This window comes from Streptomyces sp. NPDC096012, from assembly GCF_040426375.1.
Taxonomy (GTDB): Bacteria; Actinomycetota; Actinomycetes; order Streptomycetales; family Streptomycetaceae; genus Streptomyces.
Map to the genome: position 1 here is coordinate 1 of NZ_JBEOTD010000049.1, position 55,100 is coordinate 55,100.

General features: G+C 72.1%; 41 protein-coding genes and 2 pseudogenes. 18 read left to right on the top strand and 25 right to left on the bottom strand.

The genetic code is table 11. From position 1 onward, the window contains the following. From ABVB68_RS32465 to ABVB68_RS37080, 9 genes and pseudogenes are all read left to right on the top strand, one after another. Positions 1 to 1,540, top strand: a pseudogene (locus ABVB68_RS32465) (nitrate- and nitrite sensing domain-containing protein); the annotation flags it as partial. 9 nt (positions 1,541 to 1,549) lie between these two features. Beyond that, a complete protein-coding gene (locus ABVB68_RS32470) occupies positions 1,550 to 1,963 on the top strand; it encodes a roadblock/LC7 domain-containing protein (RefSeq protein WP_184970701.1) in 414 nt (137 codons plus the stop codon). A gap of 111 nt (positions 1,964 to 2,074) precedes the next feature. Then, positions 2,075 to 2,473 carry a DUF742 domain-containing protein gene (locus tag ABVB68_RS32475; protein ID WP_009190816.1) on the top strand — a complete coding sequence of 133 codons (399 nt, stop codon included), beginning with the start codon at positions 2,075 to 2,077 and terminating at the stop codon, positions 2,471 to 2,473. Continuing rightward, positions 2,454 to 3,029 carry a GTP-binding protein gene (locus ABVB68_RS32480; RefSeq protein WP_353604768.1) on the top strand — a complete coding sequence of 192 codons (576 nt, stop codon included), beginning with the start codon at positions 2,454 to 2,456 and terminating at the stop codon, positions 3,027 to 3,029. Before ABVB68_RS32475 ends, ABVB68_RS32480 begins: the two co-directional genes overlap by 20 nt. 380 nt (positions 3,030 to 3,409) lie before the next feature. Beyond that, positions 3,410 to 6,697 (top strand): sensor histidine kinase, encoded by a 3,288-nt coding sequence (locus ABVB68_RS32485; RefSeq protein ID WP_353604769.1) that lies wholly within the window; start codon positions 3,410 to 3,412, stop codon positions 6,695 to 6,697. A 10-nt stretch (positions 6,698 to 6,707) separates the two neighbouring features. After that, on the top strand, positions 6,708 to 7,121 hold the full coding sequence (locus tag ABVB68_RS32490) for a roadblock/LC7 domain-containing protein (protein WP_004983065.1): 414 nt from the start codon (positions 6,708 to 6,710) through the stop codon (positions 7,119 to 7,121). A 94-nt stretch (positions 7,122 to 7,215) separates the two neighbouring features. After that, entirely contained in the window at positions 7,216 to 7,779 is a 564-nt protein-coding gene (locus tag ABVB68_RS32495) for a DUF742 domain-containing protein (protein WP_353604770.1), read from the top strand. Further along, complete coding sequence (locus ABVB68_RS32500) at positions 7,760 to 8,341, top strand: GTP-binding protein (protein ID WP_026248371.1); 582 nt, start codon at positions 7,760 to 7,762, stop codon at positions 8,339 to 8,341. The genes ABVB68_RS32495 and ABVB68_RS32500 overlap by 20 nt, the downstream gene beginning before the upstream one ends. Before the next feature lie 126 nt (positions 8,342 to 8,467). After that, positions 8,468 to 8,608 (top strand): annotated as a pseudogene (locus ABVB68_RS37080) (NACHT N-terminal Helical domain 1-containing protein); the annotation flags it as partial. A gap of 89 nt (positions 8,609 to 8,697) precedes the next feature. On the opposite strand, the gene ABVB68_RS32505 reads toward ABVB68_RS37080, so the two are convergent. The 3 genes from ABVB68_RS32505 to ABVB68_RS32515 form a co-directional block, all read right to left on the bottom strand. Then, the gene (locus ABVB68_RS32505; RefSeq protein ID WP_353604771.1) at positions 8,698 to 8,892 is read right to left on the bottom strand and encodes an acyl-CoA carboxylase subunit epsilon; all 195 of its coding nucleotides are present in this window, start codon (positions 8,890 to 8,892) and stop codon (positions 8,698 to 8,700) included. A 57-nt stretch (positions 8,893 to 8,949) separates the two neighbouring features. Continuing rightward, the gene (locus ABVB68_RS32510) at positions 8,950 to 10,545 is read right to left on the bottom strand and encodes an acyl-CoA carboxylase subunit beta (RefSeq protein WP_353604772.1); all 1,596 of its coding nucleotides are present in this window, start codon (positions 10,543 to 10,545) and stop codon (positions 8,950 to 8,952) included. A 392-nt stretch (positions 10,546 to 10,937) separates the two neighbouring features. Continuing rightward, positions 10,938 to 11,453, bottom strand: coding sequence for a hypothetical protein (locus ABVB68_RS32515; RefSeq protein ID WP_353604773.1), 516 nt, complete (start codon positions 11,451 to 11,453; stop codon positions 10,938 to 10,940). Between the two features lie 224 nt (positions 11,454 to 11,677). Between ABVB68_RS32515 and ABVB68_RS32520 the strand changes: the two genes are divergently transcribed. Then, the gene (locus ABVB68_RS32520) at positions 11,678 to 12,292 is read left to right on the top strand and encodes a YceI family protein (RefSeq protein WP_353604774.1); all 615 of its coding nucleotides are present in this window, start codon (positions 11,678 to 11,680) and stop codon (positions 12,290 to 12,292) included. 109 nt (positions 12,293 to 12,401) lie between these two features. Here ABVB68_RS32520 and ABVB68_RS32525 read toward each other — a convergent pair whose 3' ends face one another. Together ABVB68_RS32525 and ABVB68_RS32530 are read right to left on the bottom strand one after the other, a co-directional pair. Then, positions 12,402 to 13,757 carry a hypothetical protein gene (locus ABVB68_RS32525; RefSeq protein ID WP_353604775.1) on the bottom strand — a complete coding sequence of 452 codons (1,356 nt, stop codon included), beginning with the start codon at positions 13,755 to 13,757 and terminating at the stop codon, positions 12,402 to 12,404. Positions 13,758 to 13,815: 58 nt separating this feature from the next. Further along, positions 13,816 to 16,827 carry a glycoside hydrolase family 3 protein gene (locus tag ABVB68_RS32530; protein WP_353604776.1) on the bottom strand — a complete coding sequence of 1,004 codons (3,012 nt, stop codon included), beginning with the start codon at positions 16,825 to 16,827 and terminating at the stop codon, positions 13,816 to 13,818. 157 nt (positions 16,828 to 16,984) lie between these two features. Between ABVB68_RS32530 and ABVB68_RS32535 the strand changes: the two genes are divergently transcribed. From ABVB68_RS32535 to ABVB68_RS32545, 3 genes are all read left to right on the top strand, one after another. Further along, positions 16,985 to 18,856 (top strand): ricin-type beta-trefoil lectin domain protein, encoded by a 1,872-nt coding sequence (locus ABVB68_RS32535; protein WP_353604777.1) that lies wholly within the window; start codon positions 16,985 to 16,987, stop codon positions 18,854 to 18,856. Positions 18,857 to 19,064: 208 nt separating this feature from the next. Next, complete coding sequence (locus ABVB68_RS32540) at positions 19,065 to 19,355, top strand: muconolactone Delta-isomerase family protein (protein ID WP_353604778.1); 291 nt, start codon at positions 19,065 to 19,067, stop codon at positions 19,353 to 19,355. Positions 19,356 to 19,378: 23 nt separating this feature from the next. Next, positions 19,379 to 19,984: a GOLPH3/VPS74 family protein gene (locus ABVB68_RS32545; protein WP_353604779.1), complete on the top strand. Its 606-nt coding sequence runs from the start codon at positions 19,379 to 19,381 to the stop codon at positions 19,982 to 19,984. A gap of 209 nt (positions 19,985 to 20,193) precedes the next feature. Here the strand turns inward: ABVB68_RS32545 and cimA are convergent, their stop codons facing one another. The 6 genes from cimA to ureA form a co-directional block, all read right to left on the bottom strand. Further along, on the bottom strand, positions 20,194 to 21,804 hold the full coding sequence (cimA, locus tag ABVB68_RS32550; RefSeq protein WP_353604780.1) for a citramalate synthase: 1,611 nt from the start codon (positions 21,802 to 21,804) through the stop codon (positions 20,194 to 20,196). A gap of 285 nt (positions 21,805 to 22,089) precedes the next feature. Continuing rightward, positions 22,090 to 23,400 (bottom strand): MFS transporter, encoded by a 1,311-nt coding sequence (locus tag ABVB68_RS32555; protein WP_353604781.1) that lies wholly within the window; start codon positions 23,398 to 23,400, stop codon positions 22,090 to 22,092. A gap of 129 nt (positions 23,401 to 23,529) precedes the next feature. Continuing rightward, the gene (locus tag ABVB68_RS32560) at positions 23,530 to 24,147 is read right to left on the bottom strand and encodes a TetR/AcrR family transcriptional regulator (RefSeq protein ID WP_353604782.1); all 618 of its coding nucleotides are present in this window, start codon (positions 24,145 to 24,147) and stop codon (positions 23,530 to 23,532) included. Between the two features lie 163 nt (positions 24,148 to 24,310). Further along, complete coding sequence (locus ABVB68_RS32565) at positions 24,311 to 25,354, bottom strand: agmatine deiminase family protein (protein ID WP_353604783.1); 1,044 nt, start codon at positions 25,352 to 25,354, stop codon at positions 24,311 to 24,313. A gap of 22 nt (positions 25,355 to 25,376) precedes the next feature. Beyond that, positions 25,377 to 27,101 carry an urease subunit alpha gene (locus ABVB68_RS32570; protein ID WP_353604784.1) on the bottom strand — a complete coding sequence of 575 codons (1,725 nt, stop codon included), beginning with the start codon at positions 27,099 to 27,101 and terminating at the stop codon, positions 25,377 to 25,379. Next, the gene (gene ureA, locus ABVB68_RS32575; protein WP_353604785.1) at positions 27,098 to 27,808 is read right to left on the bottom strand and encodes an urease subunit gamma; all 711 of its coding nucleotides are present in this window, start codon (positions 27,806 to 27,808) and stop codon (positions 27,098 to 27,100) included. Before ureA ends, ABVB68_RS32570 begins: the two co-directional genes overlap by 4 nt. Positions 27,809 to 27,974: 166 nt before the next feature. On the opposite strand from ureA, the gene ABVB68_RS32580 reads away from it, so the two are divergent. After that, positions 27,975 to 29,420: a cytosine permease gene (locus ABVB68_RS32580; protein WP_353604786.1), complete on the top strand. Its 1,446-nt coding sequence runs from the start codon at positions 27,975 to 27,977 to the stop codon at positions 29,418 to 29,420. On the opposite strand, the gene ABVB68_RS32585 is transcribed toward ABVB68_RS32580, so the two are convergent. The 5 genes from ABVB68_RS32585 to ABVB68_RS32605 form a co-directional block, all read right to left on the bottom strand. After that, on the bottom strand, positions 29,417 to 30,505 hold the full coding sequence (locus ABVB68_RS32585) for a branched-chain amino acid aminotransferase (RefSeq protein ID WP_353604787.1): 1,089 nt from the start codon (positions 30,503 to 30,505) through the stop codon (positions 29,417 to 29,419). The two genes, ABVB68_RS32580 and ABVB68_RS32585, sit on opposite strands and share 4 nt — an antisense overlap. A 243-nt stretch (positions 30,506 to 30,748) precedes the next feature. After that, positions 30,749 to 31,792, bottom strand: coding sequence for a 3-isopropylmalate dehydrogenase (locus ABVB68_RS32590; protein WP_353604788.1), 1,044 nt, complete (start codon positions 31,790 to 31,792; stop codon positions 30,749 to 30,751). A 135-nt stretch (positions 31,793 to 31,927) separates the two neighbouring features. Next, the gene (locus ABVB68_RS32595; protein WP_353604789.1) at positions 31,928 to 32,059 is read right to left on the bottom strand and encodes a hypothetical protein; all 132 of its coding nucleotides are present in this window, start codon (positions 32,057 to 32,059) and stop codon (positions 31,928 to 31,930) included. Between the two features lie 402 nt (positions 32,060 to 32,461). Then, positions 32,462 to 34,093 carry an L-glutamate gamma-semialdehyde dehydrogenase gene (gene pruA / locus ABVB68_RS32600; RefSeq protein ID WP_353604790.1) on the bottom strand — a complete coding sequence of 544 codons (1,632 nt, stop codon included), beginning with the start codon at positions 34,091 to 34,093 and terminating at the stop codon, positions 32,462 to 32,464. Positions 34,094 to 34,156: 63 nt separating this feature from the next. Further along, complete coding sequence (locus tag ABVB68_RS32605; protein ID WP_353604791.1) at positions 34,157 to 35,083, bottom strand: proline dehydrogenase family protein; 927 nt, start codon at positions 35,081 to 35,083, stop codon at positions 34,157 to 34,159. 163 nt (positions 35,084 to 35,246) lie between these two features. On the opposite strand from ABVB68_RS32605, the gene ABVB68_RS32610 reads away from it, so the two are divergent. Next, positions 35,247 to 36,518 (top strand): PucR family transcriptional regulator, encoded by a 1,272-nt coding sequence (locus ABVB68_RS32610; protein WP_353604792.1) that lies wholly within the window; start codon positions 35,247 to 35,249, stop codon positions 36,516 to 36,518. A 70-nt stretch (positions 36,519 to 36,588) separates the two neighbouring features. Here the strand turns inward: ABVB68_RS32610 and ABVB68_RS32615 are convergent, their stop codons facing one another. Continuing rightward, positions 36,589 to 37,173 (bottom strand): TetR/AcrR family transcriptional regulator, encoded by a 585-nt coding sequence (locus ABVB68_RS32615; RefSeq protein WP_353604793.1) that lies wholly within the window; start codon positions 37,171 to 37,173, stop codon positions 36,589 to 36,591. Between the two features lie 98 nt (positions 37,174 to 37,271). On the opposite strand from ABVB68_RS32615, the gene ABVB68_RS32620 reads away from it, so the two are divergent. Next, complete coding sequence (locus tag ABVB68_RS32620; protein WP_353604794.1) at positions 37,272 to 38,801, top strand: MFS transporter; 1,530 nt, start codon at positions 37,272 to 37,274, stop codon at positions 38,799 to 38,801. A gap of 68 nt (positions 38,802 to 38,869) precedes the next feature. On the opposite strand, the gene serA is transcribed toward ABVB68_RS32620, so the two are convergent. From serA to ABVB68_RS32650, 6 genes are all read right to left on the bottom strand, one after another. Then, positions 38,870 to 40,459: a phosphoglycerate dehydrogenase gene (serA, locus tag ABVB68_RS32625; protein WP_353604795.1), complete on the bottom strand. Its 1,590-nt coding sequence runs from the start codon at positions 40,457 to 40,459 to the stop codon at positions 38,870 to 38,872. Positions 40,460 to 40,684: 225 nt separating this feature from the next. Further along, positions 40,685 to 41,683: a ketol-acid reductoisomerase gene (gene ilvC, locus ABVB68_RS32630; RefSeq protein WP_353604796.1), complete on the bottom strand. Its 999-nt coding sequence runs from the start codon at positions 41,681 to 41,683 to the stop codon at positions 40,685 to 40,687. A 120-nt stretch (positions 41,684 to 41,803) separates the two neighbouring features. Then, positions 41,804 to 42,328 (bottom strand): acetolactate synthase small subunit, encoded by a 525-nt coding sequence (gene ilvN, locus ABVB68_RS32635; protein ID WP_201843191.1) that lies wholly within the window; start codon positions 42,326 to 42,328, stop codon positions 41,804 to 41,806. A 20-nt stretch (positions 42,329 to 42,348) separates the two neighbouring features. Continuing rightward, entirely contained in the window at positions 42,349 to 44,199 is a 1,851-nt protein-coding gene (locus ABVB68_RS32640; protein WP_353604797.1) for an acetolactate synthase large subunit, read from the bottom strand. A 349-nt stretch (positions 44,200 to 44,548) separates the two neighbouring features. Then, on the bottom strand, positions 44,549 to 47,620 hold the full coding sequence (locus ABVB68_RS32645; protein ID WP_503006428.1) for a putative bifunctional diguanylate cyclase/phosphodiesterase: 3,072 nt from the start codon (positions 47,618 to 47,620) through the stop codon (positions 44,549 to 44,551). A 404-nt stretch (positions 47,621 to 48,024) separates the two neighbouring features. Beyond that, positions 48,025 to 48,987 carry a 2-hydroxyacid dehydrogenase gene (locus ABVB68_RS32650; protein ID WP_353604799.1) on the bottom strand — a complete coding sequence of 321 codons (963 nt, stop codon included), beginning with the start codon at positions 48,985 to 48,987 and terminating at the stop codon, positions 48,025 to 48,027. A gap of 74 nt (positions 48,988 to 49,061) precedes the next feature. Between ABVB68_RS32650 and ABVB68_RS32655 the strand changes: the two genes are divergently transcribed. Next, positions 49,062 to 50,060: an aldo/keto reductase gene (locus ABVB68_RS32655; protein WP_353604800.1), complete on the top strand. Its 999-nt coding sequence runs from the start codon at positions 49,062 to 49,064 to the stop codon at positions 50,058 to 50,060. Positions 50,061 to 50,157: 97 nt separating this feature from the next. Next, the gene (locus tag ABVB68_RS32660; RefSeq protein WP_353604801.1) at positions 50,158 to 51,327 is read left to right on the top strand and encodes a PQQ-dependent sugar dehydrogenase; all 1,170 of its coding nucleotides are present in this window, start codon (positions 50,158 to 50,160) and stop codon (positions 51,325 to 51,327) included. A gap of 230 nt (positions 51,328 to 51,557) precedes the next feature. On the opposite strand, the gene ABVB68_RS32665 is transcribed toward ABVB68_RS32660, so the two are convergent. After that, positions 51,558 to 51,788, bottom strand: coding sequence for a DUF6191 domain-containing protein (locus ABVB68_RS32665; protein WP_353604802.1), 231 nt, complete (start codon positions 51,786 to 51,788; stop codon positions 51,558 to 51,560). Between the two features lie 38 nt (positions 51,789 to 51,826). Then, complete coding sequence (locus ABVB68_RS32670; RefSeq protein ID WP_353604803.1) at positions 51,827 to 54,880, bottom strand: helix-turn-helix transcriptional regulator; 3,054 nt, start codon at positions 54,878 to 54,880, stop codon at positions 51,827 to 51,829. Positions 54,881 to 55,100 lie beyond the last annotated feature (220 nt).

Consider the following 55,100-nt stretch of genomic DNA (forward strand, 5'->3'; position numbering starts at 1 on the left):
ACGTCGTCCCCTGCTTGCTCATCTGCTGAACGTGCGGCATATACCGCACGAGATTCCAGGAGAGGTCGTCGGTGAGTACATAAACCAGCAGAACCGGCAGGCGCCGGCGGGTGCCGGCGCGGGTGGCTTCGGCGGCCAGGCGCCGGGCGGCCGGCACGGCCTGCAGGCCGCGAACCCGGGCGGACCGCAGCAGGACGCCTTCGGCGGCCGCGGCCCGCAGCGGCCCGCCGCCCCCGGCGACCGGAACCGTCAGCCCCAGCTGCCGCCGCGCGGCGGCCCGCGGGCCGAGCTGCCCGGCGGTGACCCGCAGCAGCGCACCCCGGACTGGGCGGACACCCAGGCCCCGCTCTCGCGCGCCTCGCTGGACGCCCCGCGCGGCCACGACGAGCAGGACCCCTCGCAGACCTCGCGCATGCCGCGCGTCGACGACCGGCAGGGTCCGGGCGCGACCGCCGAGATACCCCGGATCGACGCGCAGGGACCGGCCGCCACGGGCGAGTTCCCGCGCCCCGAGCTGAGCGGCCCGAGCGGTACCCAGGGCGCCGGCGGGTTCCCGCGTCCGGAAAGCCCCCGGCAGACCGGCCAGTTCGCCCGCCCCGGCACCTCGCAGCCGACGGGCGGCTACGCCCGCCCCGACGCCGCGCAGCAGGAGCAGTACGGGCGCCCCGACACCCAGCAGGACCGGTTCGCGTCGCAGCCCGGCAACCAGCAGGGCTCCGGCTCGTTCGTCCGCTCCGACGTCTTCGGTACCCCGGCCTCCGGCCGGCCGGACGGCGGCGCCCCGAACGCCGGCCAGAACACGGGCCAGTTCGCCGCCCCGCAGGGCTACGACGGCGGCTCCACCGGCCAGCACGCCCTGCCCGGCCGCCAGAACCCGGCGGGCGGCGGCCAGTTCGGGCATCCGCAGCCGGGCGGCCGCGACGCCCACGCGCCCCAGGACGGCCCGGCCGGCTTCGGCGCCCCGCGCCTGCCCGCCCCGCAGCAGCAGCGCCCGGTGCGCCGCGAGCCCGACCACCGGGGCGCCGCGCAGCGCCCCGACGAGGGACGCGGGGCGAGCGACGCATGGGCACTGCCCCCGGCCAGTGGTCCGGGCGACGGCCGTACCCCGCTGTACGACACGCTGGAGACCAACTGGTTCCACGGCAGTCAGCAGCAGGGTGGCGCCCCGGCGCCGCAGCAAGCGCAGCAGCAGCCGGCCCCGGCTCAGTCCGAGGCCCCGGCTCCGCAGCGTTCCGTTTCCCACACCGGCTCCTGGCGCACCTCGCCGAACGACGAACTCGTACGGCAGGCAGAACGCGTCCGGCAGCCCGCCGCCGGCGGTGTCACCACCTCCGGCCTGCCGCGTCGGGTGCCCCGGGCGAACCTCGTCCCGGGCACGGCACAGCAGCAACAGCACCAAGCCGGTCCGCAGGTCTCGCGTGCGCCTGACGACGTACGCGGACGGCTGACCAATCTTCGTCGGGGTATCGCTCAGGGCCGTCAGGCCGGCAGCGGCCAGACCGGCAGCTTCCCGAGCCCCACTCACCAGCAGGAGCGTTAGTTGAGTCCGATGAGCCAGGCGGCACAGAACCTGAACTGGTTGATCACCAACTTCGTGGACAACACCCCCGGGGTGTCCCACACAGTGGTGGTCTCCGCCGACGGCCTTCTGCTGGCGATGTCCGAGGGTTTCCCGCGGGACCGCGCCGACCAGCTGGCGGCCGTCGCGTCCGGGCTTACCTCCCTCACGGCCGGGGCGTCCCGGATCTTCGAGGGCGGCAGCGTGGCACAGACGGTCGTCGAGATGGAACGCGGGTTCCTCTTCCTCATGTCCATCTCGGACGGGTCGTCCCTCGCGGTCCTGGCCCATCCCGATGCGGACATCGGCCTCGTCGGCTACGAGATGGCACTGCTCGTCGACCGCGCGGGTGCGGTACTCACCCCGGATCTGCGCGCCGAACTCCAAGGCAGTCTGCTTCACTGACCGCCCCCGGCACCACCCACCTCACCAAAACACCGTCCGGCCGCCACAATCCCCCCACCGGCCCCGTCAGACGGCTTGACTGACCGACTTGCTGTCCCGCCCGGAGGATTCATGACCCCGCCCACCGCCCATCATGATCCGTACGCGGAGCCGTACGGGGACGAGGGCGACCAGCCGCTGGTGCGTCCGTACGCGATGACCGGCGGCCGGACCCGGCCGCGCTACCAGCTCGCCATCGAGGCCCTCATCAGCACGACGGCCGATCCGGCAGCGCTCATGGGATTGCTCCCGGAGCACCAGCGGATCTGCCACCTGTGCCGAGAGGTCAAGTCGGTCGCGGAGGTGTCCGCCCTGCTGGCCATGCCGCTGGGCGTGGCCCGGATCCTGGTGGCCGACCTCGCCGAGGCCGGCCTGGTCGCCATCCACCAGCCGGGTGGCGACGAGAACAACGGTGGCGCTCCGGATGTGACGCTGCTCGAAAGGGTGCTCAGTGGACTTCGCAAGCTCTGACGCGGGCCGGGCCACCACCTCGGCGAAGATCGTGGTGGCGGGCGGCTTCGGCGTGGGCAAGACCACGTTCGTCGGCGCCGTCTCGGAGATCAACCCGCTGCGCACAGAAGCCGTCATGACGTCCGCTTCGGCCGGCATCGACGACCTCACCCACACCGGGGACAAGACCACCACCACGGTGGCCATGGACTTCGGCCGCATCACCCTGGACCAGGACCTCATCCTGTACCTGTTCGGCACCCCCGGCCAGGACCGCTTCTGGTTCATGTGGGACGACCTGGTCCGCGGCGCCATCGGCGCCATCGTCCTCGTCGACACCCGCCGCCTCGCCGACTGCTTCCCCGCCGTCGACTACTTCGAGAACTCCGGCCTCCCGTTCGTCATCGCCCTCAACGGCTTCGACGGCAGCCAGCCCTACACCCCGGACGAGGTGCGCGAGGCACTGCAGATCGGACCCGACACCCCGATCATCACCACCGACGCCCGCCACCGCGCCGACGCCAAGAGCGCGCTCATCACGCTCGTGGAGCACGCCCTCATGGCGCGCCTGAGGTAGTACTCAAGTACGACGTGCCGCACGGCAGTTGTCGTGAGAGATCCGGAGCCGACTGTGGCCTTTGACACGGTCGGCTCCGGTGTTCATAACAGTTCGGCAGAGGAATCGCCCGGCATTGCCACGCGGCGCGGTCGCGTGGTGCCGCTGCGCGCACGAACGCCCCGCCTTTTGGCGGGGCTCGCTCTGTATGACCGTTTTATCTTGGGTTTACAACGGTGGCGTCACAAGGTTTCCACTGTTTGGAAGTGCGCTGGTCCACGTGCTGGAATGCCTGAACTGCCCAATGGTCGAAGACGTACCCCACAGTGGTCTGTGGCGAACCGGGCTCTGAGAGACTGCGGCACGACGTAGGTGCCGACCGCCGAGAGGTTGTTGGTCGAGTGAGGCGAAGCAAGAACGGTCCCGAGCCGTCGGCACGGGGCAACTTCACCCCGCCGCCGCGCGCTGTGGCGCCCAGCCCCGTGCCCGGTGCGGAACCGGCGGCCGCCCCCGCGTCGAGCGGCGGCCGTTTCTCCCCGCGCAACTGGCGGGTGCCGACCCGTCTGAACGCGATCCTGCTGATACCCGTGGCGGTCGGTCTCGTCATGGGCGGCTTCCAGGTGAAGAACTCGATCGACACCTGGAATCAGGCCCGCGACGCCGAGAACACCGCCCGCCTGGTGCGTGCCGCCCTCAGTTACGCCGACGCCCTCGAGAACGAGCGCGACGTCACCGCGGTCCCGCTGCTGCAGAACAAGAAGAACGACCCCGGTGTCGTGGCCGCCCGCAAGGCGACGGACCAGGCCGCCGACGGTTTCGACCAGGCCACGAAGAGCATGCCGAACAAGTCGGGCCTGGAGCGCCGGCTGAAGCTGTTCCGCGAGGTCGAACCGAAGCTGACCCAGCTGCGTCAGGTCGCCTACACCTCCAAGGTGCACGGCGTGCAGACCGAAGAGGGGTACGTCGAGGTCTCCCACCCGCTGATGGAGTTCGCCAACGAACTCGGTCTGGGCACCGGCAACATCACCTCCTACGGCCGTACCGTCTATGCCATGTCGCTGACCAAGGCGGCGCTGTCGCTGGAGCGGTCGATCGGCACGCATCTGCTGGTCAACCCCGGCCCGGACGCCGGGAACCTGGCCAACCAGCGGGTCGCCCTGTCCTCGTACGCCTATCTGGAGCGCATCGCTCTGGAGGAGTACCTCGGCGGTGGCACCGAGGCCGACGCGCAGAAGCTGGCCGACGCGCAGGAGAAGATGAAGACCGACGGCGCCGCCCTGGCCCAGAAGGCCAAGGCGGCGAACCCGGGCTACGTCGCCCCGCCGGCCGACCCGACCAACATGGTCTCCCTGCTCGCCACCATGAAGGACACCGGCGCCCTCACCCGTCAGGGGCTGGCCGCCAAGGGCGTCACCGCCGAGAACTGGTACGCGGTCAACACGCTGAGGTACAAGGCCTACCGCCAGATCGAGTCGGACATGGCCGACAAGGCGGTGAGCGAGGCGTCCGGCATCGCCGACGACGCCAAGACCTCCGCGTTCATCACCGGCGCCGTGGTCGTGATCGCGCTGCTGGCCGCGTTCCTCCTGGCCGGTCTCGTGGCCCGCCAGATGAGCCGCTCGATGCGCCAGCTGCGCAACGCCGCCTTCGGCATCGCCGAGCAGCGGCTGCCGATGCTGGTCGACCAGCTCTCGCGCACCGACCCCGGCCGGGTCGACACCCGGGTCACCCCGATCCCGATCACCAGCAAGGACGAGATCGGCGAGGTCGCCCGCGCCTTCGACCAGGTCCACCGCGAGGCGGTCCGGCTCGCCGCCGAGCAGGCCCTGCTGCGGGGCAACATCAACGCGATCTTCACCAACCTCTCGCGCCGCAACCAGTCGCTGATCGAGGGCCAGCTGACCCTGATCACCGACCTGGAGAACAACGAGGCGGACCCGGACCAGCTGGAGAACCTCTTCCGGCTGGACCACCTGGCCACCCGCATGCGCCGCAACGGCGAGAACCTGCTGGTCCTCGCCGGCGAGGAGCCCGGCCGCCGCTGGGACCAGCCGGTCCCGCTGGTCGACGTGCTGCGCGCCGCCTCCTCCGAGGTCGAGCAGTACGAGCGCATCGAGCTGTCCGGCGTGCCGGAGGCCGAGATCCACGGCCGCGCGGTCACCGACCTCGTGCACCTGCTGGCCGAGCTGCTGGAGAACGCGACCACGTTCTCCTCGCCGCAGACCAAGGTCCGCGTGACCGCGACCCGTCTCCCCGACGGCCGCGTCATGATCGAGATCCACGACAAGGGCATCGGCCTGACCGCCGAGGACTTCGCGGACATCAACCACAAGCTGGCCAACCCGCCGACCGTGGACGCCGCGATCTCCCAGCGCATGGGCCTGTTCGTGGTCGGCCGGCTGTCCGACCGGCACGGCATCCGGGTCCAGCTGCGCCCCTCGGGCGAGCAGGCCGGTACGACCTCCCTGGTCATGCTGCCGGACGCGATCACGCACGGCGGTGGCGGCGACGCGCCGCTGGGTCGCGAGGAGTTCACCGTCTCGCAGATCATCCCGGAGCAGCAGTTCCGGGCGGAGAGCTTCCCCCAGCCGCAGCCCATGCGCACCGCCGCCGAACTCGGCTTCGACGACAGCCAGTACTCGGCGGAGGTCCCCGACGACCTGAGCGGGCTCGACCCCGTGGGCCGCTCACTGAAGCGCGAGGAGCGCCGGGCGGCCCTGGAGGCCCAGGGCCACGGTCAGCACGAGTCCGCCGAGGGCTACCGTGACGACTTCGAGGCGGGGCAGGGCTACGACGGCGGTGCCACGGGTTACACCGAGCAGCCGTACCAGGAACAGCAGCAGAACGCGTACCAGGAGCAGCAGCCCTCGTACGAGGAGCAGCAGGCGGCGTACCAGGAGTCGTACGAGCAGCCGTACGAGAAGTCGTACGACGAGCAGTACTACGCGCCGAACGGCGGTCTGCCGCGGGGCGACGGCTACCCGGCGGGTGGCGGCGGCTACCCCGACGCGACGTACCCGGAACCGGCCCAGGAGGAGCAGGCGCCCGCGCACGCTCAGGCGGCCGACGGCTTCGGCTCCTACGACAGCCCTTCCTACCAGGACGACTGGCCCCAGCAGGACGGCTACCAGAACGGCTATCCGGCCCAGTACGCTCCGGAAGCGGAATCCTCGCAGGCCGCTGACGCGGGTGAGCGGAACCACGTAGGCTTCGACCGTCCGGGGCCGGCCGCTCCCGCCGCCCACGGGCTGACCGGTGCCGGGCTGCCCCGCCGCGGAGCCACCGCGAGCGGCTCCAACGGCGCCGGCGACTCGCACGGGCGGCAGGAGGCGCAGGCTCCCGCCCAGGCTCCGGGCGACGCGCCGGGGAGCAACGGCGACGACAGCTGGCGCTCGGCGAACGACCAGCGGTGGCAGCAGGCCTCCGCGCTGCGCAAGCCGAAGGCCGGCGGGGTCACCGCCTCCGGCCTGCCGCGGCGGGTGCCCAAGGCCAATCTGGTCGAGGGTGCGGCGGAGACCACCCCCCAGGGAGGCCCGCAGGTCTCCCGCGCCCCGGAGGACGTCCGGGGCAGGCTGAGCAACCTGCGCCGAGGCGTCCAGCGCGGACGCAGCGCAGGCAGTGAAACGAACGGCCAGGCCACCACGAATCAGCACGGTGGGCCTGACAGCACCTACAACCAGGAGCGTTAGTGTGAGCCCGATGAGCCAGGCGGCACAGAACCTGAACTGGTTGATCACCAACTTCGTGGACAACACCCCGGGGGTGTCCCACACGGTGGTGGTCTCCGCCGACGGACTCCTTCTGGCGATGTCCGAAGGCTTCCCCCGCGACCGCGCCGACCAGCTCGCGGCCGTCGCCTCCGGTCTGACCTCACTGACCGCGGGTGCCTCGCGCATCTTCGAGGGCGGCAGCGTGAACCAGACGGTTGTGGAGATGGAGCGGGGATTCCTCTTCATCATGTCCATCTCCGACGGTTCCTCGCTCGCGGTCCTGGCCCACCCGGAGGCGGACATCGGCCTCATCGGGTACGAGATGGCCCTTCTGGTGGACCGCGCGGGCACGGTTCTCACCCCGGATCTCCGTGCGGAGCTCCAGGGGAGCCTTCTCAACTAGTAATCGGACGGTGCGTATTCGTGTCCCGGGGCCGTAAGGTTTCGGGACGCGGCTCCACAGGTTTGGGCGCCCGGCGCAGTCGGAGGAGGAGAAAGTGGCAACACCCCCAGGCGGTCCGTCTTCGGGTAACTGGTCGTACGGCCCTGGGCAGGGACAGGGCGACGGTTCGGCGAACCGGTACAACTTCCCCTCCTCCCCCAGCCACCGGCAGCCGTACGCCCCGCAGGGCCCCGGCCCGTCCCCGTACGACCAGCCCCCGGCCCCCCGGATCCAGCCGGTGCAGCCGCAGCGCCGCCCGGAGCCGGCACCGGCTGCGAACAACCCCCTGGTGCGTCCGTACGCCATGACCGGCGGCCGGACCCGCCCGCGCTACCAGCTCGCCATCGAGGCGCTGGTGCACACCACCGCCGCTCCGCACCAGATGCAGGGTCAGTTGCCCGAGCATCAGCGGATCTGCAATCTGTGCCGGGAGATCAAATCGGTGGCCGAGGTCTCGGCCCTGCTGACGATCCCCCTCGGCGTGGCCAGGATCCTCGTCGCCGACTTGGCGGAAGCGGGCCTGGTCGCCATCCATCAGCCCGGCGGCGACGAGAACGCCGGCGGCCAGCCAGACGTGACACTGCTCGAAAGGGTGCTCAGTGGACTTCGCAAGCTCTAGCGGCGGTCCTTCCCGCTCCACCACCTCCGCGAAGATCGTGGTGGCGGGCGGCTTCGGCGTGGGCAAGACCACGTTCGTCGGCGCCGTCTCGGAGATCAACCCGCTGCGCACAGAAGCCGTCATGACGTCCGCTTCGGCCGGCATCGACGACCTCACCCACACCGGGGACAAGACCACCACCACGGTGGCCATGGACTTCGGCCGCATCACCCTGGACCAGGACCTCATCCTGTACCTGTTCGGCACCCCCGGCCAGGACCGCTTCTGGTTCATGTGGGACGACCTGGTCCGCGGCGCCATCGGCGCCATCGTCCTCGTCGACACCCGCCGCCTCGCCGACTGCTTCCCCGCCGTCGACTACTTCGAGAACTCCGGCCTGCCCTTCGTCATCGCCCTCAACGGCTTCGACGGCAATCAGCCGTACAACCCCGACGAGGTGCGCGAGGCACTGCAGATCGGACCCGACACCCCGATCATCACCACCGACGCCCGCCACCGCGCCGACGCCAAGAGCGCCCTCATCACGCTCGTGGAACACGCCCTCATGGCGCGCCTGCGCTGACCGGAGCACCGTCGAGGGGCCCTTTCCTGCCGGGAGGGGCCCTTTTGTCGTACCCCGGGCAGGAACGCCGGCTGGACACGGCCGAGCCGGTCCGGCTGCGGGTGTCGGGGCTCCTGCCGGCGGGGCGTGCGGCGCCGGTTCGAGGAGATCGCGGACGCGGTCTACGGCCGGCCGGCGTCCTTCCTCGACCGGGAGTTCCCCGGGCTGGAGGAGAGCGGCCGGCAGGCCGTGGTCGACGGCGTGTGCGACACGTTCGCGGCGGCGGACCCGCCGGACGAGGCACCGCCGCCGTCGGCTGAACACACCGCGGCCCCGCCCTCCCGGAGGAGTGGCGGGGCCGATCACGCACAAGGGCGTCAGTGCCAGCTGTGCGGCGCGCGGAAGCCGCCCTCGCGTTCCAGGCGGCGCCAGCCCGCCTTGGCGCGGCCCCGGTGGGCCGGGGTCGTGGAGGCCGGCTGGACGGCCGCGCGAGCCATGAGGACGGCCGTGATGGCGGCGACCTCCTCGGGCTCGGCGTGGCCCTTCTCGACGCGGATGTCAGGAGTGCTCATGGGTGTCAGTCTCCGTGGATGAGGGGTCCGCGGGGTTGCCGCGGCGGGTCCGCTCGGTTACTGCGGGGGGTTGCCGTGCTTGCGGGAGGGCAGGTCGGCGTGCTTGGACTGCAGCATCGCCAGGGACTTGACCAGCACCTCGCGGGTCTCGGCGGGGTCGATGACGTCGTCCACCAGGCCGCGCTCGGCCGCGTAGTAGGGGTGCATCAGCTCGGCCTTGTACTCCTTGACCATCTTCTGACGCATGGCCTCGGGGTCGTCGGCCTCGGCGATCTGCCGGCGGAAGATGACGTTCGCGGCGCCGTCCGCGCCCATCACGGCGATCTCGTTCGTCGGCCAGGCGTAGGTGAGGTCGGCGCCGATGGACTGGGAGTCCATGACGATGTAGGCACCTCCGTACGCCTTGCGCAGGATGATCGAGACGCGGGGCACGGTGGCGTTGCAGTAGGCGTACAGCAGCTTGGCGCCGTGCCGGATGATTCCGCCGTGCTCCTGGTCCACCCCGGGGAGGAACCCCGGCACGTCCAGGAGGGTGACGATCGGGATATTGAAAGCGTCACACATCTGGACAAAGCGCGCAGCTTTTTCACTCGCCTCGATGTCCAGGACGCCGGCCAGGACCTGGGGCTGGTTGGCGATGAGGCCCACGACCTGGCCGTCCAGGCGGCCGAGGGCGCAGATGATGTTGCGGGCCCAGCGCTCGTGGACCTCCAGGTACTCGCCGTCGTCGACGATCTCCTCGATGACCTTGGTCATGTCGTACGGGCGGTTGCCGTCCGCCGGGACCAGGTCGAGCAGGACGTCGGAGCGGCGGTCCACCGGGTCCGAGGCCTCCACGCGCGGCGGGTTCTCGCGGTTGTTCTGCGGCAGCAGCGAGAGGAGGTAGCGCACCTCGGCGATGCACGTCTCCTCGTCGTCGTAGGCGAAGTGGCAGACGCCGGAGGTCTCGGCGTGGACGTCGGCGCCGCCCAGGCCGTTCTGGGTGATCTCCTCGCCCGTGACCGCCTTGACCACGTCCGGGCCGGTGATGAACATCTGCGAGGTCTCGCGGACCATGAACACGAAGTCGGTCAGGGCGGGGCTGTAGGCCGCGCCGCCCGCGCACGGACCGAGCATCACCGAGATCTGCGGGATGACCCCGCTCGCCCGGGTGTTGCGCTGGAAGATGCCGCCGTAACCGGCCAGCGCCGAGACGCCCTCCTGGATACGGGCGCCCGCGCCGTCGTTCAGCGACACCAGCGGCGCACCGGCCGCGATGGCCATGTCCATGATCTTGTGGATCTTGGTCGCGTGGGCCTCGCCCAGCGCACCGCCGAAGATCCGGAAGTCGTGGGCGTAGACGAAGACCGTGCGGCCCTCCACCGTGCCCCAGCCGGTGATCACACCGTCGGTGTACGGCTTCTTCGCCTCCAGCCCGAAACCGGTCGCCCGGTGCCGGCGCAGCTGCTCGACCTCCTGGAAGGAACCCGGGTCCAGGAGCAGCTCGATCCGCTCCCGCGCCGTCAGCTTGCCCTTGGCGTGCTGCGCCTCGGTCGCCTTCTCGCTGGGACCGGCCACGGCCCGCGCACGAATCTCGTGCAGCTCGGCGACCCGTCCGCGCGCGTCCGTCGGCTCGCCGGTCGGCTCACCCGTCGTCTCTTCCAAAACGGTCATGTAGCGACCTTACGAAGGACACCAAGGAATGCGAGCCGTCGACTCCGTACAGTCTCCGGCCCGTTTTCCTGGTAGCAGTGAACAGAACCGGAGCGCTGTGCAGCCGTTCCGACTGCTCAGGGGGCGCCGGTGTTGTAGAGGTGCCACAAACCCGCCACCTGAGAGTCACCTCACATTCGCGGGTGGAACATGCCCTCGCCGGAGTGACGGGGCCCCTCGGACGGCGGTCCGCCGATCGGACCCCGGCGTCGCCGGCGGTCCGCTCCGCGGCGCGCACCGGGCCGTCCGGGACGCTCTCCGGCGGCTGCGCCCAAGGCCCCGGACGGCCCCACCGTACCGGCCCGCCGGACGGCGGCCACGGCGGGCCCGCCCGGGGCGGGACGCACGCCGTCTCAGCAGCCGCCGCAGTTGTAGTAGAGGACGTCCCAGTGGCTGCCCTCGTCGGCGTAGATGTTGCCGGAGCCGGACTGGTACTGCGGGGCTCCGTCACCGCGCAGCCCGATATAGGTGAAGGTGTTCTTGATGTACGACGTCACGCACGTGTTCTTGCCGTAGTCGAGCTTGTAGCCGTTCCAGTGGGAGTAGGTCCCGGAGGCGTGGCCGGTCTCGGTGCCGCCGGTGATGTTCAGGGCGCATCCGGTGGCCCGCTTGAGGGTCTGGGCGCCCTGCGCGGTGGCGAGGTTGAGCTGGTCGAAGGACGTACAGGTGGAGTTGTTCCGGTCGGAGCAGCCGCCGGAGGACGACCAGGTGATGCCCACGTCCCGGAACATCTGGGTGGCGGTCGCGTGGCTGATCTTGGTGACGGCGAAGGCGTCGGTGGCGGTGCCGACGACGGCGACGCCGGGGGCGACGACGAGGGCGAGCGCGGTCATCAGAGGGCGGAGTTTTCTGACCTTGTCGGTCCGCATGGGGGTTCCTTCCTGCGGTCGGCCGTGCTGTGTGGGGCGGCTGTGCAGGTGGTGCACGCAGATGGTGCCCGAGTTCTACGCGCGTTCGCCAGAGGGCGTAGCCGACTACCGTGCGTGATACTGGAACCACGGTGCGGATGATGTTGAAAACTGAACCGAATGGGTCTACGGTCGGAATCACCGAGTTCGTTGAACGTTAAACAGATCGATCTGGAGCACACATCATGGGCATCTTCGGCCGCAAGGACAGCACCCCCTCGACCGCCGCGGCGCCGGCCACCACCGCACCGGCCGCCGACCTGTCGGCGCTGACCGGTGACTACACGATCGACCCCGCGCACAGCACGATCGGCTTCGTCGCCCGGCACGCCATGGTCACCAACGTCAAGGGCGGCTTCCAGGAGTTCACCGGCTCCCTGCACCTCGACGGCGCGAACCCGGCCGCCTCCACGGCCACGCTCGACATCGAGATGGCGAGCATCGAGACGGGCAACGCCGACCGCGACGGCCACCTGAAGTCGGCCGACTTCTTCAAGATCGACGAGTTCCCGACGATGACGTTCCGCTCGACCAAGGCGGAGGCCCTGGGCGGTGACGACTACCGCATCACCGGTGACCTCTCCCTGCTCGGCGTCACCAAGCCGATCACCATCGACCTGGAGTTCAACGGCTCCGCGAAGGACCCGTTCGGCAACGAGCGCGTCGGGTTCGAGGGCCGGACCGAGATCCTGCGCTCCGAGTGGGGCCTCACCTGGAACGCGGCGCTGGAGACCGGCGGCGTCCTCATCTCGGACAAGATCAAGCTGAACTTCGACATCTCGGCGATCAAGAACGCCTGATCGGCCGTGCACGGCCCCGCGTCGCCCGCCCCGGGGAACGGGGCGGGCGACGTCGCGCGCGGCGCGGCCGTGCCGCGGGGAGGACCGGGGCCCCGGTGAGCGGCGGGCCTCAGAATCCGCCGCCGAAGTCGCCCCCGCCGTCTCCCCCGTCGAAGCCGCCGCCGTCCCCGAACCCGCCCCCGAAGTCCCCGGGATCGAAGTCCGTGCCGGACATGTCTCCGCCGTCGTAGCCGCCGGAGCCGAAGTCGCCGTACCCGGCGCCGTAGTCCGCCGCGTACGAGGGGGTGGCCATCACGCTGCCGAGCAGGGTGCCGACGAGCAGGCCGGGCAGGATGCCGCCGCCGAAGTAGCCGCCCGCCCAGGGGCCGTACGCCGGTCCGGCGTCCCAGTAGGGGCGGCGGCCGTGGTCGGTGTCGACCTCGCGGACCACCGGGTCGCGGCCGTCGGCCAGCCGGGTGGCGTCGGCCGCGCAGACCGGGACCCGGCGCGGGGCGCCGCCGGGCGGGGTCCAGTCGGCGTCGGTGGCCGACGGGCCGTGGCGGGGGTCGAAGAAGCAGGGCGGCCGGCGTTCGGGGAGCGGGCGGCCCTCGCGGCGGGCGGCCAGCCGGGCGAGGGAGAAGCGGCCGTCGTCCAGGACCTCGGTGACCGGCCGGACGTCCTCCGGCCTGCGGGCCTCGGCCATCCGCTGCTTCGCCGTCTCGTAGGCGTCCAGAGCGTGCGCGTAGTCGGCGCGCATCGCGTCGTCGGCGCCCGGCTCCGACGGCTGGAAGTCCAGGCGGTCGAGTTCCTCGCCGAAGGCGGTGATGTCCTCGTCCACGACCACCCGCAGCCGGTCCAGGGCGGCCCGCTGCTCCTCCTCGCGACGGCGCCGGCTCCGGCGGACCAGCGCGTACGCGCCCGCGCCGCCGGCCACCAGCACCGCGACCGCCGTGATCAGGCCGGTGCTCGACGCACCGCCGCCGGCCGAGCCGGCCGAGCCCCAGCTCTTCGGGGCGTGGCCGCCCATGTTGGCCAGGGCGCGGTCGGTGAAGTCGGTCAGCTGGGTCTTGGCGTCCTCGCCCTGGACGCTGGCGACCAGGTTCCGCCGGGCGGTGGCCGACATGACGGAGGAGTCGGCGCGGGCATCGAAGCGGTCGCCGAGGCGGATGCCGTACAGGCCGGTGATGCCGGTCGCGGCGCGCAGGTCGGAGAAGAGGTTCGCCGTGGGATAGCCGGCGGGCAGGACCGCGATGAACAGCGGCTTGTTCGCGTCCTTGATCCGTTTCGCGAGGGCGTCGGCGTCCGGCTTCGGCAACTGGGCGGAGGCCGCCGGGTCGACGTAGACCGGGCTCCTGCGCAGCGCCTGGGCGATCGTGGAGACGCCGGTCCGCGTGCTCGCGCGGGGTGCGAACGCGGTCGCCGCCAGCAGGGCGAGGGCGACCAGCAGCAGTGCGGTGAGGCTTCGGGTCCGCAGGACGGCCTTCATGCTTCGAAACTACCCGAAGCCTCCCCGTACCGGTCGTACAAGCTGACGGGCAGGGTGGCTACGCCGCCCGGTACGCCGTCATCAGCTTCTCCACCGCCTTCCCGTAGCGGCCGGTCAGCAGCAGGTGGTCGGCGTCGGCGAAGGGTTTCGCCAGGGACTCGGTGATCCGTTCGCCGGCCTTGCGCTGGACGAGCAGCCGTGCCTGGGTGACCAGTTCGCGCCCGGTCCGGTCGGCGCCCGCCCGCTCGGCCGCCGCGGCGGCCACGGCGAGGGCGCGCAGGGCGGCCGTACCGCCCTGCGGGACGTGGGTGAGGGTGGTCAGGCCCCAGCCGTACGGGAACTGCGGGTCGTAGGAGGCATCGCCCACGTTGATCGGGAGCTGTGCCTCGGACCGGGGCCAGGTGACGGGGAGCCGGCCGGTGAAGGGGCGCCTGCCGTAGAGGACGTCCGCGACCCCCTCGCCCTCGGTGCCGGGCAGCCAGGAGGCCACCAGGGCGTCGATGCCGTCCAGCCGGTCGCCGATGAGCTGCGGCCGCCCGGAGACGACGAGCACCGCGCACTTCATCGCCGCGCACACCTTGTCCACGGCGGCCCGGTCGGCGGCGGACAGCTGGAGGGAGTGGCCGTTGCCGACGTCTCCGACGCCCTCGGCGTACGGGGTCTCGCCGACGACGACCACGCCGGCGTCGTAGCCGCCCGTCGGAGCGGAGGCGTCCTTGGAATACGTGACGTTCCCGCCCGCCTCCCGCATGCCCTGGAGGATGGTGGTGCCGGGGGTGATGTTCCCGGAGGAGCCCTGCCAGGTGAGGGTCCAGCCGCCGGTCTGGTTGCCGATGTCGTCGGCGTTGGAGCCGGCGACGTACACCTTCTCGCTCTTCTTCAGGGGCAGCACCGCGCCCCGGTTCTTCAGCAGCACCTGGGACTCGGCGGCCGCCCGGCGGGCGACCTCCCGGTGCGCCCGGGAGCCGATGGCGGCGGCGCCGCCGGTGTCGGCGTACGGGTGCTCGAACAGGCCCAGCCGGAACTTCTGGGTCAGGATGCGCGAGACGGCGTCGTCGATGCGGTGCCGGCTGATCCGGCCCGCCCGCACCTCGTCGACGAGAGTGCCGGTGAACTCCTTGTAGGTGTACGGCACCATCATCATGTCCAGGCCCGCGCCGACCGACGTGCGCACGTGGGACGCGTAGTCGCCGGGAAGCTGGTCGATGGCGTTCCAGTCGCTGATCACGAAGCCGTCGAAGCCCAGGCGGTCCTTGAGCACGCCGTCGATCATGTCGGCGCGGGCGTGCATCTTCACCGGGCCCTTGCCGTCGCCGAGGATGTCGAGGGAGGAGTACGACGGCATGACCGTGCCGACGCCCCGGTCCACGGCCGTCCGGAACGGGGCCAGATGGACGGCCTCCAGCTGCTGCCGCGTGACCTTGGTGACGCCCTGGTCGGTCGTGTAGGTGCCGGTGGTCGAGGAGCCGTACTCGGTGCCGCCGTCGCCGAGGAAGTGCTTGGCGGTGGCGAGCACCTTGTCGTGGCGGTCCAGGTCCCTGCCGTCGGCGCGGCCCTGCAGGCCCTGGATGACGGTCTCCATGGACTGCACGAGCGCGGGGTCCTCGCCGAAGGACTCGTAGGAGCGGCCCCAGCGTTCGTCGCGGCTCACGCACAGGCAGGGGGCGAAGTCCCACGGGACGCCGGTCGCGCGGACCTCCGCGGCCGTCACCGAGGCGGTCTTCTCGGCCAGCCCGGGGTCGCGGGTGGCTCCGAGGCCGATGTTGTGCGGCATGACCGTGGCGCCGGACAGGTTGTTGTGACCGTGGACCGCGTCGACGCCGTAGATCAGCGGGATCTGGAAGCGGGTCGCCCGGGTGCGGAGCTGGAAGGCGTCGATCATCTTCGCCCAGGCCTCGGGGGTGTTGGGCGTGGGCGTGGAGCCGCCGCCCGACAGCAGCGAGCCGAGGCCGTAGCCGGCGATGTCGCCGGGGGCCGTCATGGCGCCGCGCTCGGCCTGGGTCATCTGCCCGGCCTTCTCCGCCAGGGACATCCGGCCGAGGAGATCGGCGACCCGCCTCTTCACCGGCAGCCTGCTGTCGAGGTACGGCAGTCCGTGGGCGTCGATGACGACCTGCGGGGTCTCGGCGGGGGCCTTCGCGCCGGTGACCGTGAGCTTCAGGGGCACGGTCTCGGCGGGTTCGGCCGCCCTGTCCCCGCGGGTGGGCACCTCGATGGTGCGCGCGGTGCCGGAGGCGGTGCCCGCCGGGAAGGTGAGGGTGCCGGAGACGGGGGTGTAGTCCTTGCCGGGCTCGGCGCTGCCGCCGCCGGTCTCGTAGCGGACGGTCACCGGCTCGTCGACGGGTGCGGAGCCGGTGGTGGCGAGGGTGACCCTCACCCGCGCCGTGCCGCCCTCGCGCACCGGATAGACCGCCGCGCCGGTGGTGACGGAGGCGTGCAGCGACTGGTCGCCCCGGCCGTACAGCTCCACGCCGTCCATGGCGAAGTCGCCCTTGGCGCCAGGCGGGAGGGTGACGGCGTAGCCCCACATCCGCGTGAGGCCGAGGACGTGGTCGATGCCGCCGACGGGCTGGTAGTCGGTGCGGTACGCGAAGTCGCCGAAGGGGATCCGGATCTGCTTCCAGCCGGTGAAGTCGTCGGTGAACGAGGTCGTCCACAGCTCCGACGCCTCGCCGTTCGCTCCGCCGTCCTTGATCTCGAAGGCGATCTTCCTGCCGTTGTTCCGGCCGTCCCACCAGAAGCGGATGCCCTGGTGGCCGGACCAGTCGTGGGCGGGCTCGCCGGCGGCGAAGTCGTGCGTGAAGCCGCCGTAGCCGCTGATGTCGTAGGTGCCGGTGAGGACCTTGGCGCCCTCGGGGGCGTCGGTGCGTGCGGTCAGCGACAGGGCCGGCGGGTCGTCGGTGTCGCCTCCCCAGGTGAAGATGCCCTCGGCGGGCTGCGAGGCGAAGGGCACCTCGCCCTCGAAGCGGTCGACGGGGGTTGGCGCCGGGTCGTCCGCGGCTCGCGCGGTCGCCCAGGGGAGCAGACCGGCCAGCAGTGCGGCGGAGGCGAGCAGGGCGGTTCTTCGCATGGACCTTCCCTCGGCTCTCGTGGTTCACTCAGGACTTAGCTCACGCCATGAGTTAACTGGGGGCTCACAGCGCCGTCAAGACGGCACGTCAGACGGCCTGGAGCGCAACATCCCCCCACACCAGGCACGTTGGCTCTCCCCAGAAGGGCGACGCACCATGAGAAGACCACCTTGGCGCACGGCCAGGCTGCTCCTCGCCGGCCTGCTGACCACCGCCGGGCTCACCACCCTCGGCCTCTCCCCCGCGCACGCGGCCGGTGAGCAGGTCACCGCCTGGCTCACCACCACCGACGACTCCGCCGGACGGCACGTCGTCCGCGGACTGCAGGCCCAGGCGCCGTTCGCCTTCCAGTCCGGCACGGGCGGCGCGGGCGAGAACATCACCGTGGACGAGAACACCCGCTATCAGACCTTCACCGGTGGCGGCGCGTCCTTCACGGACACCGCGGCCTGGCTGATGCACGGCAGCGGGGCGCTGTCCCAGGCGACCCGGGACAGCGCCATGCGCAAGCTGTTCTCGCCGACGGACGGGATCGGGCTGTCGTTCCTGCGCAACCCGATGGGCGCCTCGGACCTGGCGCGGTACGGCTACACCTACGACGACGTGCCCGCCGGCCAGACGGATCCGGACCTGGCGAAGTTCTCCCTCGCGCACGACCTCGCCGACGTCGTCCCGCTGACGAAGCAGGCGCTCCAGCTCAACCCGTCCCTCACGGTGATGGCCTCGCCCTGGACGGCACCGGCCTGGATGAAGGACAGCGGCTCGCTCAACGGCGGCTGGCTGAAGGCGGAGGACTACGGCGCGTACGCCTCGTACTTCGTGAAGTACCTCCAGGGGTACAGGGACCAGGGCGTCGACGTCTCGTACGTCACCGCGCAGAACGAGCCGACCTGCTGCTCCGGCTACCCGTCGATGAGCTGGAACGCGAGCGGCCTCGCCTACTTCACCAAGAGCGAGCTGCTGCCGAAGCTCCAGGCGGCGGGCCTGACGACGAAGGTGCTGGCGCACGACTGGAACTGGGACGTCTACGACTCCTACGCCGCCCGGACGGTGGACGACCCGGCGGTGCGCAACCACCCGAACTTCGGCGGGATCGCCTGGCACGGTTACGGCGGCGACGTCGCCAAGCAGACCAGCGTGCACGACCAGTACCCGGCGCTGGACGCCTTCGGCACCGAGCATTCCGGCGGCACCTGGATCGCCGACCAGCAGCGCGAGGACATGTCCAACATCATCGACTACACCCGCAACTGGGCGAAGTCGGTGACCAAGTGGTCGCTGGCCGTGGACCAGAACATGGGCCCGCACAACGGGGGCTGCGGCACCTGCACCGGGCTGATCACCGTGCACAACGGGGACGGCGCGAGCGGGACGGTCGACTACACGGTCGAGTACTACACCATGGGCCATCTGACGAAGTTCGTCCGGCCCGGTGCCCAGCGGATCGCCTCGACGGCGTCCACCGCGGTGCCGAACGTGGCATGGCGCAACCCGGACGGCAGCAAGGCGCTGATCGCCTACAACGCCTCCTCGTCGGCTCGCACGGTGACCGTCGACTGGGGTTCGCAGCACGCCACTTACTCGCTTCCGGGCAAGACGTCGGCCACCTTCACCTGGTCGGGCGGCCAGTCCGGCGGCGGCAGCCGCACCGGCGCCTTCACCGGACTGGCCGGCAAGTGCCTGGACGTGGCGGGCGGTTCGAGCGCCAACGGCACCGCGGTACAGCTCTACGACTGCAACGGCAGCAGCGCCCAGCAGTGGACCGTCCAGACCGACGGCTCGATCCGGGCGCTCGGCAAGTGCCTGGACGTGACCTCGGGGTCGACGGCGAACGGGGCCAAGGTGCAGTTGTACGACTGCAACGCGTCCGGAGCCCAGCAGTGGTCGTACAACGCGACCACGGGTGACGTGGTGAACACGGCGGCCGACAAGTGCCTCGACGTCACGGACAACTCGTCGGCGAACGGGGCCCGGGCCCAGATCTGGTCGTGCACGGGGGCCGCCAACCAGAAGTGGACCCTGCAGTAGCGCCGCGGGCCCACCGGCCTGTTCGGCCGGCCCACCGCCGGCGAGGTGACGTACGGCCCGGACGGCACGTCCGGGGAGACGCGCGGCGGGCGCGGACGGACCGGATCACGTTCGCGCCCGCTGAGCGGCGGCGGTGCGGCGGCTGGGGGACGATGAGGGGGAACCGGGCCCGTCCGCCGGGCCGGCCGCCTCGTCGAGGGAGCGGATCATGCGCGAGTTCCTGGTCGAGATCACCACGTCGCCGCCCGAGGGCACCAGCGAGGCGGAGGTGGCGGAACGCCGGGCCGCCGAGGCCGTGCGCGCCCGCGAGCTGGCCGCCACCGGCCGGCTGGCGCGGCTGTGGCGTCCGGTCGGCGAGTCGCGCAGCATCGGCATCTGGCGGGCCGAGGACGAGGACGATCTGCACGGGAACGTCCTGGGTACGCTTCCGCTGCGGCCGTGGATGAACCTCACCGTCACCCCGCTGGAACCCCACCCGAACGATCCGGGCCGTTCCTGAGACCCGGCGACCTGGAGCCCCGCATGACCACACCGCAGGATCTCTTCCTCGTGAGCGTCGACGTCCCCGGCGAGCGTCCCGTCGAGCAGGGCGACCTGTCGCTCGCGCTCGCGGGCGCCGAGCTGATCGACCTCCTCGGCATCCGGGCCGTCACCCTGGACGGTGATCGCGTCGTGCCGGGACCGCCCCTGGCCACGGGCGACCGACTGCTGGACGAGGCGGCGGCGGCGCTGGTCCGCGAGCGGCCGTACGAGACGGTCGCGGACTGGCTGTGGCGGCGGGGCGAGGGGCTGGCCGTGGTCTACTACGACGCCCTGGACGCCGACGGGCAGCTCACCGGGAAGCAGCACCGCTGGCTCCCGCGCCGCAGCGGCAGCGGCGAACCGGCCGACTCCCCGGCCAGGCGGCACGCGGCCGACCGCTGGTGGTCCCACGAGCCGGTGCTCGCCGACCTCGCCTCCACCCTGGGCATCCAGGGCGAACGGCCGGCCGAGGCGGCGGAACCCGGCGACGAGGCGGTCGGCACCGTGCTGGTGGCCGTCGGCGACGCGGTGACCGAGCTGGAGGCCGTGCGCGAGCGGCGGCGCATCGAGAGCGTCGCCTTCGACAACATCTGGCGGGCCCCCTGACCACGGTGCCGCCCGGCCGACGACCGCGCCGCCGGACCGACCCGCACCGCCCGGACGGCGACCACCCCACCTGATGGTCATCGGCCGGCCGACGCCCGGCTGACCGGGCCGGCCGGTGTGCCGGTCATCGGGCCGCACGGCGCGGCCGGGTCGCCACGCGGGCCCCGGACAGGACGGCACCGCCGTGTGTGGTCATGCCTTCACTGTGACTACTCCGCCGGCTCCACGCCCGCCCGCAGCAGCCCGTAGGTGTACGCGTCCTCCAGGGCCTGCCAGGAGGCGGCGATCACGTTCTCGGCCACGCCGACCGTGGACCACTCGCCCGAGCCGTCCGAGGTGGAGATCAGCACCCGGGTGGTGGACTGGGTGCCGTGCACCCCCTCCAGGATGCGGACCTTGTAGTCGACCAGTTCCAGCTTGGCGAGCTGGGGATAGATCTTCTCCAGCGCGACGCGCAGGGCGCGGTCGAGGGCGTTGACCGGGCCGTTGCCCTCGGCGGTGGCGACGATCCGCTCGCTCTTGGCCCACAGCTTGACGGTGGCCTCGTTGGCGTGGGTGCCGTCGGGGCGGTCCTCGACGATGGCCCGCCAGGACTCGACCCCGAAGTACTTCAGCGGCCTGCCCTCGACCTCGGCGCGCAGCAGCAGTTCGAAGGAGGCGTCGGCGGCCTCGTAGGTGTAGCCGCGCAGTTCGCGTTCCTTCACGCGCTCCACGACCCGGCCGATCAGCTCCCGGTCGCCGCCGAGGTCGACGCCGAGTTCCCGGCCCTTCAGCTCGACCGAGGCGCGGCCCGCCATGTCGGAGACCAGCATGCGCATGGTGTTGCCGACCAGCTCGGGGTCGATGTGCTGGTACAGGTCGGGGTCGACCTTGATGGCGGAGGCGTGCAGGCCGGCCTTGTGCGCGAAGGCGGAGACGCCGACGTAGGGCTGGTGGGTGGAGGGGGTGAGGTTGACGACCTCGGCGATGGCGTGCGAGGTGCGGGTCATCTCGCGCAGGCGGCCGTCGGGCAGCACCTTCTTGCCGTACTTCAGTTCCAGGGCCGCGACGACCGGGAAGAGGTTGGCGTTGCCGACCCGCTCGCCGTAGCCGTTGGCCGTGCACTGCACGTGGGTGGCGCCCGCGTCGACGGCCGCCAGGGTGTTGGCGACCGCGCAGCCGGTGTCGTCCTGGGCGTGGATGCCGAGCCGGGCGCCGGTGTCGGCGAGCACCGTGGCGACGACCGCCTGGACCTGGGCGGGGAGCATGCCGCCGTTGGTGTCGCAGAGGACGACGACGTCGGCGCCGGCGTCGGCGGCCGTACGGACGACGGCCTTGGCGTACTCGGGGTTGGCGCGGTAGCCGTCGAAGAAGTGCTCGCAGTCGACGAACACCCGTCGGCCCTGCTCCTTCAGGTGGGACACCGTGTCGCGGACCATCTCGAGGTTCTCCTCGAGGGTGGTGCGCAGCGCCAGTTCCACGTGCCGGTCGTGCGACTTGGCGACCAGGGTGACCACCGGCGCGCCGGACTCCAGGAGCGCCCTGACCTGGTGGTCGTCCGCGGCCTTCGCGCCCGGGCGACGGGTGGCGCCGAAGGCGACGAGCTGGGCGTGCCGGAACTCGATCTCCGCCTGGGCGCGGGCGAAGAACTCGGTGTCCCGGGGGTTCGCGCCGGGCCAGCCGCCCTCGATGAAGCCCACGCCGAAGTCGTCCAGGTGCCGTGCGATGGCGAGCTTGTCCGCGACGGTGAGGTTGATGCCCTCGCGCTGCGCGCCGTCGCGCAGCGTGGTGTCGAAGACGTGGAACGAGTCGTCGAGCTCGTTGGTTGCCGTCTCGGTCATGGTGTCAAGGCTCCTGTTGTGAATCTTCGGTCGTACCGGAATGACCGGCTCCACCGTCCCCCCAATATTCCCTCGCGCTTCGTTGCCGGCTGAAGGTGGGCCGGAAAACGAAAAAACCCCTCGCGGGTGCGAGAGGTCTGCGCGCGGGTCGAGGACGACGGTGGCCACCCGCATCTGGTCGTACGAGGTGGTCACTGCGGACCGGCGCGCCTGCTGCCCATAATCATGGCGAACGAGAGCACGGGGGCAGTCTGGCACAGCCGTGCCCCCGACTCACCGAGCGTCTCAGGATGCGGTCGTCAGACTGGACTCCCCGGAGCCCTCCGCCTCCCGGGTCCGGCCCAGGTCCAGGTCCTTCGTCTCGCGCATGGTGAGGTACACCACGAGGGAGACGGCGGCGCAGCCGGCCACGTACCAGTAGAAGCCGGACTCGACGCCGGCGTTCTTGAACCACAGGGCGACGTACTCGGCGGTGCCGCCGAAGAGGGCGTTGGCGACGGCGTACGGCAGGGCGACGCCGAGCGCGCGCACGCCGGTGGGGAAGAGCTCGGCCTTCACGCAGGCGTTGATGGAGGTGTAGCCGGTGACCACGACCAGCGCGAGGAGGGCGAGGCCGAGGGCGGACCAGTAGCCGTCCGCGTGCCGGAGCAGGGTCATGATCGGCACCGTGAGGAAGGTGGAGCCGACCGCGAAGGTGATCAGCAGCGGGCGCCGGCCGATGCGGTCGGAGAGCCGGCCGGCGAGCGGCTGGAGGCAGGCGAAGACGATCAGCGCGGTGAAGGAGACGAGCGTCGCCGTCTGCTTGGACAGGCCCGCCGAGTTGGAGAGGTACTTCGTCAGGTAGGTCGTGTAGGTGTAGTAGGCGACCGTGCCGCCCATCGTGAGGGCGACGACCAGGAACGCCTCCCGCCGGTACCGCCACAGCGCGCGCAGGGTGCCGCGCTCCTCGGGGCGCGAGGCGTCCTCCTCGTAGACCTCGGTCTCCAGCATGCTGCGGCGCAGGTAGAAGATCACGGCCGCGCCGAGGGCGCCGACGACGAAGGGGATGCGCCAGCCGTAGCTGTGCAGGGCGTCGTCGGACATGGTGCGCTGGAGGACGATCTGCAGGCCGAGGCCGGCGATCTGGCCGGCGGTCATGGAGACGTACTGGAAGCTGGAGGCGAAGCCGCGGCCGCGGGGGGCGGAGGCCTCGGTGAGGTAGGTGGCGCTGGCCGCGTACTCGCCGCCCACCGACAGGCCCTGCAGCAGGCGGGCGACGAGCAGGACGAGCGCGCCGCCGTAGCCGGCGACCGCGTAGGTCGGGGCGACGGCGATGAGGACGGCCGAGGCCGACATCAGCGTGACGGTGAGCGTCAGCGCCGCCTTGCGGCCCTTGCGGTCGCCGACCCTGCCCAGCAGCCAGCCGCCCACGGGGCGCATGAAGAAGCCGACGGCGAAGATGCCCGCGGTGTTCATCAGCTGGGCGGTGGGGTTGCCGCTCGGGAAGAACGCGCCGGCGAAGTACGTGGCGAAGCTCGCGTACACGAACCAGTCGAACCACTCGACCATGTTGCCCGCCGAGCCGACCCAGATCTTCTTCCAGTGTTCTCGTCCCATGGGCCGTTATCTGCCCGGCGGCGGAGCGGACGATTCCTTTGCCCGGCGGAGGGGTTGGGCGGAGATCGGGTGGACGGAGTGCGGGCGCACCGGCCCGGACGGACCCGGCCGCGCACCCCGACGCGCCGCTCAGGCGTCGGCGGTGAGCAGCGCGTCCGCGATGAACTCCCGTACGTGCGCGAGCACCTGGCCGCGGTCGGTGCCCCGCAGCCCGATGGCGACGTGGATGGAGAACCCGTCGAGCAGCGCGCGCAGCCGCGCCGCGAAGCGGTCGGCGTCCACGGGGCGGAACTCGCCGCGGGAGATGCCCTCGGCGAGCAGGGCGACCAGGTCCCGGTGCCAGGCGCCCTCGATGGCCGCCTGGCGGGCCCGGGCGTCGTCGTCGGCGTTCTGCGAACGGTTCCAGACCTCCAGCCAGAGCGTCCAGTGCGGGTCGCGGTGGCCGTCGGGGACGTACAGGTCGACGTAGGCGGCCAGGCGGTCGCGGGCCGGTTCGGTCCGGGTGAGCAGCCGGGCGCGCTCCGCGCCGAGCCGGCCCTCGCTCCACTCCAGGGTCCGCAGCAGCAGTTCGTCCTTGGAGCGGAAGTAGTAGAGCAGGTGCCCGCTGCTCATGCCGACCTCGCGGCCGAGCGCCGCCATGGTGAGCTTCTCCAGACCGCGCTCGGCGATCATGTCCATGGCAGCGGCCAGCACGTCCTCGCGGGGCGGGGCGGGGGTGCGGCGGCGGGGGGCGGGGGTCTCGGTCATGCGGGGACCCTCCGTGGGGCGTCCGGCGGGACGTGGGTCTTCCGCCCGCGGTGCGCGGGGCGTTCGGGCAGCTCGGGCAGCGGGCGCGGCGGCTCGCCGGGACGGCGGCCGCGGGCCGCGCAGACCAGGACGTTCACCCGTATGTTCTACCCGACCGGCGCCGTCACCGGACCTTCGGCTGCTGCTGGGTGATGCAGTGGATGCCGCCGCCGCCCGCGAAGATCGTGCGCGCGTCCACCAGGGTCACCGTGCGCTCGGGGAACAGGCGGCGGAAGATCCCGGCGGCGATCTCGTCGCGCGGGTCGTCGAAGCCGCACAGCACGACGCCGCCGTTGCAGACGTAGTGGTTGATGTAGGAGTAGTCGGCCCAGTGGCCGTCGGCCTCCAGGACGGTCGGGGCGGGCACCTCGACGACCTCCAGCGCACGCCCGCGCGCGTCGGTCGCCGACCTCAGGATGCCGATGACCTCCCTGGTGACCTCGTGGTCGGGGTGGGCCGGGTCCGGCTGGTGGTGCGCGACCACGACGCCGGGACGGGCGAACGCGGCGACGATGTCGACGTGGCCGAGGGTGCCGAAGCCGTGGGGCGGGTAGTCGCCGGTCAGGCCGCGCGGCAGCCAGATCGCCTTCCGGGTGCCGAGGTGGGCGTGGATCTCGGCCTCGACCTCCTGCCTGGACCAGTGCGGGTTGCGCTCGGGGCCGAGCTGCACGGTCTCGGTGAGCAGCACGGTGCCCTCGCCGTCGACGTGGATGGCCCCGCCCTCGTTGACCAGCCGTGAGGCGTACGTCCTCGCGCCCGCGAGGTCGGAGACGTACGCGGCGATCTTGGAGTCGTGCTCCCAGCGGGCCCAGTCCTGGGCGCCCCAGCCGTTGAACGTCCAGTCGACGGCGGCCAGCCCGCCCTTGCCGTCGGTGAGGAAGGTGGGGCCGATGTCCCGCATCCAGGCGTCGTCCAGCTCGCGCTCGACGGTGTCGACGCCCGGGCCGAGCAGCGCCCGGGCGTCGCCCGACTGGCCGGGGCCGCACACGACCGTCACCGGCTCGAAGCGGAGTGTCGCGCGGGCCACCGAGGCCCAGGCCGCGCGGGACAGGGCGAGGTCGTCCGGGTCGTCGAAGGTGGGGTTGGGGCCCGGCCACGCCATCCAGGTGCGCTCGTGCGGGGTCCACTCGGCGGGCATGCGGAAGCCGTCGGCGGCGGGAGTGGTCATCTGTGGAGTCCTTGCGTCCGGTTCAGAGGAAGTAGAGGCGGTTGAGGGAGACGGAGTCGGCGGGCTCCGAGCTGAGCGGATCGCCGTCGAGGGTGACCAGACCGGTGCGCTGGTCGACGTCGACCGCTCCGACGCGGGCGTTCAGCCGCAGGTCGGCGGGTCCGATGCCGCGGGTGCCGCGGACGGCTACCCGGCGGCGGCGGGTGGGCATCCGGTCGTTGCCCTGGTCGACGGACGCCCCGGCGACGAACGCGACCGAGATGTCCGCGGCGGTGGCGCCGTAGGAGCCGAACTGCGGTCCGAGCACCAGGGGTTCGCAGGTGTCGGTGGCCGCGTTGGGGTCGCCGACCACGCCGTACGCCGGGAAGCCGGACTTCAGGACGAGCTGCGGTTTGGCACCGAAGTACTCCGGGCGCCACAGCACGATGTCGGCGAGCTTGCCCACCTCGATCGAGCCCACCTCGTGGGCGAGGCCGTGCGCGATGGCCGGGTTGATGGTCAGCTTGGCCATGTAGCGCAGCACGCGGGCGTTGTCGTCGCCGTCGCCGTCGCCGTCCATGGGGCCGAGTTCGGCCTTCATCTTGCCGGCCATGGCGAAGGTGCGGCGGACCGTCTCCCCCGCGCGCCCCATGCCCTGGGCGTCGGAGGAGGTGATGCCGATCGCGCCCAGGTCGTGCAGCACGTCCTCGGCGCCCATGGTGCCGGCCCGGATGCGGTCGCGGGCCATGGCCGCGTCGCCGGGCAGGTCGGGCTTGAGGTCGTGGACGGAGACGATCATGCCGTAGTGCTCGGCGACCGCGTCCCGGCCGAAGGGCAGGGTGGGGTTGGTCGAGGAACCGATGACGTTCGGGACGCCGGCCATCTTCAGCACGTTGGGCACGTGCCCGCCGCCGCAGCCCTCGATGTGGAAGGCGTGGATGGTGCGGCCTTCGAGGACGCGCAGGGTGTCCTCCACCGACAGGCACTCGTTCAGGCCGTCGCTGTGCAGGGCCACCTGGACGTCGTGCTCCTCGGCGACGCGCAGGGCGGTGTCGAGCGCCCGGGTGTGCGCGCCCATGTCCTCGTGCACCTTGAAGCCCGAGGCGCCTCCCTCGGCGAGCGCCTCGACGAGCGGCGCGTCCGAGGAGGACGAACCGCGGCCGAGGAAGCCGATGTTGACGGGCCAGGCGTCGAAGGCGTTGAAGGCGTGCCGCAGCGCCCAGGGGGAGTTGACGCCCACACCCCAGACGGGGCCGAACTCCTGCCCGATGATCGTCGTCACGCCGGAGGCGAGGGAGGCCTCCATGATCCGCGGCGACAGCAGGTGGACGTGGGTGTCGACGGCACCGGCGGTGGCGATCAGCCCCTCGCCGGAGACGATGGAGGTGCCGGTGCCGACGACGACGTCCACCCCGTCGAGGGTGTCCGGGTTGCCGGCGCGTCCGACGGCGTGGATACGGCCTTCCCGGATGCCGATGGAGACCTTCCTGATCCCCTGCACCGCGTCGATCACGACGACGTTGCTGATCACGACGTCACAGGTCTCGCGGACGGCGGCGGCCTTCAGGTGCAGTCCGTCGCGCGCGGTCTTGCCGAAGCCGGCCAGGAACTCGTCGCCGTAGCGCTGGGAGTCGGACTCGACCCGGACGGTGAGGCCCGAGTCGCCGAGGCGGACGCGGTCGCCGGCCCGGGGGCCGTGGGCGGCCGCGTAGGCGTGCGGGTCGACATGGATCGCCCGGCTGACCTCTCGTCCCTTCGAGCGGCTCATCGTTCCTCGCCTCCGTCCGGCGCACCCTCCGGCGCGACCCCGAGATACCCGCAGGCCGCCGCCCTGCGCAGGGCCTCCTCCCGCGCGCCGGGCGCGTCCAGCGGCCCGTCGACCAGTCCGGCGAAGCCGATCGCGACGCGCTCACCGCCGATCGGCACCAGGCCGACCTCCTCGCTCTCCCCCGGCCCGAACCGGACCGAGGAGCCGGCGGGGACGGCGAGCCGCATGCCGTAGGCGGCCGGACGGTCGAAGTCGAGGCGCGGGTTGGCCTCGAAGAAGTGGAAGTGGGAGGTCACCGAGACCGGCACGGTGGCGGTGTTGGTGACGCGGCACCGCAGGACGGGCTCGGGGTCGGCGTGCCCGGGTCCGGGCAGCAGCGCGCCGGGGGCGTCCTCGCCGAGGCCGCCGCCGATGGGGTCGGAGACCACCGCGAGCCGGGAGCCGTCGTCGAAGACCGCCTCGACCATCACCTCGGTGACGACGTCGGCGACGCCCGGCAGCACGTCCTCGGGGCCGAGCACCGACCGGGCGGCCTCGACGGCCTCCGCCAGCCGCCTGCCGTCCCGGGCGGCCTCGCAGACCGTGTCCGCGATCAGCGCGGTCGCCTCGGGCACGTTCAGCCGCAGACCGCGCGCGCGGCGGGCCCGGGCGAGCTCGGCCGCCCCGAAGAGCAGCAGCCGGTCACGTTCCGTGGGGGTCAGTCTCACGACGCGGCACCTCCTTGCCTTCCATCAGTTAGAGCATCACTCTAAACGCGGGATTCATGAAACAGAAGCATTGACCGGGGACAGCAGGTCACGTCACATTGAACGTCGCTCAAAACACCGCTCAGCGAGTGCGGAAGCCCAGGCGGCCGTCGAAGGAGACCCAGCCATGCCGATCGAACAGCGCGGAGTCGACACCATCCCGGACGAGGAGCGGACCAGCGGTCCGCGCGACCTCGTCTCGATCCTGCTCGGCTCCAACCTCTGCCTCGGGGTGATCATCTTCGGCTGGCTGCCGCCGTCCTTCGGCCTCGGCTGGTGGGCCTCGGTCAGCGCCGTCGTCGCGGGCACCGTGGTCGGCACGCTGTTCACGGCCCCGCTCGCGCTGGTCTCCCTGCGCACCGCGACGAACCTGTCCACCTCCTCCGGCGCCCAGTTCGGTGTGCGGGGCCGGCTGGTCGGCTCGGTGGTCGGGCTGCTGCTGGCGCTCGGCTACACCGCGCTGACGGTGTGGATCGGCGGGGACGTGATGCTGGGGGTCCTCGGCCGGCTCCTCGGGGTGCCGGCGGACGGGCTGTCGTACGCCCTGGTCTACGGGGTGCTCGCCGCGGCGACCGTCGCGGGCGCTGTCTACGGCTACCGGGTCCTGCTGGCCATGTCCCGGGTACTGGCCTTCGGCATGACGGCCCTGCTGGCCCTCGGCGTCCTCGCCTACGCCCCCCACTTCACCACCGCCGCGCTGCCGGACGCCGGCGGCTATCTGCTGGGCTCCTTCTGGCCGACCTGGTTCCTGGCCGTGGTGGCGGCGGGGCTGTCCGGCCCGATCGCCTTCATCACGCTGCTCGGCGACTACACCCGCTACATCTCCCCCGCCCGTCATTCCAGCCGCAAGGTCCTGCACGCCACCTGGCTGGGCCTGGTCCTCGGGCTGCTGGTGCCACAGCTGTTCGGCACCTTCACCGCCTACGCGGCCGGCTCCGCCGCCGACTACGCGGGTCCGCTGGTCACGGCCTCCCCGGCCTGGTACCTGGTGCCGCTGCTGCTGTCCGCGTCCGCCGGCTCGGTCGGCAACGCGGGCCTGATGCTGTACTCCATGGGCCTCGACCTGGACGCCATCCTGCCCAGGGCGTCGAGGGCCCGGGCCACCTTCACGGTCGCCGTCGTCGCCACCGCCTGCGTCTTCGCCGGCCACTACGCCTGGAACGCGCAGTCCGCGATGACCTCCTTCGTCCTGCTCCTGACCGCCGTCGGCACCCCGTGGGCGGTGATCACGCTGATCGGCTTCGTCCGCTGCCGCGGCGTGTACGACGCCGACGCCCTGCAGGTCTTCAACCGCCGGTCCCGGGGCGGGGTCTACTGGTACCGGGCCGGCTGGAACGTGCCGGCCACCGCGTCCTGGGCGGCCGGCGCGCTGGTCGGGCTGCTGGGGGTGTCCCTGCCGTCGTACACGGGCCCGCTGCTGGCGCTGACCGGCGGGGTGGACTGCAGCTTCCTGCTGTCGGGCTTCGTGGGCGGTGCCGTCTACCTGCTGCTGACGCTCGGCCCGGAACGCGCCAGGGCCGCCGCGGACCTCGAGGAGTCCGGGGCGGCCCTGAGCATGTCGGGCGAGCGTTAGCCGATCTTGTGCATCCAGCCGTGCTTGTCCTCGGTCATGCCCCGCTGGAGCCCGAGCAGGGCCTCGCGCAGCCGGCCGGTGACCGGGCCGGGGGTGCCGTCGCCGTGGGTCCAGCCGTCCGTCCTGGTCTTGACGTGGCCGATCGGGGTGACCACCGCGGCGGTGCCGCAGGCGAAGACCTCGGTGAGGGCACCGGAGGCGGCGTCCTCCCGCCACTGCTGGAGGGTGATCGTGCCCTCCTCGGCGGTGTAGCCGAGGTCGCGGGCGACCTGGAGGAGGGAGTCGCGGGTGATGCCCTCCAGGATGGAGCCGGTCAGCGACGGGGTGACGATCCGGTCGCCGTAGACGAAGGCGACGTTCATGCTGCCGCTCTCCTCGACCTTGGTCCGGGTGACCGCGTCGAGGTAGACCACCTGGTCGCAGCCGTGCGCCGCGGCCTCGGCCTGCGGGAGGAGGGAGGCCGCGTAGTTGCCGCCCGTCTTCGCGTCGCCCGTGCCGCCCGGGACGGCGCGGACGTGGTCCTCGGAGACCCAGATGGTGACCGGCTTCACGCCGCCGGCGAAGTACGCGCCGGACGGGGAGGCGATCAGCATGAACAGGTACTCGTTCGCCGGGTGCACGCCCAGCGCGGCCTCCGTGGCGAACATGAACGGGCGCAGGTAGAGGGACGCCTCACCGCCGTGCGGCGGCACCCAGTCGGCGTCCTGGGTGAGCAGCGCGTCCAGGGCCGCGATGAACAGCTCCTCGGGCAGCTCGGCCATGGCCATGCGGCGGGCGGAGTTGCGGAAGCGGCGGGCGTTGGCCTCGGGGCGGAAGAGCGCGACCGAGCCGTCGGGCTGCCGGTAGGCCTTCAGGCCCTCGAAGATCTCCTGGCCGTAGTGCAGGACGTGGGTGGAGGGGTCGAGCGAGATCGGGCCGTACGGAACGAGCTGCGCGTCGTGCCAGCCGCGGCCCTCGGTCCACCTGATCGTCACCATGTGGTCGGTGAAGTGGCGGCCGAACCCGGGGTTGGCCAGGATCGCCTCGCGCTCCGCGGCGGCTAGCGGGTGGGCGGAGGGCTTGAGCTCGATCGTGGGCGTCGTCATGAGTGGTTGTCCTTCACCGGTCGTAGTGACGGGCCGCGCTCACGCCCATACTGCCAGTCGTCAGTGCCAGGACGTCCGAGCTTTCCCTCATACCGCGGCTCCGCGTTCGATTATCGCGCGCGGCCCGGAGCGGGACGGAACGGGGGTGAGTACGGCCCAGGGGTCGATGGTGGCACCCGGCGGGGACACGAGGAAGCCGCCGGGTGGGGTGACCCGGCGGCTTGTGCTTGGTGGAGCGCCGGGTCAGCCGGCTACTCGGGCGGCGAGCGCGTCGCCGATCCGCGCGGTGCCGCGCGCACCGAGCGCGGCCCGCTCGGTCAGGTCGGCGGCGACGGCCGCGTCGATGCGGTCGGCCTCCGCGTCGTAGCCGAGGTGGCGCAGCAGCAGGGCGACGGACAGGACCGTGGCGGTCGGGTCGGCCTTGCCCTGTCCGGCGATGTCCGGGGCCGAGCCGTGGACCGGCTCGAACATCGACGGGAACGCGCGAGTGGGGTTGATGTTGCCGGAGGCGGCCACGCCGATGCCGCCGGAGACGGCCGCGGCGAGGTCGGTGATGATGTCGCCGAAGAGGTTGTCGGTGACGATGACGTCGAACCGGCCCGGGTCGGTGACGAGGTAGATCGTCGCCGCGTCCACGTGGACGTAGTCGGTGGTGACCTCGGGGAACTCCGCGGCCACCCGGTTGAAGACGTTCGTCCACAGGTGCCCGGCGAAGGTCAGCACGTTGTTCTTGTGGACCAGCGTGAGCTTCTTGCGCGGGCGGGCCTGGGCGCGGGCGAAGGCGTCGCGCACCACGCGCTCCACACCGAAGGCCGTGTTGACCGAGACCTCGGTGGCGACCTCGTGCTCGGTGCCCTTGCGGATGGTGCCGCCGTTGCCCGTGTACGGGCCCTCGGTGCCTTCGCGGACGACGACGAAGTCGATCTCCGGCTGGCCCGCCAGCGGAGTGGCGACACCCGGGAGCAGCTTCGACGGCCGCAGGTTGACGTGGTGGTCGAAGGCGAAGCGGAGCCTCAGCAGGAAGCCGCGCTCCAGGACACCGGAGGGCACCGACGGATCGCCGATGGCGCCGAGCAGGATGGCGTCGTGCCGCTTGAGCGCGTCGAGGTCGGCGTCGGTGAGGGTCTCACCGGTGGCGTGGTAGCGCCGGGCGCCGAAGTCGTACTCCTCGGTCTCCAGCTTCACATCCTGCGGCAGGACGGCGGAGAGGACCTTGAGACCCTCGGCCACGACCTCCTGGCCGATGCCGTCACCGGGGATCACTGCGAGATTGATGCTGCGAGACATGCCCGGCACCCTACTCCTCGTCCCAGAGCATGACACGCCCTGTCCGACATGCGGACGGCGGATCGACCACCTCGAGGTGCGGCGGGGCGGTCGGGGCCCCGTCGCGCCTCGCTCGGTCCGGTGGGTGAGCGCCGGTCAGTGGCCGGTCTCGCCGCCGTTGTCCCGGCGGTCGAGGGCGCGCTGGAGGGCGGCGGCGGCGTTCCTGCGGTCGGACTCGCTCGTGTGGGACACGTGGCGGACCCGGGGGCGGACGGTCGTCTCGGCCATGGAAATCGACTCCTTCGGCAAACGTGGAGTACGGCAATGGGGGGGTTGCGAGACGCCGGAAGTGGCGGGGAGCGGCGGCCGCAGGGGTTGCCTGCACGGGCCACGGCTCACGAGCGCCGTTCGCTGGATCGAGCGAGACGTTCGGCTACTTCAAAGCTAGGCGAGCCGGCCGCGTCTGTCTGCACCATTACTCGGACTTCCTACTATCTGAGACGGTGGAGCGGGTCACACGGCCCTGAGCTGCGCCTTCGTGCGTTCGGGGGAGGTCCGGCCGAGGGATGGCAGGGTGCGGACCCACGCGCGGACGGCGGCGGGCCGCACCTCCCGGCCGCGGACGGACGACGGGCCGGGAAGCCTGCGCGGGGGCGGGCTTCCCGGCCCGTGGACCGGTGCTGGGGGCTGTCAGCCCATGTGCGGGTACGCGTAGTCGGTCGGCGGGACCAGGGTCTCCTTGATGGCGCGGGTCAGCGTCCAGCGCAGGAGGTTCTGGGGGGCGCCGGCCTTGTCGTTGGTGCCGGAGGCGCGGCCGCCGCCGAAGGGCTGCTGGCCGACGACGGCGCCGGTCGACTTGTCGTTGATGTAGAAGTTGCCCGCGGCGAAGCGGAGCTTCTCCATCGTGTACGCGGCCGCGGCACGGTCGTTGGAGATGACCGATCCGGTGAGGGCGTAGTCCGACACCGACTCCATCTGGGTCAGCATCTCGTCGTACTTGTCGTCCTCGTACACGTACACACCGAGGATCGGACCGAAGTACTCGGTGCGGAAGATCTCGTTCTCCGGGTCGCTGGACTCGATGACGGTCGGGCGGACGAAGTAGCCGACCGAGTCGTCGTAGGAGCCGCCGGCCACGATCGTGCAGGTCGGGTCCTCCTTGGCGCGGTCGATGGCGGCCTTGTTCTTGGCGAAGGAACGCTCGTCGATCACGGCGCCGAGGAAGTTCGACAGGTCGGTGACGTCGCCCATGGTCAGGTAGTCGACCTCGGCCGCGAACTCCTCCTTGAACCCGGAGTTCCAGATGGAGGCCGGGATGTAGGCGCGGGAGGTCGCGCTGCACTTCTGGCCCTGGTACTCGAAGGCGCCGCGGGTGAGGGCGGTCTTGAGGACGGCGCGGTCGGCGCTCGGGTGGGCGACGAGGAAGTCCTTGCCGCCGGTCTCGCCGACCAGGCGCGGGTAGGCGCGGTACTTGTCGATGTTGTTGCCGACCGTCTTCCACAGGTACTGGAAGGTCTTGGTCGAGCCGGTGAAGTGGATGCCCGCGAGGTCGCGGTGGGCCAGGGCCACCTCGGAGACCTCGATGCCGTCGCCGGTGACGAGGTTGATGACGCCCTTGGGCAGACCGGCCTCCTCCAGCAGCTGCATGAGCAGCACGGCGGCGTGGGTCTGGGTCGGGGACGGCTTCCAGACCACCACGTTGCCCATCAGGGCCGGGGCGGTGGGCAGGTTCGCGGCGATCGCGCTGAAGTTGAACGGCGTGATCGCGTAGACGAAGCCCTCCAGCGGGCGGTGGTCCAGCCGGTTCCAGACGCCCGGGGAGTTCGCCGGGGGCTGCTCGGCGAGGATCTGGCGGGCGTAGTGGACGTTGAAGCGCCAGAAGTCGACCAGCTCGCAGGGGCTGTCGATCTCCGCCTGCTGGGCGGTCTTCGACTGGCCGAGCATGGTGGAGGCGGCGATCGTCTCGCGCCACGGACCGGCCAGCAGCTCGGCGGCGCGCAGGATGATCGCGGCGCGGTCGTCGAACGCCATCGCGCGCCAGGCCGGCGCGGCGGCGAGGGCCGCGTCGACGGCGTCCTGCGCGTCCTGCCGGGTGGCGTTGCGGAGCGTGCCGATGACGGCCTTGTGGTTGTGCGGCTGGACGACCTGGAAGACCTCGCCGCCGCCCATGCGCTTCTCCCCGCCGATGGTCATCGGCAGGTCGATCGGGTTCTCGGCCAGCTCCTTGAGCTTGACCTCCAGGCGGGCGCGCTCGGGCGAGCCGGGGGCGTAGCCGTGCACCGGCTCGTTGACGGGGGTGGGGACCTGGGTCACAGCGTCCATGGGATCCGTAACTCCTTGTACGTGAGCGGGTGTCGCGGGGAGGTGGGCGGGAGGGTGGCTGCCTCAGCCCTTGCTGATCATGCTGCGGACGAAGAAGCGCAGGTTCGCCGGCTTCTCCGCCAGGCGGCGCATGAAGTAGCCGTACCAGTCGGTGCCGTAGGCGGTGTAGACGCGCATGCGGTGGCCCTCGGCGGCCAGCCGCAGGTGCTCGTCGCCGCGGATGCCGTAGAGCATCTGGAACTCGTACTCGTCGAGCTTACGGCCGGCCCTGTGGGCCAGTTCCTGGGCGACCGCGATCAGGCGCGGGTCGTGGGATCCGACCATCGGGTAGCCCTCGCCCTCCATCAGCGTCCTGAGGACACGGACGTACGCCTTGTCGATCTCGTGCTTCTGCTGGTAGGCGACCTCGGCGGGCTCCTTGTAGGCGCCCTTCACCAGCCGCACCCGGCTGCCGGACTCCGCCAGGCGCCGGGCGTCGGCCTCGGTGCGGAAGAGGTAGGCCTGGATGACACAGCCGGTCTGCGGGAAGTCCTTCCGCAGCTCCTCGTGGATGGCGAACATCGAGTCCAGGGTGGTGTGGTCCTCGGCGTCCAGGGTGACCGTCGTGCCGATGGCCGCGGCGGCCTCGACGACCGGGTGGACGTTCGCGAGCGCCAGCTCGTGGCCGCCGTCGAGGGCCTGCCCGAACATGGACAGCTTGACGGACATCTCGACCCGCTCGCCGAGACCGAGGTCACGCAGCCGGTCGATCAGCGCCAGATAGGCGTCCCGGGCGGCACCGGCCTGCTCGGGGGTGGTGATGTCCTCACCGACGACGTCCATCGTCAGCTCCAGGCCCTTGGCCGTCAGCTCCTCGATGATCGGGACGATGTCGGCCACGGTCTCGCCCGGGATGAAGCGGTCGACGACCTGCTTGGTCACCGGGGCCGCCGAGATCAGGCGACGCATCCGGTCGCTGCGCGACGCGGCGAGAATCACGGGACCCAGCACGGGGCACCTCCACATACCAACCCATACGAGGCCGCCACCCGACGATTCGGGTACGGCACGGAGAACCACCGTGAAACCTAAGGATCTCTTCGATCGTGGGCCATCGACAGCTGTCACGCATCCGTGCCCTGGATCTCAGACAGATGTATGAAGGCGGCGGCAAATGCGGGAGAATGCCCGGGTGACGGCCGCTTACAAGGGTGACTACCAGGAGCTCGTGGACGAGATCTCCGAGCTGCTGGGCGCCCCGGCGACCCTGGAGAACCGGGACTTCGAGCTGATCGCCTTCGGCGCGTACGACAGCGAGGGCGACCTCGATCCCTCCGCCCTGGACCCCGTGCGCACCCGCTCGATCCTGTCCCGGCGCTCCACCGCCGCGGTGCGGACGTGGTTCGAGGGCTTCGGCATCACCCGGGCGGCCGGGCCGGTCCGGATCCCGCCGAGCACCGCGGCGGGGGTGTACCGCGGACGGGTCTGCCTGCCGGTGCGCCATCGGGGGGTCGTGCTGGGCTATGTCTGGCTGCTGGACGGGGACCCGGGACCGACGGACGCGCAGCTGGCCGCCGCCATGCAGGTGACGGGGCGGATCGGCGCGCTGCTGGCCGACGAGGCGCAGGCGGGGGCGGGGCTCGGCCGGGAGCTGCGGGCGGTGCTCACCGCGGAGAGCGGCTGGCAGCGGGACATGGCGGTCGCGGAGCTGCGCACCGCCCTCGGGTCCCGCGCGGACGGCCCGCACACCCTGGTCTGCGTGGCCCCGTGGCCCGCGGCCGACCCGGACGACGCCCCCTCGCCGCGCACGGTTCCGCATGCCGCGGCCCTGTGCACGGTTCCGTGGGGTGCGACGGCCCAGAGCCTGGCGGTGCTGGTGCGGCTGCGCTCGGCGGACGTGGGCGCGCCGGCCCTGGCGGCGGCGACGCGGCTGCTGAAGGAGGCGGAGGCGACGCCGGGGACCGTGGCGCGCGGTGCCGGGGCCCGGACGGCGGCGGCGGTCGCCGCGGGGTTCCCCGGCGCCGCCGGGTTCGCCCTGTACGCCGCCGGGGTGGGCGAGCCCCGCACCGGTCTGGCCGAGCTGGGCACGGTCTGGCAGGAGGCCCGCGCGGCGGCGCGGGCCGCGCTGGCCGAGCCGCGCTTCGGGCCGGTCGCCGAGTGGGCGCGCATCGGGCCGTACCGGCTGCTGGCCGCGCTGCCGCCGCAGGCCGCCCACGATCCCGTGGTCGGTCCGCTGCTGTCCCCCGCCCACCGCGAACTGGCCCGCACCGCCGAGGTCTACCTGGACTGCGCCGGGCAGGCCGGCCGCACCGCCGCCGAACTGGGGGTCCACCGCCAGACGCTGTACTACCGCCTGTCCCGGGTCGAGCAGCTGACCGGCCTGGACCTGGACGACGGAGAGGACCGGCTGCTGCTGCACATGGCGTTGAAGCGGGCACGCCTGTAATCGCCCCCCGGATCGCCGGGTCACCGGATTACCGGGCCACCGGGCCACCGGGAGACGCCGGACGGTCCGGTCAGCTCTCCGCGGCGCCCTGGAGCAGGCGGCGCAGTCCCTCCGTGAGCTGTTCGGCCTCGGGCGCGGTCTTCGGGGCGAACGACCACTGGGAGATGAGGCCCGTCATCAGGACGGTGTAGAAGACGCCGAGCGTGTCCACGTCGTCCTCCGTGACCTCGTCCTCCGGTACGTCCGCCATGAGGGCGACGAACGCCCGTGAGCCTTCCCGCTGCGCCTTCGCGAGATGGTCGCGCACCTCGGGCAGCTGGTCGCCCAGGGCCGCGATCTCCGCGCTGAGCCGCCAGAACGAGCCCGGCTCCCGCATGGTGGCGATGACGTTGGACCACATCTCCCGGAAGCGCTCCAGGGAACCCGGCGCACCGGTGAGCCCGGTGTTCGCCTCGCCGGTGAACGCGTCGGACACACCTTCCACCAGGGACACGTAGGCCTGCGCGAGCAGCGCGTCCTTGGAGCCGTAGTGGTAGCCGATCGAGGCGAGGTTGGTCCCCGACTCCTTGACGATGTCCCGCGCGGTCGTGCGCGCGAAGCCCTTCTCCAGCAGGCAGCGCTTGGCGCCCTCGAGCAGATCCTCACGGTGTCCCATGCCGGTCACCCTACTCCGAGATCAATACAGCCGTCTTAGACGCTTGTTTTATACAAGCGTTCTAGACAAGCGTATTAGACGCCCGTACATTCCTCTGCATGACGAACGCGCCCCGCACCATCCCGACCTCGCCCCCGCCCACCCGTGCCGGAGGCCGCGAGTGGACCGCTCTCGGCGTGCTGATGCTGCCGCTCCTGCTGGTCTCGATGGACGTCTCCGTCCTGTACTTCGCGACCCCCGCGATCGGCGCCGACCTGAACCCGAGCGGCACCCAGCAGCTGTGGATCTTCGACATCTACGGCTTCGTGCTGGCCGGCCTGCTGATGACGATGGGCTCCCTCGGCGACCGCATCGGGCGCCGCAGGCTCCTGCTGCTGGGAGCCGCGGCCTTCGGTGCCGCCTCGCTCCTCGCGGCCTACGCGGACAGCGCCGAGACCCTGATCGCGGCCCGCGCGGTCCTCGGCATCGGCGGCGCGACCCTGATGCCGTCCACGATGGCGCTGCTGCGCACGATGTTCACCGACCCCGCCCAGCGGGCCAAGGCGATCGGACTGTGGTCCGGCGTGATGACCGGCGGCATCGCCCTCGGCTCGGTGATGAGCGGCATCCTCGTCGAGCACTTCTGGTGGGGTTCGGTCTTCCTGGTCAACCTGCCCGCGATGGCGCTGCTGCTGGTCCTCGGCCCGGTGCTGCTGCCGGAGTCGAGGAACCCCGAGCCCGGCCGCTTCGACTGGCCGAGCGTGCCGTTGTCGATGGCGGCCGTACTGCCCGTGATCTACGGGCTGAAGGAGATCCCCTCCGAAGGCTGGCACCCGCAGTACGTCGTCTCGGTCACCGTCGGCCTGCTCTTCGCGACGCTGTTCGTCCACCGCCAGCGCACCACCGGCTCCCCGCTGATCCCGCCGGACCTGCTGAAGGGCCGCGGCTTCGCCCCGGCGCTGGTCCTGAACCTCGTCGCCGCCCTCGGGGTGATGGGCTCGGCCGTCTTCACCACGCAGTACCTGCAGTCGGTCCTCGGCAAGAGCCCGCTGTCGGCCGCGCTGTGGAGCCTGCTGCCCTCGGTGTTCATCGGCGCCGCCGGTCCGGTCACCGCGTGGCTCGTCCGACGGGGCGTCGGCCGCGGGTACGTCGTCGCGGGCGGCTTCGCGGTCATGGCGGCCGGTTACGGGCTCATGGCCGGCACGGGCACCGACTCCCTGTGGCTGGTCCTGGCCGGAACCGGCGTCCTGGCCTGCGGGGCGGTCGCCGTCATGTCGCAGCTGACCGACCTGGCCATGAGCAGCGCCCCGGTGGAGCGCTCCGGCTCGGCCTCCTCGCTGCTGGAGACGGGCAGCGAGTTCGGGGGCGCGCTCGGCATGGCGGTCCTCGGCTCCATCGGTACGGCCGTCTACCGCCACGAGATGCCGGCCGGCGCCCCGGACCAGGCCCGCGAGACCCTGGGCGGTGCCCTCGCCGCGGCCGGCCGGCTGCCCGGCCCCGCCGGCGAGACGCTGCTCGGCACGGCCCGGCACGCCTTCGCCGGCGGCATGCAGGGGGCGATGATCGCCGGCGCCGTGCTGCTCGCGCTGGCGGCGGTGGGAGCGGCGGTGTCGCTGCGGAGGACCGGGCCCGGAGAGGGCGGGAAGTAGCAGGACGGCGCAACGCCGGACGGGCCGAGGAAGACCTCGGCCCGTCCGGCGTCGTCAGCGGGGGTGGGTCACACCAGGTTCACCGAGCGGGCGGACGTGGCCCCGATCTCCGAGGCCAGCTCGGCCAGCACACCGGTGTCGACCGTGTCGTCCACGGTCAGGACGGCCAGCGCCTCACCGCCGACCGTCGCGCGGGCGACCTGCATGCCGGCGATGTTGACGCCCGCCTCGCCGAGAATGCGGCCGACGGTGCCCACGACACCCGGACGGTCCTCGTAGCGCAGGACGACCATGTGGTCGGCGAGCGCGAGGTCGACGTCGTAGTCGCCGACCGCCACGATCTTCTGGACGTGCTTGGGGCCGGCCAGCGTGCCGGAGACCGACACCTCCTCGCCGGTGCCCAGCGTGCCGCGGACGGTCACCACGTTGCGGTGCTCGGCCGACTCCGAGCTGGTGGTCAGGCGGACCTCGACACCGCGCTCCTGCGCGAACAGCGGGGCGTTGACGTACGACACCGTCTCGGCGACGACGTCCTCGAAGACACCCTTGAGCGCGGACAGCTCCAGCACCTTCACGTCGTGCTGGGTGATCTCGCCGTACACCTCGACGTCGAGGCGCACCGCGACCTCGCCGGCGAGCGCGGTGAAGATGCGTCCGAGGCGCTCGGCGAGCGGCAGACCGGGCTTGACGTCCTCGGCGATGACACCGCCCTGGACGTTCACCGCGTCCGGCACCAGCTCACCGGCCAGTGCGAGGCGGACGGACCTGGCGACGGCGATGCCCGCCTTCTCCTGGGCCTCGTCGGTGGAGGCGCCGAGGTGTGGGGTGCACACGACCTGGTCCAGCTCGAACAGCGGGGAGTCGGTGCAGGGCTCCTTGGCGTACACGTCGAGGCCGGCGCCGGCGACCCGGCCCTCCTTGAGCGCCGCGTACAGCGCCGCCTCGTCGACGATGCCGCCACGCGCGGCGTTGACGACGCGCACGCTGGGCTTGACCTTGCGCAGCGCCTCCTCGCCGATGAGGCCGAGGGTCTCGGGGGTCTTGGGCAGGTGGACGGTGATGAAGTCGGAGACCTCGAGCAGCTCGTCCAGCGACAGCACCTTGACGCCCATCTGCGCGGCCCGCGCGGGCTGCACGTACGGGTCGTAGGCGACGACCTTCATGCCGAAGGCGGACATCCGCTGCGCGACCAGGGCGCCGATGCGGCCCAGGCCCACCACGCCGAGGGTCTTCTCGGCCAGCTCGACCCCGGTGTACTTGCTGCGCTTCCACTCGCCGTTCTTCAGCGCGGCGTTGGCCTGCGGGATGTTGCGGGCGGTGGCGAGGATGAGACCGCAGGCGAGCTCGGCGGCGGTCACGATGTTGGAGGTCGGGGCGTTGACGACCATCACGCCGGCCTTGGTGGCGGCGGAGACGTCGACGTTGTCCAGGCCGACGCCGGCCCGGGCGACGACCTTCAGCTTCCTGGCGGCGGCGATGGCCTCCGCGTCGACCTTGGTGGCGGAGCGGATCAGGATCGCGTCGACGTCGGCGATGGCGGGGAGCAGTTCCGCTCGATCGGCTCCGTTGGCGTGCCGGATCTCGAAGTCCGGGCCGAGCGCGTCGACGGTCGCGGGCGAAAGCTCTTCAGCGATGAGTACGACAGGTTTCGAGCTCACGTGAGTCCTCACAAGTCCAATGCGGACGGCCGTCCCGACGGCCGCAGGCGGTGGAGGGGCTAGCCGCGGAAGACGCACGACGCTGTGGGCCTGACGCGTGTTGTCCAGCAGTCTAGTGGCGTGGCGGTGGCCGTCATGCGCCTCCGCGGAAGGATCACCCGTCCGGGGCTGGACGGGGTGGACAACAGGGGCCGGAGGGTTGGGCTCCGGCCCCCGCCACGAGGCTTACGCCTCCTCGTTCACCCAGCTCATCAGCTTGCGCAGCTGCTTGCCGGTGGTCTCCAGCAGGTGCTCGGAGTCCTGCTTCTTGTACTCGTTGTACTTCTTCAGACCGCCGTGGTACTCGTCCATCCAGTTCCGGGCGAAGGTGCCGTCCTGGATCTCGGCGAGGATCTTCTTCATCTCGGCCTTGGTGGCGTCGGTGATGATGCGCGGGCCGGTGACGTAGTCGCCCCACTCGGCGGTCTCGGAGATGGACCAGCGCATCTTCTCCAGGCCGCCCTCGTACATGAGGTCCACGATCAGCTTCAGCTCGTGCAGGCACTCGAAGTAGGCGATCTCCGGCTGGTAGCCGGCCTCGGTCAGGGTCTCGAAGCCCGCCTTGACCAGCGCGGCCGTGCCACCGCACAGGACGGCCTGCTCGCCGAAGAGGTCGGTCTCGGTCTCCTCGGTGAAGGTCGTCTTGATGACACCGGCGCGGGTGCCGCCGATGCCCTTGGCGTACGACAGGGCCAGCGCGAAGGCGTCGCCGGAGGCGTCCTGCTCGACGGCGGCGATGCACGGCACACCGCGGCCCTCCTCGTACTGGCGGCGGACCAGGTGGCCCGGGCCCTTGGGGGCGACCATGCAGACGTCCACACCGGCCGGGGGCTTGATGAAGCCGAACCGGATGTTGAGGCCGTGGCCGAAGAAGAGGGCGTCGCCGTCGTTCAGGTGCGGGGCGATGGACTCCTCGTACACCTGGGCCTGGATCGGGTCCGGGACCAGGATCATGATCACGTCGGCCTCGGCGGCGGCCTCGGCCGGGGTGACCACGCGCAGGCCCTGCTCCTCGGCCTTGGCCCTGGACTTCGAGCCCTCGTGCAGGCCGACCCGCACGTCCACACCGGAGTCACGCAGCGACAGCGCGTGGGCGTGGCCCTGGCTGCCGTAGCCGATGACCGCGACCTTGCGGCCCTGGATGATGGACAGGTCGGCGTCAGCGTCGTAGAACAGCTCGGCCACTTTGGGTTCTCTCCTTGGTGTGCAGGTTGTGCGTCCCACCGTATGCCGGTGGGGGGAAGGGAAGTTCTGGGGTCTCGGCATACGGGCGGCCGGCGGGGCGCCGACCGTCCGTACTCGGCCTTACGCGGACCGGTCCAGAGCGCGCAGCGAGCGGTCCGTGATCGAGCGGGCGCCGCGGCCGATCGCGATCGTGCCGGACTGCACCAGCTCCTTGATGCCGTACGGCTCCAGCATCTTGAGCATGGCGGACAGCTTCTCGCCGGAGCCGGTGGCCTCGATGGTGACGGCCTCCGGGGAGACGTCGACCGTCTTGGCGCGGAACAGCTGGACGATCTCCACGATCTGGGAGCGGGTCTCGTTGTCGGCGCGCACCTTCACCAGGACGAGTTCGCGCTGAACCGCCTGGCCGGGTTCCAGCTCGACGATCTTCAGCACGTTGACGAGCTTGTTGAGCTGCTTGGTGACCTGCTCGAGCGGCAGGTCCTCGACGCCCACCACGATGGTGATGCGGGAGATGTCGGGGTGCTCGGTGACACCGACCGCGAGCGAGTCGATGTTGAAGCCGCGGCGGGAGAACAGGGCGGCGATCCGGGCGAGGATGCCCGGCGTGTTCTCCACCAGGACGGAGAGCGTGTGCTTGGACATGGTCTCTGGGTCTCTCTCGCTCAGTCGTCTTCGTTGTCGCCGAAGTCGGGGCGGACGTCCCGGGCGGCCAGGATCTCGTCGTTGGAGGTGCCGGCGGCGACCATCGGCCACACCATCGCGTCCTCGTGGACGATGAAGTCGACGACGACGGGCCGGTCGTTGATCGAGTTCGCCTCCGCGATGACCTTGTCCAGGTCCTCGGGGCGCTCGCAGCGCAGGCCCACGCAGCCCATCGCCTCGGACAGCTTCACGAAGTCCGGCACGCGGGTGCCCCTGGCCTGCGGGTTGACGTCGTCGGGGCCGCTGTGCAGCACGGTGTTGGAGTAGCGCTGGTTGTAGAAGAGGGTCTGCCACTGGCGGACCATCCCGAGGGCGCCGTTGTTGATGATGGCGACCTTGATCGGGATGTTGTTCAGGGCGCAGGTGGTCAGCTCCTGATTGGTCATCTGGAAGCAGCCGTCGCCGTCGATCGCCCAGACCGTCTGCTCCGGCCGGCCGGCCTTGGCGCCCATGGCGGCCGGGACCGCGTAGCCCATCGTCCCGGCGCCGCCGGAGTTCAGCCAGGTGGCGGGCTTGTCGTACTGGATGAAGTGGGCGGACCACATCTGGTGCTGGCCGACGCCCGCCGCGAAGATCGTGCCCTCCGGGGCGAGCTGCCCGACGCGCTCGATGACCGCCTGCGGGGAGAGCGAGCCGTCCTCGGGCTGGTCGTAGCCGAGCGGGTAGGTGTCGCGCCAGCGGCTGAGGTCGCTCCACCAGGCGGTGTAGTCGCCCCGGTGGCCGTCGCTGTGTTCCTTCTGCACGGCCTGGACCAGGTCGGCGATGACCTCGCGGGCGTCACCGACGATCGGCACGTCCGCGGCGCGGTTCTTGCCGATCTCGGCCGGGTCGATGTCGGCGTGGACGATCTTGGCGTAGGGGGCGAAGCTGTCCAGCTTGCCGGTGACGCGGTCGTCGAAGCGGGCTCCGAGGGCGACGATCAGGTCGGCCTTCTGCAGCGCGGTGACGGCGGTGACCGCACCGTGCATGCCCGGCATTCCCACGTGCAGCGGGTGGCTGTCGGGGAATGCGCCGAGCGCCATCAGGGTGGTGGTGACGGGCGCTCCGGTGAGTTCGGCGAGGACCTTCAGCTCGGCGGTGGCCTGTGCCTTGAGGACGCCGCCGCCGACGTAGAGGACGGGCTTGCGGGCGGCGGTGATCAGCTTGGCCGCCTCGCGGATCTGCTTGGCGTGCGGCTTGGTCACCGGGCGGTAGCCGGGCAGGTCCATGGTGGGCGGCCAGGAGAAGGTGGTCCGCGACTGCAGGGCGTCCTTGGCGATGTCGACCAGGACCGGGCCCGGGCGGCCGGTGGAGGCGATGTGGAAGGCCTGCGCGATGACCCGCGGGATGTCCTCAGCCTTGGTGACGAGGAAGTTGTGCTTGGTGATCGGCATGGTGATGCCGACGATGTCCGCCTCCTGGAAGGCGTCCGTGCCGATCGCCTTCGAGGCGACCTGGCCGGTGATCGCGACCAGCGGGACCGAGTCCATGTGCGCGTCGGCGATCGGCGTCACCAGGTTCGTGGCGCCCGGGCCCGAGGTGGCCATGCAGACGCCGACCTTGCCGGTGGCCTGCGCGTAGCCCGTGGCCGCGTGGCCCGCGCCCTGCTCGTGGCGGACCAGGACGTGCCGCACCCGGGTGGAGTCCATCAGCGGGTCGTACGCCGGGAGGATCGCGCCGCCGGGAATACCGAACACCGTGTCCGCGCCGACCTCCTCGAGGGAGCGGATGAGGGACTGCGCGCCCGTCACGTGCTCGACAGTGGCGGAGTGATGTCCTCCGGAACGGGGCCGCGGCTGCGGATGGTGGGCCCCGGTGGCCTGCTCGGTCATCGGCATTCTCTTCTCGATGCTGAGGGTTTTTGCGAGGTTCGGGCGGAGTTCGGGCGCTGCACGCAAGGCACTCGTGCAACAAAAAACCCCTCGTGCCGCAAGGCAAGCGAGGGGAGCGCGCCGGTGAGGTCGCTGGGGATTCCGGATCGTCCTCCGGTGGGTCCCAGCTCAGCCGACGCGCTGTCCAAGTACGAGAATTCGGGTGCGCATGGCACTGACCCTCCCTCCGGCACACACCACGTGTCAAGTGGGTGGGACGGGAGTCTCAGCATATGAACGGAGGGCGCCGCCGCCCCGGATGACCGCGGCAGCCCCCGCGCGTCTTGCCGGACCCCGCTCCACCGCTCGTTCACCTACGGGGCGCGCCACTCGGGGTGGAGGCCACCACCGTGCTCAGCCCTTCGGGCCGCCGCGCGGTGACCTCCTCGACACCGACGCGCCCCTGCGGCTCCCGCACACCGCCCGCGAGGACCGGCTCGGCCGGTGCGTGGGGCACCGGGTAGTGCCCGGATCCGAGCGCCCGGCGCAGCCGGTACTCGTCCAGCGGCCCGGTGAAGGCCATGCCCTGCCCGTGCGTGCAGCCCAGCGCGCGCAGCGCGACCACCTGCTCGGGCAGGTCCACGCCCTCGGCGACGGACTGCAGCCCGAGGTCGCCGGCGATCCGCAGCAGCCCACCGGTGATCTTGTGCAGGCGGGCGGACTCCACGACCCCCTCGACCAGCCCGCGGTCGAGCTTGAGGATGTCCACGGGCAGCCTTCTGAGGGCGGTGATGGCCGCCTGACCGCTGCCGAACCCGTCCAGCGCGATCCGCACCCCCAGTCTGCTGAGCGCGGTCAGCCGCCGCTCCAGCTCCTCGAGGCAGAGCCGGGGATCGGTGTCGGACAGCTCGATGACCAGCGCGCCCGGGGGCAGCCCGTGCCGGGTCAGCAGCGCCTCCACCGAGCCCAGCGGCATCGAGCGGTCCAGCAGCCGCCGGGCACTCATCCGGACCGCCACGGGGACGACGATCCCGGTGGCGGCCCGCTCGGCGGCCTGCTCCACGGCCTCGCGGAAGATCCAGCGGTCCAGTTCAGCGGTCTTGTCGCTGTCCTCGGCCACCCGCAGGAACTCGGCCGGCGTGAACAGCACCCCCTGGGAGGAGCGCCAGCGCGCCTGTGCGCAGACCGCCGTGATCCGGCCGTTCTCCAGGCACACCACCGGCTGGTGCAGCAGCGCGAACTCGCCGTCGTGCAGCGCGGCGCGCAGCCGCGTGGCCAGCTCCGCCTTGCGTACGACGTCCTGCTGCATCTGCGGTTTGTACAGTTCGACCCGGCCCTTGCCCGCCGACTTCGCGCGGTACATGGCGAGGTCGGCGTTGCGCAGCAGCTCCCCCGCCCCGAGGCCCGGTTCGGCGAAGGCCACCCCGATGGAGGCGTTGACCCGGACATCGTTGCCGCCGATGGCGTACGGCTGGGAGAGGGTGGACCTCAGGCGGTCGGCGAGCTCCAGGATGTTGTGCTCCCGGGCGGCACGGTCGCGGGTGCCGTCCCCGACGATCAGGGCCGCGAACTCGTCGCCGCCGAGCCGGGACGCGGTGTCCCCGTGCCGGACGGCGTCCTGGAGTCTGCGGGCGGCCTGGACGAGCAGTTCGTCGCCGGCCTGGTGCCCGATCGTGTCGTTGACGGCCTTGAAGCCGTCCAGGTCGATGAAGAGCACGGCCGTACCGTGCAGGGCGGCGCCCCGGTCGGTGGCGCGGCGGCCGGACAGGGCCTGCTGGACGCGCCGGGTGAACAGCGCGCGGTTGGGCAGGTCGGTCAGCGGGTCGTGCTCGGCGTTGTGCTGCAACTGCGCCTGCAGCCGCACTCTCTCGGTCACGTCCCGGCTGTTGAAGATCAGGCCGCCGTGGTGCCGGTTGACGGTGGACTCGACGTTGAGCCAGCCGCCGTCGCCGGAGCGGAACCGGCACTCGATGCGCGTGGTGGGCTCCTCCAGCGGGCTGGCGGCGAGGAAGCGGCGCACCTCGTGCACCACGCAGCCCAGGTCCTCCGGGTGGATGAGGGCGGCGAGCTCCGAGCCCACCAGATCCTCGGCGGGCCGTCCGTAGACCCCGGCGGCGGCCGGGGAGACGTACCGCAGGATGCCGTTGGGCGCGGCGATCATGATCACGTCGCTGGAGCCCTGCACCAGGGAGCGGAAGTGGTTCTCCTTCTGCGCCAGTTCCTGGGTGAGGGTGATGTTGTCCAGCAGCATGATGCCCTGCCGGATGACGAGTGCGAGCACGACGCCGCCCGCGGTGATCAGCACCACGTGGTCGGGCCTGCGGCCGTTCAGGACGTTGTACAGGATGCCCAGGGTGCACACGGCGGCGGCGAGGTACGGGGTGAGCGCGGCGAGGGAGCCGGCGAGCGGCCGTCCCGCCGGGTACCGGCTCAGCTCACCGGCCGCGGCGGGCGCCGCCGCCGGTACGGGCGCCGGAGCGGGCGCGGCCCCCGGAGCCCGCACCGGAGCCGGTGCGGGCGCGGGCGGGTGGTGGCGGCCGGTGCCGCGCTGCCCGGGCAGGTGCTCGTGGACCACGCGCGTGTGCCCGTCGGGCGGGCGGGTCCTGGGCGCGCTGTGCGGTCTCGGCGCGACCCAGGGGGCGTAGGCGAGCAGCAGTGAACCGGCGAACCAGCCGGCGTCCAGCAGCTGTCCGGAACGGTAACTGCTGTGCAGCAGCGGCGAGGTGAACAGCGCGTCGCACATCACGGTCAGCGCGAGCGCGCCGATGGCCGTGTTCACCGCCGTGCGGTTGCCCGGCGCGCGGCGGAAGTGCAGCGCGAGGACCATGCTGACGAGCGCGATGTCGAGCAGCGGGTACGCCAGCGACAGCGCGGTGTGCGCCACGCTCGACCCGTCGAAGCGGGCCGCCTGGGCGAGCGCGAGGCTCCAGGACAGGGTGAGCAGTGAGCCGCCGATCAGCCAGGCGTCCAGGCCCAGGCAGATCCAGCCCGCTCGGGTCACCGGGCGCTTGGCGAGGACCAGCAGGCCCACGATGGCGGGCGGCGCGAAGCACAGGAAGAACAGGTCGGCGCAGCTGGGGCTGGGCACGGGCCGGCCGAGGACGACCTCGTACCAGCCCCAGATGGCGTTGCCGAGAGCCGCCATCGCCGAGGACAGCGCGAAGAGCATCCAGGCGGGCCGGAAGCGCACGCGCGCGGTGCGGCCGTACAGGAAGCACGAGACGGCGGCGGCGCCCGCCGCGGCGCTCAGCCCGAAGTCGCCCATGATCAGCGCGACTTGCTCCGATCCCCAGTCGAAAGCGGACCCGGCGGCGTAGCCCGCGCAGACGACGGCCAGGACGAGTTGCTCCGTCAGCGTGCCCATGCGGGCGGCGGGACGGCGGGGCGGCGGCACGTCCTGCGGGTGTGGCGCGCGCACCGCACCGTCGAGGGTGCTCGTCATGGAGGGCGGCGCGCTCACCGGGGCCTCCCGGTCCGCGCCGTCCCCGGGTCCCGACGGTCCCGGTGCGCCGGGTGCGCATACCGCCTGCGGCCGGTGTGCCTGCGCTGCTGGTGGCTGCGGTGGCCGGTGTGATGGCCGCGTCTGCGCGCGGTCGTGCGCCAGGGTCGCCGTCGGCGGCTCCGCCGCGTCGGATCGCTCGTCCATAGGCCGTGCATCGCCCGTCGCCCCCCTCACAAATCTGAAATGTCCGTCCCCGGCGCCCCAAGGTCGGCGGCGCAGCCCCTGTCGGGACGATACACCAGGATCGTCACTCAGGGACATAGCTTCTCTACGCTCCGTGACGACCAGCGGCGATGCGGGCACGGACCGCGTCCGAGGGGTCGCGCAGGGTGCCGGAGGGCGGGTTACGGCTCGTGGGCTCCCGTCGTAAGGATCACGTTCCGCAGGGGCTCCTGGTTCACGAATCGGGTCAACTGGTCCACGAGCAGCCGCTTGGCGCGCGGCAGGAAGGCGGAGGACGGGCCGCCCACGTGCGGGCTGATGAGCACGCCGGGTGCCCGCCACAGCGGGTGGCCCGGCGGCAGCGGCTCGGGGTCCGTCACGTCCAGGGCCGCGCTGATCCGGCCCCTCTCCAGCTCCGCGAGCAGCGCCTCGGTGTCGACGACGGGTCCGCGCGCGACGTTCACGAGCAGTGCGCCGTCCTTCATCCGCGCCAGGAACCCGGCGTCCACGAGGCCGTGCGTGGCCTCGGTGAGCGGGGTGGAGAGGATCACGACGTCCGCGTCCGGAAGCAGTGAGAGCACATCGGTGATCGGGTGCACCACCCCGCGTGCCGTGGTGCGCGGGGAGCGCGCGACGCGCGCCACCCGCGCCACCTCGAAGGGCGTGAGCCGGTCCTCGATGGCGGCGCCGATGGCGCCGTACCCGACGATGAGGACGTTCTTGTCCGCCAGGGAGGGATGGAACGCGCTCTGCCAGCGCTCCTGTTGCTGGGCCCGGACGAATCCGGGGACACCGCGCAGGGCCGCGAGGGTCAGGGTGAGCGCCAGTTCGGCGGTGCTCGTCTCGTGCACTCCGCGGGCGTTGCACAGCCGCACCCCCGGCACGATCGACGACAGCCGCGCGGTGATGTCGTCGACGCCCGCCGTGAGCGTCTGGATGACCCGCACGCCGGTCAGCAGCTCCAGCGGGCGGACCTTGACCGGCCACCGTTTCATGTACGGCACCACGTACACGGCGCACTGTGCGGGGTCACCGGGAAAGGCCTGCTCACCGTCCTCGCCGCCGTCCCAGAACAGGTACCGGGGCCCTTCGGGCAGCCCCTCGATCTCCTTCGGCGGGATGGGAAGCCATACGTCAGCACTCATGGCAGGAGGCTATGTCAGGGGCCGCGGACGCAAAGGTTAGGTTGGGGGCCGGGCAGAGGGAGGTTCACGAGCAGGTGGAGCGCAGGACGATCGGCGCGGGGGCGCTCGCGGTGGGGGCCGTCGGACTCGGGTGCATGCCCATGAGCTGGGCGTACAGCGGATCGCGGCAGCGGGGCGACGAGTCGCTGAGATGCGTGCACCGGGCGCTGGACGTGGGCTCGACCCTGCTGGACACCGCGGACATGTACGGCCCGTTCACCAACGAGCTGCTGCTCGGCCGGGTGCTCAGGGAGCGGCGCCGGGACGCCTTCGTGTCGACGAAGGCCGGCCTGCTCGTGGGCGAGCAGCACATCGTGGCCAACGGCCGCCCGGGGTACGTGAAGCGGGCCTGCGACGCCTCGCTGCGGCGCCTGCAGACGGACGTGATCGACCTGTACCAGCTGCACCGCGCCGACCCCGAGGTGCCGGTGGAGGAGACGTGGGGCGCGATGGCCGAGCTGGTGCGGGCGGGGAAGGTGCGGGCGCTGGGCCTGTGCGCGGTGGGGGTCCGGGGCGGGCGCCGCTCGGGCGCCGGGCTCTACGACGGCACGCTGAGCCAACTGCGCCGGGTGCAGCAGGTGTTCCCGGTGAGCGCGGTGCAGGCGGAGCTCTCGGTGTGGTCGCCGGAGGCACGTGCGGCGCTGCTGCCGTGGTGCGAGGAACGGGGCGTGGGCTTCCTCGCGGCGATGCCGCTGGGCAACGGCTTCCTGACCGGCACGCTGCGGCCCGGCGAGGGCTTCGAACCGGACGACGTACGGGCCCGCCATCCCCGCTTCACGGCCGAGATGATGGCGGCCAACCAGCCGATCGTCGCGGGCCTGCGCCGGATCGCGCGGCGCCACGGCGAGGACGTCACCCCGGCCCAGGTGGCGCTGGCCTGGGTGCTGGCCCAGGGGCGGCATGTGATCGCCCTGCCGGGCACCAAGCAAGAGCGCTGGGCCACGCAGAACGCGGCCGCCGCCGGGCTCCGGCTGACCGATCAGGACCTGGCCGAGGTGGCCGCGCTGCCGCCGGCTCTGGGATCGTGGGACTGAGGGGCTCGCGCCACCGGTTGCCGCCGACCGGGAACCCGGACGGGGCGAGCGGTGCGGAGAGGCGCAGCGCGCGCCGGCCCACTGCCTCGAAGGGACCATGATCGTGCGACGTCGAACTGTGTCGGCCGTCCTGGCCGCGACCGCCCTCCTGCTGTCGGCCGGCTGCTCCTCCGGCGGAGCGGGGTTTCCGGACGGCGCCGGGAGCACCGGGCCGCGGGGGACGGCGGCGGGCGGCGCCCCCTCCGGCCGGGCCACCGGACCGGCCGCGCCGGCCAGGGGCTCCGTGCACGTGCTGCGCACGCTCACCGAGGGCCTGAAGTCACCGTGGGGCCTGGCCCCGCTGCCCGACGGCGGCCTGCTGGTCGCCTCCCGCGACGACGGGACCATCACCAGGATCGACGGGAAGACGGGCGGGAAGACCGAGCTGGGTGCCGTCTCCGGGGTCTCCCCGGCCGGCGAGGGCGGTCTGCTGGGCCTCGCCCTCTCCCCGGACTTCGCCTCGGACCGCATGGTCTACGCCTACTTCACCTCGGCCTCGGACAACCGCATCGTCCGCATGCGGTACGACGCCCGGAAGCCGGCCGGTGAGCAACTGGGCGCTCCGGACACGGTGTTCAAGGGCATCCCCAAGGGCGTCATCCACAACGGCGGCCGGATCGGGTTCGGCCCGGACAAAATGCTGTACGCGGGCACCGGCGAGAGCGGCCGGAGGGGCCTGGCCCAGGACAAGGGGTCGCTCGGCGGCAAGATCCTGCGGCTGACCCCGGAGGGCGAGCCGGCTCCGGGCAATCCGTTCCCGGACTCCCCCGTGTACTCCTACGGCCACCGCAACGTCCAGGGGCTGGCCTGGGACGACAGACAGCGGCTGTTCGCCTCGGAGTTCGGGCAGGACACCTGGGACGAACTCAACGCGATCGAGCCCGGCGGCGACTACGGCTGGCCGGAGGCGGAGGGCAGGTCCTCCGACGCCCGGTTCCACAACCCGATAGCCCAGTGGCACACCGACGACGCCTCCCCCAGCGGCATCGCCTACGTCGACGGCGTGATCTGGATGGCGGCCCTGAAGGGGCAGCGCCTGTGGCGCATCCCGCTGGACGGGGCCAAGGCGTCGGCGGCCCCGCAGGCGTTCCTGACGGGACGCTACGGCCGCCTTCGGACGGTGGTCCCGGCGGGTGGCCACAAGATCTGGCTGGTGACCAGCAACACGGACGGCCGGGGGACGCCGAAGAAGGGTGACGACCGGGTGCTGGAAGTGGCGGTGAGGTGATCGCGCGCACGGCCGCCCCCGTGCGGGGGTGCCTCCGCTCGGGGCCACCCCGCGCGGCTGTCCCCCCGCTCAGGGCCCCGCACTCGGACCGTCCGCGCTCACCCCGTTCCCCGTTCAACCCGGTCCGCGCTCACCCCGTTCCGCGCGCACAGCCGGCCCCGCTCGGAGCCGCCCCGCTCACGGCCGCCCCGTACAACGCTCAACGCTTGCCCCGCGCGCGGCTGTCCGGCTCAGGGGTGCTCCGCACGCGGCTCTGGTTCGGTGTCCCCTTCGCCCCGCGGTCGCGGCGCGGCCCGCTGCGGTGCGGGCGGCCGTACGACCGCCTTTCCGGAGGACAGGTCGATGGGGCCACGGCCCGGGTCGTTGTCCCCGACGTCCTCGCGGGTCAGTTCGAGCCGGTTCTCCTCGTCCCGGGTGTGCTTGCGGCTGGGTGCGAACAGTTCCTCGAAGGCGTTGAACACGGCTGCTCCCCTGTGCCGGGTTTTCTCCAGCGTACGTCTCAGCCCGCCGGCGTGGCGGTGAGCGTCCCGGCCGTGAACAGTTCCAGCCGGTGGGCCATCGCCGCCGCCTCGCCCCGGCCCGAGACGCCCAGCTTGCCGAGGATGTTGGAGACGTGGACGCTCGCGGTCTTCGGGGAGATGAACAGCTCCTCGGCTATCTGGCGGTTGGTGCGGCCGGCCGCGACCAGCCGCAGGACCTCGCTCTCGCGGTTGGTCAGGCCGAGCGCGGCGACCGGGTCGGCGGGGGCGAGGGGCCGGCCCGGGTCCCGGGTCAGGGTGAGGCGCGCCCGCTGGGCGAGCCGGGTGACGGCGTCGGCGAGGGGGCGGGCCTCGAGGTGGGCGGCGACCGCGGCGGCCAGCCGCAGCAGCTCCACCGCGCGGTCGCGTTGGTCGTCGCCCCCCTCGGCGAGCAGTGCCTCGGCGAGGCGGTGGCGGGTGCGGGCGAGGTCGTAGGGGCGGTCCAGGCATTCGAAGGCGGCGACCACCGGCGACCAGGTGCCGGACGTGTCCCGGCCCTGCGCGCGGCGCAGCTCGGCGCGGGTCCAGTGGTCGTAGGCCTGCCAGAGCGGGACGCCGGTGGTGAGTGTCCTCGCGGCCGCGGTGAGGCGGTCGAGGACCTCGGCGCGGCCGGGCTCGGCGGCGGGCAGGGTTCGGGCGTCGGCCTCGGCGGTCGCGGCGGCCAGCAGCAGCGGCCAGGCGTATCGGTGGGTGCCCGGCAGGAAGCCGGTCTCCAGGACCTGGAGCAGTTCGGCCCGGGCGTCGGTGACGCGGCCCTCGGCGGCGGCGACCCCGATGGCTATGCGGGCCAGCGGCAGGGACTGCTGGGGCATGGGGTCGTGGGTGCCGTAGTGGGCGCGGGCGGCGGCGAGTTGCCGGCCGGCCTCGGCGAGATCGCCGCGCCCCAGCGCGATGTGGGCGAGCTTCAGGGCGCCAGCGCCACGGGGTTTGGCGCTGTGGCCGACCTGGGTAGCGTGCGCGGCGGCCGCGGCGGCGTCGGGCCACTGGCCCAGGGAGTAGAGCGCATCGGACAGATTGCCCCACGCCCAGGCCTCGGAGTCCAGCAGTCCGTGCTTGCGGGCGAAGGTGATGCCTTCGCGCAGCAGCGGGACGGCCTCCCGGTCGCGGCCGACGGTCTGCATCTCGGAGGGCAGATTCACGTAGGCGCGGCCCGCGACGTGGTGCACGCCTTCGGCCAGGGTGTCGGTCAGGACCTGCCGCATCTGTGTGAGGCCGGTCTCGGGGTCGCCCGCGTCCACTCTGAGGCCGCTCAGGGTGAGGCGGGCGTTGAGTTCGATGTCACGGGCGCCCACCATGCGCGCGTACTCCACGGCCTGCTCGGCCGAGGTGATGGCTTCGGGGCCGGGCCGGTGCAGCATGGACCAGTTGGCGGCGAGCGCCAGCACCTCGGCGTGCACCTCCGAAGGGGGCAGGCCGCGGATGAGCTCCTGGGCGGTGGCCAGTTCCCGCCAGCCGTCGCCCCGGGCCTGGGCCTGGACCAGCCGCGAGCGCTGCACCCAGAACCAGGCGGCGCGCAGCGGGTCCGGCTCGTCCTCCAGCAGGCGCAGGGCGCGCTTGGTGATCTTCAGGGCGCGTTCGCGTTCGCCGCCGAAGCGGCCCGCGACGGCCGCCTCAGCCATCAGGTCGAGGTAGCGCAGCGGGGCGGTGACCGGGTCGCGGCCGCCGGGGGGTGGGGGCGGGTAGACCTCGGTGCAGTCGACCGGGCGCAGGGCGCCGCGCACCTCCTGCGGGGCGCTGTCCCACAGCTCCATCGCCCTTTCCAGCAGCCCGAGTTGCTCGGTGTAGGCATGCCTTCGCCGGGCCACGACGGAGGCGTCGAGAACGGCGGGCAGGGCCTTGGCGGCGTCGTGGGCGTGGTACCAGTAACTGGCCAGGCGCATCACCCGCGCGTCGGGCGCGACGAGCGCGGGGTCGGTCTCCAGGGCCTCGGCGTAGCGGCGGTTGAGGCGGGAGCGCTCACCGGGCAGCAGGTCGTCGGCGACGGCCTCGCGGACCAGGGAGTGCCGGAAGCGGTAGCCGTCGCCGGCCGCGGTGACGCTGAGGATGTTGGCCCCCACGGCGGAGCGCAGCGCCTCGATGAGGTCGTCCTCGGAGAGCTGGGCGACGGCCGCGATGAGCCGGTACTCGACGGTGGAGCCGCCCTCGGCGACGACCCGGACGACCCGCTGGGCGCTCTCGGGCAGCGCCTCGACCCGGACCAGGAGCAGATCGCGCAGGGAGTCGGTCAGGCCGGGGCAGCCGCCCTGACGGGACGCGACGGCGAGTTCCTCGACGAAGAAGGCGTTGCCGTCGGAGCGTTCGAAGATCTCGTCGACCTGGGCCGGAGCGGGTTCGGCGGCCAGGATGCCGGCGATCTGGCGGCCGACCTCCTCGCGCGTGAACCGGGCCAGTTCGATGCGGCGGACCGTGCGCAGCCGGTCGAGCTCGGCGAGCAGGGGGCGCAGCGGGTGGCGGCGGTGGATGTCGTCGGAGCGGTAGCTGGCGAGGACCAGGAGACGGCCGGTGCGCAGGGTGCGGAAGAGGTAGGCGAGCAGGTGGCGGGTGGAGGCGTCGGCCCAGTGCAGGTCCTCCAGGACCAGCACGACGGGGTGTGCGGCGGCGACCCGCTCCAGCAGCCGTACGGTCAGCTCGAACAGGCGGGCCATGCCCTGCTCGTCGTGGCGGCCGGCGCCCGCGTCGCCCAGTTCGGGCAGCAGCCGGGCCAGTTCCTCCTCCTGACCGGAGGCCGCGGCGGCGAACTCCGCCGGCAGGGCCTCGCGCAGGGCCCGCAGAGCGCTGGAGAACGGCGCGAACGGCAGCCCGTCGGCGCCGATCTCCACACAGCCGCCGAGCGCGACGACCGCCTCGCGGCGGCCCGCGGTCATGACGAACTCCTCGACGAGGCGGGTCTTGCCGACGCCCGCCTCGCCACCGAGCAGCAGTGCCTGCGGTTCGCCGGCGGCGGCCCGGGTGAACGCGTCGTCGAGGGTTGCCAACTCGCCGGTGCGGCCGACGAACACGGGACTGACTGACCTGGTCTCCACGAGCCCGAGCATCGCACGAGGCCCGGACACGGCGGCACCGGTTTTCCACCGCCCCGGTGCGATCGTCGTACCGGATGCGGGGCGGCTCGTACGCACAGGGGGAAGGGGCGTCCGAACGGACGGAAGGGCCGGTCCGAGGGACGGAAGGGGCGTTCGAACGGGCGGAAGGGCCGGGGGGCATCCCCGGGGGGGGGGGCGGCGCCCGGGGGGGGGGGGGGGGGGGCCCCGCGGG

Bases quoted from the DNA above. Each gene is read 5' to 3' on its own strand.
- ABVB68_RS32555 (WP_353604781.1), bottom strand. From the start codon at position 23,400: ATGGGACGAGAACACTGGAAGAAGATCTGGGTCGGCTCGGCGGGCAAC.
- pruA (WP_353604790.1), bottom strand. From the start codon at position 34,093: ATGGACGCTGTGACCCAGGTCCCCACCCCCGTCAACGAGCCGGTGCAC.
- ABVB68_RS32490 (WP_004983065.1), top strand. From the start codon at position 6,708: ATGAGCCAGGCGGCACAGAACCTGAACTGGTTGATCACCAACTTCGTG.
- ABVB68_RS32565 (WP_353604783.1), bottom strand. From the start codon at position 25,354: ATGACCACTCCCGCCGCCGACGGCTTCCGCATGCCCGCCGAGTGGACC.
- cimA (WP_353604780.1), bottom strand. From the start codon at position 21,804: ATGACCGAGACGGCAACCAACGAGCTCGACGACTCGTTCCACGTCTTC.
- ilvN (WP_201843191.1), bottom strand. From the start codon at position 42,328: ATGTCCAAGCACACGCTCTCCGTCCTGGTGGAGAACACGCCGGGCATC.
- ABVB68_RS32580 (WP_353604786.1), top strand. From the start codon at position 27,975: ATGCCGATCGAACAGCGCGGAGTCGACACCATCCCGGACGAGGAGCGG.
- ABVB68_RS32520 (WP_353604774.1), top strand. From the start codon at position 11,678: ATGGGCATCTTCGGCCGCAAGGACAGCACCCCCTCGACCGCCGCGGCG.
- ABVB68_RS32540 (WP_353604778.1), top strand. From the start codon at position 19,065: ATGCGCGAGTTCCTGGTCGAGATCACCACGTCGCCGCCCGAGGGCACC.
- ABVB68_RS32475 (WP_009190816.1), top strand. From the start codon at position 2,075: ATGACCCCGCCCACCGCCCATCATGATCCGTACGCGGAGCCGTACGGG.
- ABVB68_RS32510 (WP_353604772.1), bottom strand. From the start codon at position 10,545: ATGACCGTTTTGGAAGAGACGACGGGTGAGCCGACCGGCGAGCCGACG.
- ABVB68_RS32670 (WP_353604803.1), bottom strand. From the start codon at position 54,880: ATGCTCGGGCTCGTGGAGACCAGGTCAGTCAGTCCCGTGTTCGTCGGC.
- ABVB68_RS32505 (WP_353604771.1), bottom strand. From the start codon at position 8,892: ATGAGCACTCCTGACATCCGCGTCGAGAAGGGCCACGCCGAGCCCGAG.
- ABVB68_RS32595 (WP_353604789.1), bottom strand. From the start codon at position 32,059: ATGGCCGAGACGACCGTCCGCCCCCGGGTCCGCCACGTGTCCCACACG.
- ABVB68_RS32645 (WP_503006428.1), bottom strand. From the start codon at position 47,620: ATGACGAGCACCCTCGACGGTGCGGTGCGCGCGCCACACCCGCAGGAC.
- ABVB68_RS32615 (WP_353604793.1), bottom strand. From the start codon at position 37,173: ATGGGACACCGTGAGGATCTGCTCGAGGGCGCCAAGCGCTGCCTGCTG.
- ABVB68_RS32640 (WP_353604797.1), bottom strand. From the start codon at position 44,199: ATGACCGAGCAGGCCACCGGGGCCCACCATCCGCAGCCGCGGCCCCGT.
- ABVB68_RS32660 (WP_353604801.1), top strand. From the start codon at position 50,158: ATGATCGTGCGACGTCGAACTGTGTCGGCCGTCCTGGCCGCGACCGCC.
- ABVB68_RS32650 (WP_353604799.1), bottom strand. From the start codon at position 48,987: ATGAGTGCTGACGTATGGCTTCCCATCCCGCCGAAGGAGATCGAGGGG.
- ABVB68_RS32570 (WP_353604784.1), bottom strand. From the start codon at position 27,101: ATGAGCCGCTCGAAGGGACGAGAGGTCAGCCGGGCGATCCATGTCGAC.
- ABVB68_RS32470 (WP_184970701.1), top strand. From the start codon at position 1,550: ATGAGCCAGGCGGCACAGAACCTGAACTGGTTGATCACCAACTTCGTG.
- ABVB68_RS32620 (WP_353604794.1), top strand. From the start codon at position 37,272: ATGACGAACGCGCCCCGCACCATCCCGACCTCGCCCCCGCCCACCCGT.
- ABVB68_RS32535 (WP_353604777.1), top strand. From the start codon at position 16,985: ATGAGAAGACCACCTTGGCGCACGGCCAGGCTGCTCCTCGCCGGCCTG.
- ABVB68_RS32590 (WP_353604788.1), bottom strand. From the start codon at position 31,792: ATGTCTCGCAGCATCAATCTCGCAGTGATCCCCGGTGACGGCATCGGC.
- ABVB68_RS32585 (WP_353604787.1), bottom strand. From the start codon at position 30,505: ATGACGACGCCCACGATCGAGCTCAAGCCCTCCGCCCACCCGCTAGCC.
- ABVB68_RS32545 (WP_353604779.1), top strand. From the start codon at position 19,379: ATGACCACACCGCAGGATCTCTTCCTCGTGAGCGTCGACGTCCCCGGC.
- ABVB68_RS32560 (WP_353604782.1), bottom strand. From the start codon at position 24,147: ATGACCGAGACCCCCGCCCCCCGCCGCCGCACCCCCGCCCCGCCCCGC.
- ABVB68_RS32530 (WP_353604776.1), bottom strand. From the start codon at position 16,827: ATGCGAAGAACCGCCCTGCTCGCCTCCGCCGCACTGCTGGCCGGTCTG.
- ABVB68_RS32515 (WP_353604773.1), bottom strand. From the start codon at position 11,453: ATGCGGACCGACAAGGTCAGAAAACTCCGCCCTCTGATGACCGCGCTC.
- ABVB68_RS32610 (WP_353604792.1), top strand. From the start codon at position 35,247: ATGCGGGAGAATGCCCGGGTGACGGCCGCTTACAAGGGTGACTACCAG.
- ABVB68_RS32525 (WP_353604775.1), bottom strand. From the start codon at position 13,757: ATGAAGGCCGTCCTGCGGACCCGAAGCCTCACCGCACTGCTGCTGGTC.